The organism is Bordetella saccharivorans (genome assembly GCF_045862855.1).
GTDB lineage: Bacteria > Pseudomonadota > Gammaproteobacteria > Burkholderiales > Burkholderiaceae_B > Bordetella_A > Bordetella_A petrii_F.
Map to the genome: position 1 here is coordinate 4057401 of NZ_BAAFZO010000001.1, position 54751 is coordinate 4112151.

Consider the following 54751-nt stretch of genomic DNA (forward strand, 5'->3'; position numbering starts at 1 on the left):
GTCCGGGTCGGAAATGGTAAACTCCGCCGGCTGACCGGGTTGGATTCCGGCACCTGGCAAGGGCGAACCGGTTCGCCCTTTTTTATGCGTTTTCTTGCGGCGTGGTGCGCGCTTTCCCCGCGCCGCGCAGGGCAAACAGGGATTCCATGTTCGATCTATTTCGCAATCACCGCCGCTGGATGCAGTTCATTCTGCTGATCCTGATCGTGCCGTCGTTCTTCCTGGTCGGTATCCAGGGCTACGAAAGCTTCATCAGCCGCGAACCCGAATTGGCCACGGTGGCCGGCCAGCCCATCACCCGCGGCGAGTTCGACATGGCGCATCGCAACCAGCTCGAACAGTTCCGCCAACGCCTGGGCAGCCAGTTCGACCCGGCCCTGGTCGACACCCCGGCGATGCGCGAACAACTGCTGAACCAGCTGATCGACCAGCGCCTGCTGGCCCAGGTGGCGGCCGATAACCGCTTCTCGGTGTCGGATGGCACGCTGCGCAACACCATCGCCGCCATTCCCCAGGTGCAGGACAACGGCCGCTTTTCGCCCGAGCGCTACCGCCAGGTGCTGGCGGCCCAGGGCATGACGCCGACCTCGTTCGAGGCCGGCCTGCGGCGCGACCTGGCGGTGGCGCGCGTGCTTGAGCCGGTCACCCAGTCGGCCAGCGCGCCGGCCACGGTCACGGCCGCGCTCGAGTCCGCGCTGACGCAGCAGCGCACGGTGCAGGTGCGCCGCTTCGACGCCGCGGCCTACCGCGCCGGCGTGGCCGTCTCCGACCAGGACATCAAGACCTGGTACGACGCCAACAAGCAGCAACTCACGGTGCCGCAGAATGTCACGGCGGAATACCTGGTGCTGGACGAGGCCGCCGCGACAGAGGGCGTGCAGGTCAAGGACGAAGACATCACCAGCTTCTACGAGCAGAACAAGAACAACTACGGCCAGCCCGAACGCCGCCGGGCCAGCCACATCATGATCGAACTGCCGGCCGGCGCTTCCGAAGAAGCGCGCAAGGCGGCCCGCGCCAAGGCGGAATCGCTGGCCAAGCAGGCCGCCGCCGAACCCGACAAGTTCGCCGACCTGGCCCGCGCCGAATCGCAGGACGCCGGCTCAGCCGGCAATGGCGGCGACCTGGGCTGGATGGGCGCCACCACGCTGGGCGGCCCGCTGGCGCCGTTGTCCAAGGCCATTTTCGGCCTGTCCAAGGGCCAGGTCTCGGGCGTGGTGGAAAGCCCGGCCGGCCTGCACATCATCAAGCTTACCGACCTGCAGCCGGCCGCCATCAAGCCGCTGGCCGAAGTGCGCGACGAAATCGCCGCCGAGATCCGCAAGCAGATCGCCGCCACGCGTTTCTCCGACATGGCGTCGGAGCTCACCAAGTCGGTGTACGACCAGCGCGACAGCCTGCAGCCGGTGGCCGACCAGCTCGGCCTGAAGGTGCGGACCGCCGCGGGCATCACCCGCGAAGGCCTGCTGCCGGCCGACGAGGCCGGCGCCAACGCCGCCGCGGGCGGCCCCGATGCCGCGCTGCTCGACAATCCGCGCGTGCGCCAGGCCCTGTTCGCGCCCGAGTCGCTGCGCGACAAGCAGAATTCCGGCGTCATCGAGATCTCGCCCGACACCATGGTGGCGGTGCGGGTGGCGCAAGTGCAGCCCGAGCAGGTGCCGCCCCTGGAGAAGGTCAGCGATTCGATCCGCGAGCGTCTGGTCGCCGAACGCGCGGCCGAGGCGGCCCGCAAGGCGGCGACCGCGGCCCTGGACGGCTGGAAGGCAGATGCGGCGGCGCAGCCCGAGGGCTTCGAGCCCGCCATCGTGGTGTCGCGCCAGCAGGCCCAGCAACTGCCGCAACCCGTCCTGGAGGCCGCCATGCGCCTGCCGTCCCAGCCGCTGCCGGCATATGCAGGCGTGGCCGATGGCGACGACTACGTAGTGGTGCGCCTGGAAAAAGTCGAGCCCGGCACGGCCGATGCCTCGGCCCGCGACCTGCTGGCCCGCCAGCTTGGCGCCGCCTGGGGCCAGGCGGAAGACGCCGCCGTGCTGGACATGCTGCGGCAACAATACCAGGTCAAGATCCTCCCCGAGGCCGAGGCGGTCCTGAAGAGCCCGGATCAGTCGGCCGGCTGATCCGCTTCCAGCATGGGCCGCAGGCCGGCCCAGACGTTTTCCAGCAGTTTGGGCTGGGCCTGCTCGTTGGGGTGGATGCCATCGGCCTGGAACATGGCGCGGTCGGTGGCCATGCCGTCCATCAGGAACGGCACCAGGCGGGCCTGCTCGGCCTGGGCCACCGCCGGGAACAGCCCGGCGAAGCGCTGCGCGTAATCGCGCCCATAGTTGGGCGGAATTTGCATTCCCACAATCAGCACCTTGGCGCCGGCCTGGCGCGCGCGCTGCGCCATGCTGCGCAGGTTCTGTTCCGTCATCTGCAGCGACAGCCCGCGCAGGGCATCGTTCGAGCCGAGTTCCAGCACCACGATGGCGGGTTGGTGGCGTTCCAGCAGGGCGGGCAGGCGGGCCATGCCGCCGCTGGTGGTGTCGCCGCTGATGCTGGCATTGACGACCCGATAGTTGGGGTATTGTTCAGACAGCCGGCGCTCGAGCAGCGGCACCCAGCCGCTGCCGCGCGCCAGGCCATATTCGGCCGACAGGCTGTCGCCGACCACCAGCAGCGTGCGCGCCGCGGAACCTGGCGCCGCGCCGGCGGTCTGAGCGTGGGCGGGAAACACGGCGGTGGCGCAGGCCATCGCGGCGGCAACAAACAAACGGAAAAATACGCGCATGGATAGCAAGGTCTCGATCGAAGTCTCTGGGCTGGGCAAGCAGGTATCCGACGCCGGGGGCACGCTGTCGATCCTGGATGGAATCGATTTTAAGGTGGCCGCCGGCAGCGCCGTGGCCATCACCGGCAGTTCCGGTTCCGGCAAGTCTACGCTGCTGGGACTCATGGCCGGCCTGGATGTTCCCTCCTCGGGCACGGTGCGGCTGGCCGGGCAGGACTTATTCTCGCTCGACGAGGACGGCCGGGCGCGGCTGCGCGCCCGCCACGTGGGCTTCGTGTTCCAGTCGTTCCAATTGCTGCCCAACCTGACCGCCCTGGAAAACGTCATGCTGCCGCTCGAACTGGCCGGGCAGCCGGCCCGCGACGCCGCGCAGGCCATGCTGCAGCGGGTCGGACTGGGCGAGCGCCTGCATCACTATCCGCGCACGCTGTCCGGGGGCGAGCAGCAGCGCGTGTCGCTGGCGCGCGCCTTCGTGGTCCAGCCCGACCTGCTGTTTGCCGACGAGCCCACCGGCAGCCTCGACGCCGCCACGGGGGCGACGGTCATCGACCTGATGTTCGACCTGCATCGCGAGCATGGCACCACGCTGGTGCTGGTCACGCACGACCCGCAGCTGGCGGCGCGTTGCGGCAGCCAGCTGGTGTTGGCGGCCGGCCGGATGGCGGCCTGACGCCGCCGCGCGGGCGCCCCGCAGAGGCGGAGCGCCCGCGCGTCAGGCGGCCTGTGCCGCCAGCCCGCGGGCCCGTTGGTTCGATGCGTAGATGTTGTCGCGCGCGGGCATGGGCGCGCCATTCAGGCCCGCGATCCATTCCTGCGTCTGCATCACGGCCGCGAAGCGGCTCTGCATCACCACCGTCAGCACGCGGTGGATCTCTTCCGCCGTGGCCTGGCCGGCGCGGTTGGCGTACGGCACCGAGCCGGTTGCATCGGACAGCAGCTCCACCTGCAGCCCGGCGTGCACGGCATGCTTGACCGTGGAGTCGTCGCAATTGTGGGTCATGTAGCCCACCACCGTGATGGTGTCGATGCCGCGCTCGGCCAGCCAGGCCTCCAGGCCCGTGCCGGCGAACGCACTGGGCATGCACTTGACGGCCAGGTGGTCGTACGGGCGGGCGGCCACGCTGGGGTGCAGTTCGGCGCCGTGCGAGCCCTGGGCGAACAGCGGGGCCTGGGCGGGCTCGATGTCCTGCACCACCACGATCGGCACGCCCGCCGCGAGCGCGGCGTCCATGGCGCGCCCGATATTGGCCAGCGATTGTTGTGGATCGGGGTACTCGATCGGCAGGTCGCCGGTGAAGTATTCATTCTGCACGTCGACCACGATCAGGGCGCGGCGGGGAGCGGTTGAGGCCATTCTGGTTCTCCTGTTGGGCTGGATGACCGCATTATTCCCGCCGGCGGACGCGGTTGATAGTGGCCTGAATGACAATGTTAGATAAAATCGGGCCATTGCCTTTCCGGACCACGCCATGCCCAGTTCCCGGGATGCCGCCCGCCATGCTCCGCGCGCCACCGTGGTGGCGGTGGCGGCCTTCGACCAGATCAGCGCCTTTCACCTGACGGTGCCCTGCGCCGTGTTCGAGACGCGCGACTCGCCCGGCCTGCCGCTGTTCGACCTGCGTGTATGCGCGGTCGAGCCCGGCCCGCTGCACACCAGCGCCGGCTTCACGGTGCAGGCCAGCCACGGCCTGCGCGACCTGGCGCGGGCCGATATCGTCATCGTGCCGAGCTGGCGCGACACCGCCGAACCGGCGCCGCCCGCCTTGCTGCGGGCACTGCAGCGCGCCCATGCGCGCGGCGCGCTGGTGGTGGGGCTGTGCCTGGGAGCTTTCGTGGTGGCCGAGGCCGGCTTGCTGGACGGCCGCAGCGCCAGCACGCACTGGATGTGGGCCGAGGACTTCGCGGCTCGCTATCCGCGGGTGCGGCTCGATCGCGACGTGCTGTACGTCGACGAAGATGACGTGGTGACATCGGCGGGCACGGCGGCCGGCATTGATTGCTGCCTGCATGTGCTGCGGCGGCGCTGGGGCGCGGAGGCGGCCAATGGCGTGGCGCGCCGGCTGGTGGTCCCGCCGCACCGGCAGGGCGGCCAGGCCCAGTACGTCGAGCAGCCGGTGCCGGCGTCGGTCGGCGCCGATCGCCTGGCCGGCGTGCTGGCATGGCTGGCCGCCAACCTGGACCGCGCGCATGACCTCGACGCGCTGGCCGCCCGCGCCGCCATGAGCCGGCGCACGTTCACGCGCCATTTCCGCCAGGCCACCGGCGGCACGGTCGGGCAGTGGCTGCTGGCGCAGCGGCTGGCCCTGGCGCAGCGTCTGCTGGAAACCAGCGATGCGCCCATCGAAGTCATCGCCGGCCAGGCGGGATTCGGCACGCCGCTGTCGCTGCGGCAGCATTTCCGCCGCGTGCTGAGGGTCTCGCCCTCGGCCTACCGGCGTGAATTCCGGCGCGCGGCCTGAGCCGGCGCCCGGGGCGCTAGGGCGCCGGCTCGAAGGCGCGGCTGCGGCGCCATTCGATCAGGCCGATGACGATGCCGCTGCCGCAAATGATGGCGATGCCCAGCCAGGTCAGGGCATCGGGGAAATGTCCCCACGCCAGCCAGCCGATGGCGGTGGCGCTGACGATCTGCAGGTACACGAATGGCGCCAGCGTGGACGCCGCGGCGTTGCGGTAGGCGCCGATCTGCATCAGGTGGCCGAGCGCGCCGGACACGCCGGTCGACAGCAGCAGCAGCCAGTTGCCGGGGTCGAGCTCGCGCAGCGCCGGCAGGGCGGGCGGCAGCGTGAACGGCAGGGCCAGCGTCAGGCAGACTGCGCCGACCGCGCCGCTCCAGATCAGCGAGGTGTAGGGATCGTCGCCGGCCACGCGGCGGGTGGCGATGAACTGCGCGGCGAAACAGCAGGCCGTCAGCAGGCCGAACAGCACGCCCAGCGGATGCAGGCCGCCACCGGGGCGGATGATGATGAGCACGCCGATGAACGCCACCGCCGCCGCCACCCAGCGCGACGCGCGCGGCGGTTCTTTCAGGACCCAGGGAGCCAGCGCCAGCACGATCAGCGGGGCCAGGAAGTTGATGGCGGTGGCCTCGGCCTGCGGCATGTAGCTCAGGGTGGTGAAGAAGGCCAGGGTGGCCACCAGCATCGAGCCGCCGCGCAACAACTGCTCGCGCGGGTGGCGGCTGCGCAGGACGGCCATGCCACGGCCCGGCAGCACCAGCGCCAGCACCAGCAGCAGGTGCACCAGGTAGCGCACCCAGCACAGGATCAGCAGCGGCACGCCGGCGGCCATGACCCATTTGCCGCTGGCGTCCAGGCACGACAGCGTCCAGGCCGACAGGATCAACAGTACGATGCCCACCAGCGGCCGCGTCGCGGGCGGGCGCGCGGGGTGGGGCGGCATGGCTGCCGGCGCGGCGCCGGCGGCGGCCCGGTGCATGGGGATCTCCTTCAGGCAGACGGTCGAACGCCAGGCGGGCGGGGGCCTCGGCCTGGCGAAACGGCACATGATACGCTCATCCCCGCCATACGGACGCGGGCCATGATCGATCTACGAAATATTGAAACCTTCTTCTGGGTGTCGACGCTGGGCAGTTTCCGCGCCGCCTCCGAGAAGCTCAACACCACGCAGCCGGCCGTCTCGCAGCGCATCGCCTCGCTCGAGCGCGACCTGGGCGTGCGCCTGTTCGAGCGCGATGCGCGCGGCGTCACCCTGACCGCCAAGGGCCAGGAACTGCTGTCGCACGCCGAACGCATGCTGCAATTGCGGCGCGACATGCTGCAGGCCGCGCGCGAGCAGAACGTGATGCGCGGCCCCCTGCGCCTGGGCGTGGCCGAGACCATCGTGCAGACCTGGCTGCCGGCGCTGATCGAACACATGCACGCAGCCTATCCGGCGCTGGTGCTGCAGATCGAAGTGGACACCACGCCGGTGCTGCGCAGCCACCTGCTGTCGCGGCAGATCGACCTGGCGTTCCTGATGGGCCCGGTGCTCGAGGCCCGCGTCGAGAACCTGCCGCTGTGCGCCTATCCGCTGGCCTGGGTCGCCAGCCCGCGGCTGGCGCTCGGCCCCGAGCCGGTGACGCTCGAACGCATCGGCACCTTGCCGGTGATCACCTATCCGTCCAGCAGCAGCCCCTACCAGCTTGTGCGCGACATGCTGACGCGCGCCGGCGTGCGGGCGCCGCGCATGTATGGCAGCGCCTCTTTGTCGATGGTGGTGCGCATGACGCTGGACTGCATCGGCACCAGCGTCATCGCGCCGGTATTCCTCGACAAGGAACTGACCAGCGGCGAACTGCGCCTGCTGGACGTGCAGGCCGACCCGCTGCCCGACCTGGCGTTCACGGCGACCTGGGTGCAGGGGCCGGACAGCCATGCGCCGCGCACCATCGCCCTGTTGGCGCAGCAGGCGGCGGCGGGCAGGCTGGGCCCGCTGCCCACGGTATAGGCTCGCGGCAGGGCGTCCTCAGTGACGCCCGAAATACTGGCTGGGCGTCACGCCGAAAGCGGCACGGAAGCTGCCGATGAAGGCGCTGGTGCTTTCGTATCCCACCGCCAGCGCGACTTCGGTGACCGGCTTGCCCATGGCCAGCATTTCCTGCGCGCGCAGCAGGCGGGCCTGCTGCCGCCATTGCCCGAGCGTGACGCCGGTCTCGCCGCGAAAGCGCCGCATCAGCGTGCGCGACGACATATTCAGCCGCCGCGCCCAGGCCTCGATGCCGCGGCCGTCCTCGGGCTGGTCCAGCAGCGACGCGGCCAGCTCGCGCAGCCGGCGGTCGCGCGGCATGGGCAGCGACAACCGCACTTCGTCGCACAGCTGTAATTCGGTGATCAGCAGGTCGAACAGGCGCAGGGTATGGCGGCGTTGCAGCCCGTCCGCCGGCGCGCCGGCCAGCCGGTGCAGCAGCGCCTCGATCAGCGGGCTGGAGGGCCAGACGCGCGACTGGGCAGGCAGGCGGTCGCAGCCGTCCGCCCGCACGTAGACGAACAGGCCGCGCGCGTGGCCGTACCAGCTGGCCTCGTGCAGTACGCCGGGCGGAATCCAGCCGACGCGTCCGGGCGTCATGGTCAGGCCGACCCCGTCGCTCTGCACCATGCTCAGGCCTTCCTGCACCATCAGCAGCATGCCCTGGGCATGGCGGTGCGGCGGCACGCTGATGCCGCGATTCTGGCGCGGCCCCTCGACATGGAACGGCGTGAGCAGGTGGGCCGGGTCGACGGCCGGCGGGCCCTGTGTCAGCAGAGGTTGGCGGATTTGAGGCATAGGTTGACGGGATTCCGTTAGTCGCTCTCAATGCAAATGTACATCATTCTCATCATTGAGTTCCGGCAATAGCCGTGATGGGAGCAGGGCGATGACCGACAGGAATCTGCGCCAGGCCGGCATGAAAACTACCTTGCCGCGCCTGAAAGTGCTCGAGGTGTTCGACAACCATCCCGACCGCCACCTGAGCGCCACCGACGTCTACCGGCTGCTGATGGAGCAGCGCGTCGAGATCGGGCTGGCCACCGTGTACCGGGTGCTCGGCCAGTTGACCGGGGCCGGCGTGCTCAGCCGCATCCAGGTCGAGCCGCATGGCGGCCTGTTCGAGCTGGGCAGCAAGGCGCGCCATGACCACCTGGTCTGCACGCGGTGCGGCCAGGTGGTCGAATTGTGCGATCCCGCCATTGCCCAGCAGGCCGAGCGGGTGGCGCGGCGCCACGGGTTCGCGCTGGAAAGCTACAACCTGGGCCTGTATGGCTGCTGCGCGGCGTGCAGTGGCCGGCCCGCCCCCGCCAAAGGAGTGTTCGAATGAATCCCGACGCGTTCGCGCTGCACGACCTGACGCATTTCCCGGTAGTGTTGACGCGCCGTCCGCGCGCATCTTCGGGGACCGCCCATATCTGGACGCGCGAGATGGACATGCTGGCGGCCAGTGCCGAGCCGTTCGTGTTGATCGGCACCGACTTGAATGTCGACATGGCGCCCCTGGAGCGGCGCGACATGGCGGCCTGGCAGGGCTTGAACCTGGCGCGATTGCGGCAGCGCTGCGCCGGCTTCGTCTCTATCGTGCCCGATCCGCGCGCCCTTGGCCTGCCTTTCGTGGCCGTGGCCACGCTGGCGCAGGCCCGCGACAAGGCGCGCGAACTGCTGGCGGCATTCGGAAGCCCCGGGCCGGGTCCGATGCGGGCGGCGGACACGCGCCAGGTGCTGTTGGCGTGAGCCGGCGGCGAGCCGGCAGGCCCTAGGATTTTCCCTGATACATCGTCCGCCGGCGTATGCGCGGGCCCGCCCGCCGCGGCCGCGCCGCGGCCCCGCGGATCGCCCGCAAACCCGCGTCATTGCTGGCTCGCAGCCCTCGGCGAGGCGGCAGCGGAGCAAGACCTAAAAAATATTTATACCTCGGCATCCACACTTACGATTGGACAGGAACCGACCCGCCCGGTGGAATGCGCGGCAGGAGGTCGGGCCGCACCGCGGCCGGCCACCCCATCGCAGCGCGCCACCGGGCAACGGGGCCCGGCGCGCGGTCGAATCCCGCCTGCAAGGAGAAAGCCCCATGAAGAAGCCGTTGATCTACGCCGCCGCGATGCTGCTGGCCGGCGCCGCGCATGCCCAGGACCTGCCCAAGGCCCATCTCAAGGTGGTGGGCGGGCTCAGCAACCTGACCGCCTACACCGATTACGAAAGACCCTTCTGGACCAAGACCATTCCCGAGCTGTCCAAGGGCCAGGTCACCGCGGACATCAAGGGCTTCAATGAAATGGGCTTGAAGGGGCCCGAGCTGCTGCGCCTGATGTCGCAGGGCGTGATCGAGTTCGGCACCGCCACGCTGTCGTACTTCGCCACCGACAACCCCATCAACGAGGCCATCGACCTGGCCGGCCTGGCGCCCGACGTGAAGACGGCGCGCGCCGTGACCGAGGCGTTCCGGCCGGTCTACGCCAAGCTGTACGGCGAAGGCGCCAACGTCAAGCTGCTGGGCATTTCGACCTATCCGGCCCAGGTGCTGTTCTGCAATGCCGAGATCAAGAGCCTGGCCGACGTCAAGGGCAAGAAGGTCCGCACCAGCAGCCGCACCACCGCCGAATTCGTCGAGGCCCTGGGCGGGTCCAGCGTCACCATGGCGTTCGGCGAAGTGGTGCCGGCGCTGCAGAACAAGGTGGTGGATTGCGCCATCACCGGTTCGCTGTCGGGCTACTCGGCCAAGTGGTATGAAGTGTCGACGCACTTGTACGCCTTGCCCATCAACTGGAACCAGCAGATCCACGCGGTCAACCAGAAGGCCTGGGACAAGCTCGATCCCAAGGTGCGCCAGTTCCTGCAGGCCAATGTCGACAAGCTGGTCGACGACATCTGGGACGCGGCCGCTCGCCAGACCCAGGAAGGCTATGACTGCAACACCGGCGCGGCCGCCTGCCCGTACCCGGCCAAGGGCAAGATGGTGCTGGTGCAGCCCACCGACGCCGATCGCCAGTTGTTGAAGAAGGTGCTCAACGATGCCGTGCTGCCGAAGTGGGCGGCGCGCTGCTCGGCCAAGTGCGTAGAGGACTTCAACGCGACCATCGGCAAAGAGATCGGCCTGGTCGCCAAGAAGTGACCAGCCATCGATTGCAAGCGCGCGCGGCACGGCGCAGCGGGCCCGGCGCCCGGTGTGCCGGGCCGCGCCGCGGAGGCGAATACGCATGACCAAACCCGAACACTTCCATGCGCTGGGCATGTTGCTGCGCCGCGCGGAATCCTGCTCGCGCGTGGCGGTCTGGGTGGGCGGCGCGCTCACCCTGGCCAGCGTGCTGCTGATTTCTTTCGACGTGCTGGCGCGCAAGTTCCTCGGTTTCACCACCGGCGGCGCCGATGAGCTGTCCAGCTACGCTTTCGCGATCAGCACCTCGTGGGCGCTGGCCTTCGCCACCCTGCAGCGCGCCAATGTGCGCGTCGATGTGCTGTACCAGTACTTGCCGGTGCGCCTGTCCGCGGTGCTGGACTGGCTCTCGCTGGTCGCGCTCGGCATCTTCATGGTGTACCTGACCTACTACGCCATGGAGATGGTGCAGACGTCGTGGGCCGGCAACTCGGCGGCCAATACGCCGCTGGCCACGCCGCTATGGATACCCCAGGGCCTGTGGCTGCTGGGGCTGGCGTGGATGTGCGTCACGGTGGCCCTGATGCTGGTGCGCGCCTCGCTGGCGCTGGTCACCGGCGACCTGCAGCTGGTCAAGGCCATCTGCGGCGTGCGTTCCGCGCAGGAAGAGGCCGAAGAAGAAGCCGCCGCCGGCGAGCGCATGGTCAAGGGAGGCGCCGCATGATCGCCACCGCCCTGATTCTCCTGCTGGTGCTGATCGGCCTGTCCATCCCGGTGGGCGCGGCCCTCGGCGTGCTGGGGCTGATCCTCGACCCGCTGTATTCCATGCTGCCGCTCACGCGGGCCATCGGCGAGATGTCCTGGAGCGCCAACAACGAATTCCTGCTGGTCGCCATTCCGCTGTTCATCATGCTGGGCGAAGTGCTGCTGCGCTCCGGTTTCGCCGAGCGCATGTACAGCGCCATGAGCCTGTGGCTGTCCTGGTTGCCGGGCGGGCTGATGCACGCCAATATCGGCGCCTCGACGCTGTTCTCGGCCACGTCCGGGTCCAGCGTGGCGACGGCCGCCACGGTCGGCACGGTGGCCATCCCGCAGATCCGCAAGTATGGCTACAACGAGCCGCTGTTCCTCGGCAGCCTGGCCGCCGGCGGCACGCTCGGCATCCTGATCCCGCCGTCGATCAACCTGGTGATCTACGGCGTGCTGACCAACTCGTCGGTGCCCAAGCTGTACCTGGCGGGCATCCTGCCGGGCTTCGGGCTGGCGGCCCTGTTCATTCTTACCGTCGTGCTGGCCTGCCTCATCAAGCCGCAGTGGGGCGGCCACAAGGTGAAGGCCAGCTGGACGCAGCGCCTGGCCAGCCTGGTGCACCTGGCGCCGCCGCTGGGCATTTTCTTCCTGGTGGTGGGCTCGATCTACGCCGGCCTGGCCACGCCCACCGAGGCGGCGGCGCTGGGCGTGCTGGGCGCGCTGGTGCTGGCCGCCTGCTTCCGCCGCCTGACCTGGGCCATGCTGCGCGAGTCCATCGAAGGCACCATGCGCTCGACCGCCATGATCATGCTGATCGTGATCGCCGCCAGCTTCCTGAATTTCGTCATGTCAGCTACCGGGCTGACGGATGCGCTGACCCAGTCGATCACCGGGCTGGGCCTGTCGCCGGGCTGGATGCTGCTGATCCTGGTGCTGTTCTACCTGGTGCTGGGCTGCTTCATGGAAACCCTCTCGATGATGATCACCACGATCCCGATCGTGGCGCCCATCATGATCGCGCTCGGCTACGACCCGATCTGGCTGGGCATCGTCATCATCGTGCTGGTCGAGGCCGCGCTGATCACCCCGCCGGTGGGGCTGAACCTGTTCGTCGTGCAGAGCCTGCGCAAGAGCGGCAACATGGGCGCCGTCATCGTCGGCAGCCTGCCGTTCGTACTGGCCATGTTCGCCATGCTGGCGCTGCTGGCGTTCTTCCCGGACCTGGCCCTTTGGCTGCCGCGGGTGTTCGGCTGAAGCGGCGCGCATTTACTTTGTCGAGTCTTACGCAGGAACCATCATGAAAGCTGTATTCCAGATCGAATCCGACGGCGCCGCGCGCACTGTCGAGGCCGATATCCGCGACCTGGTCGTGGCCGGCTGGGCTGGCCGCGACCGCGCCGCCATCGAGCACCACATCGAAGAGCTGGCGGCGATCGGCGTGCCCCGTCCCAGCAGCGTGCCGCTGTACTACCGCATCGCCGACAACCAATTGACGCAGGCGCCGCGCATCCAGGCGGTGGGCGAGGCCTCGTCGGGCGAGGTCGAGACTTTCGTCTTCCGCGCCGCCGGCGAGCTGTACGTGAGCATCGCCTCGGACCATACCGACCGCAAGCTCGAGGCGCACAGCGTGGCGCTGTCCAAGCAGGTGTGCGCCAAGCCGGTGGGCGCCGCCGCCTGGCGGCTGGCCGACGTGGCCGGCTACTGGGACGAACTGGTGATCCGTTCCTACATCGTCGAGGACGGCGCCGAGGTGCTGTACCAGGAAGGCACGCTGGCGTCGCTGCGCACGCCGGCCGAGTTGATCGACGGCTATACGCAGGGCGCGCCGCTGCCCGAAGGCACCGGCATGACCTGCGGCACCGTGGCGGCCATCGGCGGCATCCGGCCGTCCGCCACCTTCATCATGGAGCTGGAAGATCCGCGCCGCCAGCGCATCCTGCGCCACCGCTATGATGTCGAGGTGCTGCCCGAGGTGGCCTGAGCGCCGCCCGGCCCGGCCCGATTCACCGCCATACCTGCCGCCGCCGCGGCGCGAGGATCCTATGCTTGCCACCCTTAACGACACCGCCGCCTCCCTGCGGGAGGGGCGCACCAGTTCTATCGAATTGACCGAGGCCGCGCTGGCGCGCGCCGCCGATCCGGCCGGCGAGGGCGCGCGCGTGTTCACGCGCGTGTATGCCGAGCAAGCGCGCGCTGCCGCGCGCGCCGCCGACACGCTGCGCGCCGCCGGGCTGGCGCGTTCGCCCATCGACGGCCTGCCCATCTCCATCAAGGACTTGTTCGACGTGGCGGGCGAGACCACCCTGGCGGGTTCCGTGGCGCGCCAGGGCGAGCCCGCGGCAGACGAGCACGCCGTGGTGGTGCAGCGCCTGCTGGCGGCCGGCGCCGTCATCGTGGGCCGCACCAACATGGTCGAGTTCGCTTATTCGGGGCTGGGGGTCAATCCGCACTATGGCACGCCGCGCAATCCGTGGGACCGCACCGCCGGCCGCATTCCCGGCGGTTCGTCGTCGGGCGCGGCGGTGTCGGTCACCGATGGCATGGCCATCGGCGCCATCGGCTCGGACACGGGCGGCTCGGTGCGCATCCCGGCGGCGCTGTGCGGCCTGGCCGGTTTCAAGCCGAGCGCCTGGCGCGTGCCCATGGCGGGCGTGCTGCCGCTGTCCACCAGCCTCGATTCGATCGGCCCGCTGGCGCCGACCGTGCGCTGCTGCGCCACGCTGGACGCCATCCTGGCCGGCGACGCGGTCGAATCGTGGCAGCCCGCCGCGCTGCGCGGGCTGCGCCTGGCCGTGCCGACCACGTTGGCGCTGGACGGCATGGATGCGCACGTGGCGGCGTCGTTCGATGCCGCCATCGCGCGCCTGTCGGCCGCCGGCGCGCTGGTCGACGAGATCGAGGTGCCCGAGTTCACCCAGCTGGCCGCCATCAATGCGAAAGGCGGCTTTACCGCCGCCGAGGCCTGGGCCTGGCACCGCGACCTGATCGCGCGCGCCGCCGACCGCTACGACCCGCGCGTGGTGTCGCGCATTCGCCGCGGGCAGGAGATGTCGGCGGCCGACTACCTCGACCTGCTCGATGCGCGCGAGGCCTGGGTGGCTGCGGTGGAACACCGCATCGCCGGCTACGACGCGCTGGCGATGCCCACGGTGCCCGTGGCGGCGCCCACCATCGCCGAGGTCAGCGCGAGCGACGAAGCCTACTACGCCGCCAACGGGCTCATCCTGCGCAATCCGACCTTGATCAACTTCCTGGACGGCTGCGCCGTGTCGGTGCCATGCCATGCCGCCGGCACGGCGCCGGCCGGGCTGATGATCGCCGGCGCCAATGGCGCCGACCGGCGCATCCTGGCGATCGGCATGGCCGTCGAGGACCTGCTCCGTTCCTGATCCTGTCCACTTATCGGCGGCGCGCGGCCCCGGCGGCCGGCGCCGCGGGGACCGCCATATGACCCACTTCCCTGAACCCGGCGCCGCGTACCGCGCGCGCCTCGATGCGCGCGCCGGCCGCCTGGCCGGCCCCACCGCCAACATCGCGCCCGGCCACGTGCAGGCCAACCTGGCCATCCTGCCGGCCGACGTGGCGGCCGATTTCCTGCGCTTCTGCCAGCGCAATCCCAAGCCATGCCCGCTGCTGGCCGTGTCCGAGCCGGGCGACCCGTCCTTGCCCGGCCTGGGGCGGGACATCGACGTGCGCAGCGACATCCCGCGCTATCGCGTGTGGCGCGACGGCGAACTGGTGGACGAGCCCACCGACGTGCGCGGCCTGTGGCGCGACGACCTGGTCGCCTTCCTGATCGGCTGCTCGTTCTCGTTCGAGGAAGCGATGCTGGAAAACGGGCTGCCGGTCCGGCATATCGAGCAGGGCTGCAATGTGCCCATGTACCGCACCTCCATTCCCACCTTGCCCGCCGGGCCGTTCCAGGGGCCGCTGGTGGTGTCCATGCGGCCGCTCAAGGCGGCCGATGCGATCCGCGCGATCCAGGTCACTTCGCGCTTCCCGTCGGTGCATGGCGCGCCCGTGCACCTGGGCGACCCGGCCGAGATCGGCATTGCCGACATCGGCCGGCCCGACTATGGCGACCCGGTCGAAATCCGCGCCGGCGAGATGCCGGTATTCTGGGCCTGCGGCGTGACCCCCCAGTCGGTCGTGGCGGCCGTGCGGCCGGCATTCTGCATCACGCACGCGCCCGGGCACATGCTGGTCACCGACCTGCTCAACAGCCGCATGGCGGTGCTGTAGCGGGGATGGATCCTGATGTCAGGTGTCAGACACCCCATGGGGTGTCTGACACCTCAGCGAAATCAAGCCGCGCCCGATGTATGGCAGGTGTCAGACACCCACAGATACCGTCTCGGCAGTCAAGCATTTAAAGCGTAGTCACTGCGGTAGGGGGTGCGGTTTTTGAGCACGCCGAAGCACAAGTGAGTGAGCTTTCGCATGGCCGCGCCCAGCGCGGCCATCTTGCTTTTGCCGGCCTTGAGCAAGCGGGCATAGAGCTGCTGCACGTGCGGATTACGCCGCACGGCCACGATGGCAGCCATGTAGAGAATGGCCCGCACCTGAGCCGGGCCGGCCTTGGACAGCCGCGCTCGGCCGCACAGGCTGGTCCCGGACTGGCGCTGCACCGGCACCACACCCAGGTAAGCGGCCAACGCCCCTGGCGAGTCGATACGCCGGTTGTGCATGATCGACAGGATGGCATTGCCTGTTTGCGGGCCGATGGCCGGGATGCTGGTCAACAGCTCGCGATCTTCTTTCAGGTCCGGATGACGATCGATATGGTCGTCGATCGCACGCTCCAGGCGCTTGAGCTGCTCGCGCAAGAACGCCACGCTCTCGCTGATCGAGCCCGTCACCAGTTGCGGCGAGCGGCCGAACTGGGCCTTCTCCTGGCGGTTGAGTTCTCGCTGCAAATCCTGAACCAGCGCCTCGCGCCGAGCCAGCAGCGCGCGCAACTGCCGCGCGTGCAGCGGCGCAGCCTGCCAGGCCGACGGACGCAGCACCTGGCCATAGCGTGCCAGCACGTAGCTATCGATTCCATCGGTCTTCGAGCGCACCGCCAGCGCACCCGCAAAATCGCGAGCCTGCGCCGGGTTGATCATCGACACCGTCACCCCCGCATCGTGCAGCGCGGTGCCGGCCTGCTCGTGATACGGCCCGGTCGGCTCAAGCACGGCATGCAACTGCTCGGGCTGCGCGCCCTGCTTGGCGCACCAACCCAGCAACAGCCGCACCCCGGCCGCCGTATTGGGCACCACCTTGGTCTTGCGCTTGGTCCCTTCGGCGCTCAACAGCGCGCAATCCAGCTTCGCCTTTGAAACATCAATTCCCAGAAAAAACATAGACTTGGACTCCTATTGACGCTGCCTCCAAGCCCACTGCGCCCACTTGCCTTGTACATCCAGGGGCTCCAAGCCCTTCGCTACCGTCCAGTGTCCAGTCGGCTCTCAGAGGGAGGATCCGGCGCTTAATCTGTAGGACAAAGTCTCAAGCCTTCGGTGTCTGAACAAGCTCACCAGATCCGCTAGTGGGGATAGCTAATCACCACTGCGCCCAAGATACAAGGTGTCTGACACCTGGGCCCCCAGCACCGGCAAAAAAAACGGGGCGCGAGGCCCCGTTTTCCTGGCGCCGGGTCCGGCTCAGAAAATGTGGCGGAAGCCCACCGCCGCGCCGACCTGGCTGCCGCTGCCGGCGATCTCGTCGCGGGCGGCGTCCTTGACCTTGTTGTAGTCGACGGTGGCGTACACCTGCGAACGCTTGGACAAGGCGTACTCGGCCACGGCCACCAGCGCGTAGCGCTTGCCCTTGTCGCCCGATTCGACCACGTTCTTGCTGCGGTCATAGTAGGCCGCGCCGGTCAGCGCCCAGCGCGGGGTCGCGTTCCAGGTCACGCCGGCGAAATAGCCGTCGTCCTCGCGGTCCAGGCCGGGCACCGGCGTGCCGCCCATGACGGCGTTGACGAAGCCGGTTTCGTCGCGGCCGTTGAAGTAGCCCAGGAATACCTTGGCGCTCTCGAATTGGTACGAGGCGTTCAAGTTCCAGACACGCTGGCGGTCTTCGGAGTTGCTGTCCGAATACGTATGCTGGTAGGCGCCGCCCACGGCGAACTGGCCGAAGGTGTAGCGCAGCGATGCGCCGTACTGCGAACCGACCTTGTGGTCGTCGTAGTCTTCGCCATTGGCGTACGACAGTACCAGCGCCAGGTCGCCCAGCGTGTTGGCGTACGTGACCATGTTGCTGGTGCGCACGCGCGACATGGCGGCCGGCAGCCAGGCGTTCTGGTCATAGTTGCCCACGGTCAGCGGGTCGAAGTGGTCGGCCAGCAGGTTGAACATGGGCGTGTTCTGCAAGCCCAGGGTCAGCGAGCCGATGGCGCCGCCGTCCAGGCCCAGGTAGGCCAGGCGGCTGAAGGTCTTGTCAGGGTCCGAGCCGGTGCCGTTCTGCAAGTTGATGCCGTTCTCCAGGCGGAAGAAGGCCTTCATGCCGTCGCCCAGGTCCTCGGTGCCGCGCAGGCCCCAGCGGCTGTTCGAGATGGCGCCGTTGGCCAGCCCGAAGCGGCTGCCGTCATCCTGGCTGCCGCGGCTCAGGTAGCGCATGCTGATGTCGGCGATGCCGTACAGCGTGACGCTGGTTTCGGCCGCGGCGCTGCCGGCGGCCAGGCTGCCCAGGACGAGCAGCGCCATAGCGATTTTCTTCATGATGTGTTTCCTCCCGTACAACTTCTTTTCCCCCCGGCTCGTGGCCGGGCAGCGATGCCGGTGGCGGGGTGCGGATCTGCGCCACGCCCCCGGCGGACAATGCGCCCGCCGTTGGCCGGCGGGCGCGCCTTCTTGAGTGCGTTTCTACATGCGCATGTGCTGGGGCAGCCAGGTGGCGATGCCGGGCACCAGATACAACAGCAGCACCGCGACGATCATCAGGAAGAACATCGGCAGCGATGCGCGGGCAATATAGGGCAGCTCGCGTCCGGTCATGCCTGACAGCACGAACAGGTTGAATCCCACCGGTGGCGTGATCTGCGCCATTTCGACCACGAACACCACGAAGATGCCGAACCAGATCAGGTCGATGCCGGCCGCCTGCACCGTGGGCAGCAGCACGCCCATGGTCAGCACCACGATCGAGATGCCGTCCAGGAAGCAGCCCAGCACGATGAAGAAGGCCATCAGCGCCATCACCAGCCAGAACTGCGACAGTCCCAGGCTGCCGATCCATTCGGCCAGCGCGCGCGGCAGGCCGATGTAGCCCATCGACAGGGTCAGGAACTGCGCGCCGGCCAGGATCAGCGCGATCATGCAGTACAGGCGGGTGGCGCCCATCAGCGACCGGACGAAAGTCGTCGCCGACAGGGAACCCTGCAGGGCCGAGAGGATCAGCGCGCCGACCACGCCGATGGCGGCGGCCTCGGTGGCCGTGGCGATGCCGGCATAGATCGAGCCGAGCACGGCGGCGATCAGCAGCAGCACCGGGATCAGGTGGCGCGACTGGTACAGCTTCTGCAGCACGGTCATGTGCCGGTCGGCCGCCGGGACCTGGCCGGGATTGCGCATGGCCCACCACATGATATAGCCCATGAACAGCACGGCCAGCAGGATGCCCGGCACGATGCCCGCGATGAACAAGCGCGCGATCGAGACATCGGCCGCCACGCCGTAGACGATCATGATGATCGACGGCGGGATCAGCAGGCCCAGCGTGCCGGCGCCCGACAGCGTGCCCAGCACCTTGTCTTCCGGGTAGCCGCGCCGCTTGAGTTCCGGGATGGTCATCTTGCCCACCGTGGCGACGGTGGCCGCCGACGATCCGGACACCGCGGCGAAGATGGCGCAGCCGATCACATTGGTATGCAGCAGCCGCCCGGGCAGGCGGTTCAGCCAGGGCGCCAGCCCCTTGAACAGGTCTTCGGACAATCGTGTGCGGAACAGGATCTCGCCCATCCACAGGAACAGCGGCAGGGCGGTCAGGGTCCAGCTCGAGGCGGCGCCCCAGATGGTGACGGCCATGGCGTCGCCGGCCGGCCGGCTGGAGAAAATCTCCATGCCGATCCAGGCGGTGCCCGCCAGCGTCAGGCCGACCCAGACGCCGCAGCCCAGCAGGGCGAAGATCGAGACGACCAGCAGGGTGATGACCAGGACTTCATTCATGGGTTTGCTGCGAGGAGGGGGCAGGCAGGCCGCGCAGGCGGCGCACCAGTTCGTCGGCCACGGACACCAGGAACAGGACGGTGCCGACCGCCATGCTGATCTGCGGGATCCACAGCGGCGTGGCGTCGTTGGCGGTGGAAATATCGTTGTAGAGGTGGGAGTCGTGCACCAGCTTGATGCTGAACCAGGCGAACGCCGCCGCCAGCACCGTGCCCACCGCCAGGGCGAAGATGTCGAGCCGGCGGCCGCTGCGCTCGGCCAGCGAATTCAGCAGCAGGGTCACGCGGATGTGCTCGCCGTGCTTGAACGTGCTGGCCAGCGCCAGGAAGCCCGCGGCGGCCATGAAATAGCCGGCGTAGGCGTCGGTGCCGGGAACGTTCCAGCCCATCTGGCGGGCGAGGATGGCGGCCAGCACGGAGACCAGCACGCCGATCATGCACAGGCCGGCCAACAGGCCGGCCGCGTTATACAGCGTATCGAGGAAACGGCGCATGCGGGCCTACATCTTGCGGTAGGCGTCGACCATGGCCTTGCCGTCGGCGCCCGAGCGCTCCAGCCACTCGTCGATCATGCGCTCGCCGACCTTGGTCATGCCCGACTGCAATTCCGGCGTCGGCGTGATGATCTGCAGGCCGTTCTTGGTGAGCTCCTGCTGGTACCACTTGTTCTTTTCTTCCGACATCTTCCAGCCGCGTTCCTCGGCCTGCGCGCCGGCCTTCTTCAGCGCGTCCTGGGTGGCCGGGTCGAGCGCGTCGAAGGCCTTCTTGTTGACGATGACGGCGTTCTTGGGCAGCCAGGCCTGCGTGTCGTACCACTTCTTGATGTATTCGTAGGTCTTGGTGTCGTAGCCGGTCGAGGCCGACGACATGTACGAATCGATCACGCCGGTGGCCATGGCCTGGGCCAGTTCGGCCTGTTGCACGGTGACGGGCTGAGCGCCCACCAGTTCGGCGATCTTGGCGGTGACCGGGCTGTAGGCGCGCCATTTCAGGCCCTTCAGGTCCTCGACCTTGTTCAGTTCCTTGTTGGCGAAGATGCCCTGCGGCGGCCATGCCACGGCGTACAGCAACATCATGCCCTGCGAGGCCAGCTTCTTTTCCAGGTACGGCTTCTGGGCCTGGTACAGCTTGTACGACGCCTGGTAGCCGGTCGCCAGGAAGGGCAGGCCGTCCAGCGCGTAGACCGGATCCTCGTTGGCGTAGTTGGTCAGCAGGATCTCGCCGATCTGGGCCTGGTTGCCCTGCACGGCGCGCTTGATCTCGGGCGCCTTGTACAGCGACGCATTGTTGTGCAGGGTGATCTTGAGCTTGCCGCCCGACAGGCTGTCGACCTCTTTGATGAACGTGGTCAGGTTCTCGACGTGGAAATTGCTGGCCGGATAGGCGCTGGGCAGGTCCCAGGTGGTCTGGGCCATGGCGCCGGCGCTGAATGCGATGGCGAAGCTGCCGGCCAGCACGGAAAGGGTCTTGTTCATATGAGGTCCTTCTGGGCGTATTGGAGTCACGGACGCGTCCCGCGCGGAGCGCAAGAACGTGCCGTCGCAATGTCACAAACCGTGCAATTCTAAGTCGCGGCGATCGCTCGAAGGCGCGGGAAAGCGCGGCGTACGGGTAATTCCTAGGACGTCCGTTTTTATTTTTTGTTGATGAAACGTTTATAAATTATTAGTATTTCGTCCACATCGATTCCGGAGCCGTCGTGAACGCCCATCTCATCGCCTCGTCGGCCCACCTGGCCAGTGGCCGCGCGCCCGATCTGTCCGAAGTGGAATTCGGCCTGATGATCGCCGGCCACGCCTTCGACCGCTGGACCGTGCGCTGCATGGCCGCCGCGGGCCTGCCGGACCTCACCGCCACGGACGTGATGGTGATGCACCACGTGTACCACCGCCAGCGCAGCAAGAAGCTGGCCGACATCTGCTTCACCCTCAATGTCGAAGACACGCACATCGTCAACTACTCGCTGAAAAAGCTCGAGCGCCTGGGCATCGTGGCCGGCGAGCGCAGCGGCAAGGAAGTGTTCTACCGCGTCACCGAGCAGGGCGCGGGCTTCATCAAGCGCTATGCCGAGATCCGCGAGCAGTGCCTGATCGACGGCCTGGAAGCGGGCGCCGGCGCGGGTGTCGAGTTCACGCGGCAATTGGCCAAGACGCTGCGCGCCCTGTCGGGGCTGTACGACCAGGCGGCGCGCGCGGCCACCTCGCTATGACTTTCTCGCGGCCGGCCGCCGCCCGCGCCGCGCCGTTCTTTCCCTTTTCGAGGACACTATGAAGTGGCAATTCTGGATTGACCGTGGGGGCACGTTCACCGACATCGTGGCGCGCCGCCCCGACGGCGGCACCGCGACCGCCAAGCTGCTGTCGGAGAACCCCGAGCAGTACCGCGACGCCGCCGTGGCGGGCATTCGCCAGCTGCTGGACCTGGCGCCGGGCGAGCCGGTGCCGGCCGAGCGCGTCGAGTGCGTGAAAATGGGCACCACCGTGGCCACCAACGCGCTGCTGGAACGCAAGGGCGAACGCACGCTGCTGGTCACGACCCGCGGTTTCCGCGACGGCTTGCGCATTGCCTACCAGAACCGGCCGCGCCTGTTCGACCGCAATGTCGTGCTGCCCGAGATGCTGTACGAGACCGTGGTGGAAGCCGACGAGCGGATCGACGCCGCCGGCGCCGTCGTGCGTCCGCTCGACGAAGCCGCCCTGCGCGCGCAGTTGCAGCAGGCCTACGCGAGCGGCATCCGCGCCGTGGCCGTGGTGTTCATGCATGCCTGGCACGCGCCCGCGCACGAGCAGCGCGCCGCGGCCATCGCCCGCGAACTGGGCTTCACCCAGGTCTCGGCCTCGCACGAGGTCAGCCCGCTGATCAAGTACGTGTCCCGCGGCGACACTACCGTGGTCGACGCCTATCTGTCGCCCATCCTGAAACGCTACGTGGACCAGGTGGCGGCCGAACTGCCGGGCATCCGCCTGATGTTCATGCAGTCCAGCGGCGGGCTGACCGATGCGCACCGCTTCCGCGGCAAGGACGCCATCCTGTCCGGCCCGGCCGGCGGCATCGTCGGCATGGTGCGCACCAGCGAGCTGGCGGGGTTCCGGCGCGTGATCGGCTTCGACATGGGCGGCACGTCCACCGATGTCTCGCACTACGCCGGCGAATTCGAGCGCGAATTCGAGACCCTGGTGGCCGGGGTGCGCATGCGCGCGCCCATGATGAGCATCCACACGGTGGCGGCCGGCGGCGGCTCGATCCTGCATTTCGACGGCGCGCGCCTGCGGGTGGGGCCCGATTCGGCCGGCGCCAACCCCGGCCCGGCCTGCTACCGCCGCGGCGGCCCGCTGGCGGTGACCGACTGCAATGTGCTGCTGGGCAAGATCCAGCCGGATTTCTTCCCGCGCGTGTTCGGCCCCGCGGCCGACCAGCCGCTGGACCGCGAGGTGGTCCGGCAGCGCTTCGAGGCGATGGCCGCCGAGGTCCGCGCCGCCACCGGCCGCGCCATGACGGCCGAGCAGTTGGCCGAGGGCTTTCTCGAGATCGCCGTGGGCAACATGGCGGAGGCCATCAAGCGCATTTCGGTGCAGCGCGGTCATGACGTCACCGAGTATGCCCTGACCGTATTCGGCGGGGCGGGTGGACAGCACGCCTGCCTGGTGGCCGACGCGCTGGGCATGACCACGGTGTTCGCGCACCCGCTGGGCGGGGTGCTGTCGGCCTACGGCATGGGCCTGGCCGACCAGACCGACATGCGGCAGAAGACGGTCGAACAGGTGCTGGATGACGCCTTGATGCCGCAATTGCAGGGCGAGCTCGACGAATTGGCCGCCCAGGCCGTGGGCGAGTTGCGCCGCCAGCACGTGCCGCAGGATGTCATCCAGGTGCAGCGCCGCCTGCACCTGAAGTACCGCGGCACCGATACGGCGCTGGAAGTGCCGTTCGGCGACCTGGCGCAGGTGCGCCGCGATTTCGAGGCCGCCTATCGCCAACGCTATTCCTTCCTGATGCCCGGCCGCGAACTGGTGGTCGAGACGATCTCGGTGGAAGCCACCGGCGGCGGCGAGGCGGCCGTCGAGGCTGTGGTCGAGCGCCGGCGCGCGGGCGCGCCGCAGCCGCGACAGGTCGTGCAGATGTACGGGCAGGGCGCCTGGCGCGACACGCCGCTGTATGTGCGCGCCGACCTGGCGCCGGGCGACGTGCTGGCCGGGCCGGTCATCATTTCCGAGCCCAACCAGACCACGGTGGTGGAAGCGGGCTGGCAGGCCGAGCTGACCCGGCTGGACCACATCGTGCTCAAGCGCGTCGAGGCGCGCCCCGAGCGCCGTGCGGTCGGCACGCAGGCCGACCCCGTCATGCTGGAGGTCTTCAACAACCTGTTCATGTCCATCGCCGAACAGATGGGCTACCGGCTGCAGAACACCGCCTACTCGGTCAACATCAAGGAGCGCCTGGATTTCTCCTGCGCCATTTTCGATGCCGAGGGCAACCTGATCGCCAACGCGCCGCACATGCCGGTGCACCTCGGGTCCATGGGCGAGTCGATCAAGACCGTCATGCACGCCAACGCCGGCCGCATGCGGCCGGGCGACGCCTACGTGGTCAACGATCCCTACCATGGCGGCACGCACTTGCCGGACGTCACCGTCATCACGCCGGTATTCGACCGCGACGGGCGCGAGATCCTGTTCTATGTCGGGTCGCGCGGCCACCACGCCGATATCGGCGGCACCACGCCCGGCTCGATGCCGCCCGATTCGAAGACGGTGGAAGACGAAGGCGTGCTGTTCACCAACTTCCAACTGGTGCGCGACGGCGAATTCCGCGACCAGGCCGCGCGCGAGATCCTCGCGTCCGGGCGCTGGCCGGCGCGCAACCCGGACCAGAACATCGCCGACCTGCACGCGCAGATCGCCGCCAACGAAAAGGGCGTGCAGGAATTGCTGCGCATGTGCGACCACTTCGGCCTGGATGTGGTGCGCGCCTATATGGGGCACGTGCAGGACAACGCCGAGGAGGCCGTGCGCCGCGTCATTTCGGTGCTGAAAGACGGGCGCTATGAGTACCCGCTGGACAACTGCGCGGTGATCCGGGTGGCGGTGCGGGTCGACCGGCAGGCCCGCAGCGCGGTGGTCGATTTCACCGGCACGTCGGCGCAACTGGACAACAACTTCAATGCGCCGAGCGCGGTCGCGGTGGCGGCGGTGCTCTATGTGTTCCGCACCATGGTGGACGACGACATCCCGCTCAATGCGGGCTGCCTGAAGCCGCTGGAGATCATCCTGCCGGAAGGCTCGATGCTGCGTCCCGATCCGCCCGCGTCGGTGGTGGCGGGCAACGTCGAGACCTCCATGTGCGTAGTCAACGCGCTGTACGGCGCCTTGGGCGTGCTGGCCGCCAGCCAGGGCACCATGAACAATTTCACGTTCGGCAATGCGCGCTACCAGTATTACGAAACCATCTCCGGCGGCACCGGTGCCGGCCCGCTGCGCATTGACGCGGCCGGCCCGCGCGATGACGGCTTCGCCGGCGCCTCGGTGGTCCAGGCGCACATGACCAATTCGCGTCTGACCGATCCCGAAGTGCTGGAGCTGCGCTTTCCGGTGCGGCTGGAGTCGTACGAGATCCGCCATGGCTCCGGCGGCGCGGGGCGCTACCGCGGTGGCGACGGCGGCGTGCGGCGGGTGCGCTTCCTGGAGGACATGACGGCGGCGATCCTGTCGAACAACCGCGTGTATGCGCCGTTCGGCCTGGCCGGTGGCGGCGCCGGCCAGCCGGGCCGCAACTACATCGAACGCGCCGACGGCAGCATCGAGGAACTCGGCCCGCAGGACAGCGCGGCGCTGCGCGCCGGCGATGTATTCGTGGTGGAGACGCCGGGAGGCGGCGGCTACGGGCAGGCGTAGCCGGGCTCTTGGCCGGCCGGGCCGCAACCCGGCCCGGCGGGCTATTTGACGGCGATGTCCTGCGCGGCGCGGCCCTTGCGGTCGTAGATGCGCAGGGCCACGTGCTGGTCGTCCAGCTCGAACACGGCCGTGGCCAGGGTGTTTTCCTCGTCCGGGTCATCGGCCGCCTGGCGCAGGATGGGCAATTGGCCCTCGGTGTCGTGCAGCGCCGTCACCAGGTCGGCTTCGCCGGTGGCTTCGTTCCAGGTATCGACCAGCCGGTCGATGCGGTTCTGGCGCGCCCGTGACGAGTCGGTGATGATCTGCGGGATATCCTGGGTGCCCTGGTGGATCAGGTGGTTCGCATGACCATAGCGGCGCGCCACGGTTTCCGCCGAGCAGGCGCCCGGCGTGGCTTCGACGCTCAGCAGGCGCTCGTCGCCGGCCGCGCCCAGGGTGTGGTGGAAGGCGCCGGCGCGCGGCATGTGCGCCAGCAGCTCGACGGCCTGGTCCAGCGTGGCGCAATCGAGCACCGCGCGGGCCAGGAACATGCGCGGCACGCCGGCGCGGCGGGCGCGGGTGCGCAGGTTGTTGATGGTCTGCGCCAGGCCGGCCCGGTTGGCGGCGAAGGTATGCCCGGGCAGCGAGCCCGGATAGTAGAAGCTGACGTATCCCGGCGCGCCCTCGGGCTGCACGTCCACCACGTGGCAGCGGCCGTACAGGTAGGGGTCGCCGTCTTCGTTGTGGGCGATCCAGCGCGTCCCGTTCGACCCATGCAGCGCCACCGAGGTGCAACCGTCGCTGGTCTTGTGCAGCAAGTCGCCGCGGCAGTTCCACAACAGCAGGTCGGCGACCGGCATGCGCAAGCCCTCCGCCAGTCCTTCGAACTCTTCCCAGACGGCCGGCAGGGCTTCCTGCGCATGGCCTGCCAATTCCTGCAGATAGGCATGGCTGCGCCAGGGCCGCAGCGCCGCCCAGGCCGCGCTCTGGTCCAGGTAGGACGCCATCAGCGGGCGGCCCAGCTTGCCCAGCGCCACGCCGACCTGGCGCCGGTTGCCTGCGATACGTACGGGTTTGAACGGCATGGATATCTCCGGAGTTGATCCGATTGTAATTTCCCGCGGCGGGGCCGCACACGGGGACGGATGCGTTAAGATGGCCCCGCGAGCGTGCCGGCCATCCGCCTCGGCGCGCGGGTTGATTGTCCCGGGCCTACACCGGGGTTCGTTGTCTCTACAGGAGAATTTCGATGATTAAGCGCAAAATCGCCGCGGCGCTGCTGGGTCTGGGCCTGATCGGCGCCGCCGGCTCCGCCGCCGCCCAGGACAAGGAACTGGTCGTCGCCACAGACACCGCGTTCGTGCCCTTCGAGTTCAAGCAGGGCAGCACCTATACCGGGTTCGACATCGACCTGTGGGCGGCCATCGCCAAGGAGCTGAACCTGAAATACAAGCTGCAGCCCATGGACTTCAACGGCATCATCCCGGGCCTGCAGACCCGCAATATCGACGTCGCCCTGGCCGGCATCACGATCCGCGACGACCGCAAGAAAGTCATCGATTTTTCCGATCCCTACTACGAGAGTGGCCTGGCCATCCTGGTCTCCAACGACAATGATGCGATCAAGACGGCGCAGGATCTCAGCGGCAAGAGCGTGGCGGTCAAGACCGGCACGGCCACGGTCGACTTCATGAAGAAGGAAGTGCCGGGCGCCAAGCTGAAGTTGTTCCCCAATATCGACAACGCCTACCTCGAGTTGGCCACCGGCCGGGTCGACGCGGCGGTGCACGACACGCCCAACGTGCAGTACTACGCCAACACGGCCGGCAAGGGCCGCGTCAAGGTGGTCGGCAAGGTCAAGAGCGGCGACTTCTACGGCATCGCCTTCCCGAAGGGCAGCGACCTGGTGCCCAAGGTGAACCAGGCCCTGGCCACGCTGAAGTCGAACGGCCAGTACGACGCCATCTACACCAAGTGGTTCGGCAAGCAGCCCTGAACGCGCGCGCGCAGCGGCCCCGCCGGGCTGGCGCGGGCGCCTGCCCGCGCCGTTTCCGCGGTTCGCGCCGCGCTGGCGCCGCAGGTATGACATAAGGGGGAACCGTGGAATTCGACTGGTCAGTCATCTGGGCGGCCTTGCCCAACCTGCTTGACGGTACATTGATGACCGTCAAGATCACTTTCTGGGGCCTGGTGGGCGGCTTCGTGCTGGGCGCATTGGCCGGCGTGGCGCGCGCCTACGGGCCGAAGGTCCTGTCCGCCATCGCGCAGGTGTATATCGCGGTGATCCGCGGCACGCCCATCGTGGTGCAGGTCATGTTCATTTATTTCGCGCTGCCGCTGCTGGTGCCGGGCATGCGGGTGGACGCCATCTGGGCGGCCATTGCGACGCTCATCATCAATTCCGGCGCGTACATTGCCGAGATCGTGCGCGGCTCGCTGCTGTCGGTGCACAAGGGGCTGAAGGAAGCCGGCCAGGCCATGGGCCTGCCATTCCACAAGATCCTGGTGCACATCATCGGGCCGGTGGCGTTCCGCCGCATGATCCCCCCGCTGGGCAACCAATGCATCATCAGCCTGAAGGATTCGTCGCTGTTCATCGTGATCGGCGTGGCCGAGCTGACGCGCCAGGGCCAGGAAATCATGGCCAGCAACTTCCGCGCCGTGGAAATCTGGTCGGCGGTGGCCATCATCTACCTGATTCTCACCGGCGCGCTGGCCCTCGGGCTGCGGCTGGCCGAAAAGCGGATGCGCATACTATGAGCATGGTCGAGTTTCATAACGTCACCAAGCGCTTCGGCGACTCCACCGTACTGGACGGCATCTCGCTGAACATCGACGCCGGCGAAGTCGTGGTGGTGGTAGGGCCCTCGGGATCGGGCAAGTCCACCTTCCTGCGCTGCATCAACGTGCTGGAAACGATCGACGGCGGCGACCTGCTGGTCGACGGCCAGAGCGTGAAGGGCTCGCCCGCCCAGGTGCGCGAAATCCGGCGCGAGGCCGGCATGGTGTTCCAGCAGTTCAATCTGTTCCCGCAGATGACCGCGCTCGAGAACGTCATGTTCGGGCCGATCCACACCCGCGGCGCGAGCCGCCAGGAAGCGCGCGTGCAGGCCGAGGAGCTGCTGGGCAAGGTAGGGCTGGCCGAGCGCATGCAGCATTACCCGTCCGAGCTGTCGGGCGGCCAGCAGCAGCGGGTCGCCATCGCCCGCGCGCTGGCCATCAAGCCCAAGCTGATGCTGTTCGACGAGCCCACCTCGGCGCTCGACCCGGAGTTGCGCCACGAAGTGCTGAAAGTGATGCGCGACCTGGCCGAAGAGGGCATGACCATGGTGGTGGTCACCCACGAAATGGAGTTCGCGCGCAAGGTGGGCAGCCGCCTTATTTTCATCGACGCCGGCAAAGTGGCGCATGACGGCCCGCCCGCGGAATTGTTGTCGAACCCGCCCAGCCAGCGGCTGCGGGATTTCCTGCAGCACGTGGCGTAGCGGCCCCGGCGGCGGCGCCCGGTATCCGGCACGGTGTCAGGCTCCCGCAGGGGGCCTGGCACCTGCTCCCCCCTCTAAGTCCCGAACAGGTTCTGCTGGATCTGTGCCGGGTGCTGCACCCGCAGCACCCGTGCCTGCGCCGCGTCGCGACCTTTCAGGGCGTCTTCCATGTCGGCCCTCCAGTTGGCAATGTCATTGTGGCGAGTGAACCAATTGGTCAACGATTGGCTGCGCAGAATGCTTGCGCTAGTACCAATATGGCTCTAGAGTTGGCCGTCAATCAAGGTGGAACGCGGGCTGGTGCCAAGTGCTGGAAAATTGAACCAATTGGTCCAATTCACGCCCAGGCCGGCCGCGCCCGCGCATCCGCCCCTACCAGAAGGAGGGCAGGAGACATGGCTGTTCCATCCACGGGGAAATGGCTGGGCGGCGCCTTGCTGGCGCTGGCGGCGGCCTGGGGGCATGCGCAGTATCCAGAGCGCGCCATCACGATGATCGTGCCGTTCCCGCCCGGCGGGGTGGCCGACACCGTGGCGCGGCCGGTGGCCGAGGCGCTCTCGCGCGAATTGGGGCAAAGCGTCGTGATCGAGAACAAGGCGGGGGCCGGCGGTTCAGTGGGCATCGGCCAGGCCGCGCGGGCCGCCCCGGACGGCTACACGGTGTTGATGAGCCTGTCGTCCATTTCGATCCTGCCCGAGGCCGACAAGATACTCGGCCGCAATGCCGCCTTCCAGATCGACCAGTTCGCGCCCATCGCCCGCATCACTGCCGACCCCACCGCGCTCGTGGTGCGCGCCGACGCGCCATGGCAGACCGTGCAGGAGTTCGTGGCCGAGGCCCGGCGCCGGCCCGGCGCGCTGAACTACGGCAGCTCCGGCATCTACGGGTCGATGCACGTGCCAATGGAAATGTTCGCGGCGGCCGCCGGCATCAAGCTGACCCATGTGCCGTTCACGGGCGCCGGGCCGGCAGTGGCGGCGCTGCTGGGCGGGCAGGTCGACGCGATCTCCAGCGGGCCGTCCAGCGTGGTGCAGCACATCCAGGCCGGCAAGCTGCGGGCGCTGGCGCACTGGGGCGATGCGCAACTGGCGGCATTGCCGCAGGTGCCGACGCTGGCTTCGCAGGGCTACGACGTGAAGTTCGTGCAGTGGTCGGCCATCTTCGTGCCCGCCGGGACGCCGGCGCCGGTGGTCGACCGCCTGCGCGCGGCGGCCCGCAAGGTCGCCAACGACCCCAAGGTGCAGCAGACGATCCTGGCCGCCGGCAGCCCGGTGCAGTACATGGATGCGCCCGAATTCGCCGACTATTGGCAAGCCGATGCCCGGTCCATGGCGCGGGCGGTGCAGCGCATCGGCAAGGTGGAGTGATCCGACACCGCGGTTCATCCGGCCACGTTCCAGGCCCGCAGCGCTTCGGCCAGCGTGTCCGGGGTGGCCGGACGCGGCGCGGTGGGCCGGCTGGCGGGGCTGCGGCTGAAGCGGGGCGCGGGCGCGGGTTGTACTACGCCGTCGACCTCGACAAACGTCCGGCGTGCACGCAGGTGCGGGTGCGCCGGAGCGTCGTGAAATGACAGTACCGGCGCGCAGCAAACATCCTCCTGCGCCAGGGCCTCGCACCATTCGCTGCGGGGGCGCTGCCTGAACCGGCTGGCCAGGGTGGCGCGCAGGGCCGGCCAGGTAGCGGGATCGGTGTGCTCGCCGAGCGCCTCGATTTCTGCGGGGGATAGCCCCAGGGCGCCCAGCAGCTTGCGGTGGAAGCGCGTTTCGATGGGGCCGATGGACAGCCACGCGCCGTCTAGGCATTGGTACACGTCGTAGAAAGGGGCGCCCGAATCGAGAATGTTGGTGCCGCGCTGCGGATTCCAGCTGCCGGCCGCAACCAGGCCGAAGAAAGCCGTCGCCATGTGGGCGACCCCGTCGATGATGGCCGCGTCGACCACTTGTCCGCGGCCCGAGTCGCGCGCTTCGGCAAGGGCCGCCAGCACGCCCACCGCCAGGTAGAGCGCGCCGCCGGCGAAATCGCCGACCAGGGCCAGCGGGATACTGGGCGGCTGCTCCCGCCGTCCGATGGCGTCGAGCACGCCGGTGATGGAAATGTAGTTGATATCGTGGCCGGCTACGCTGGCCAGGGGCCCGTCCTGGCCCCAGCCGGTGATGCGGCCATATACCAGCCGCGGGTTGCGTGCCAGGCAATCCTCCGGACCCAGGCCCAGGCGTTCGGCGACGCCCGGGCGGAAGCCTTCGATCAGTGCATCGGCGCGCTCGACAAAATCGAGCACCTGGCCGCGCGCGGCCGGATCCTTCAGGTCCAGGGCTACCGGGATGCGGTTGCGCAGCAGCAGGTTGTAGCGCAATTCGCGCTTGACTCCCAGGTCGACCGCTTCGGTGCGCTCGATGCGCAGCACGCTGGCGCCCAGGTCAGCCAGCAACATGGCGGCCATGGGTCCGGGTCCGATACCGCCCAGTTCGATGACGCGCAGTCCCGCCAACGGCCCGCGCCGGCCTTCCTCTTGATGGTCCGACATACCGGCTCCCTGTGTTCAGACGCGTTCGATCGCCATGGCGGTGGCTTCGCCGCCGCCCAGGCACAGGCAGGCGACGCCGCGCCGCAGCCCGCGTCGCTCCAGTGCGTGCAGCAGCGTAACGATGAGGCGGGCGCCGGTGGCGCCCACCGGATGCCCGAGCGCGCAGGCCCCGCCATGCACATTGACCTTCTCCGCCGGCAGCGCCAGTTCCCGCATGGCGATCAAGGCCACGACGGCGAAGGCTTCGTTGATCTCGAAGAGGTCCACTTGCTCGCGCTTCCATCCCACCCGTTCAAGCAGGCGGACGATCGCCGGCGCGGGGGCCATGGGAAAGCGGCCAGGCTGCAGCGCCACCGTCGCATGGCCGGCGATGCGGGCGCGCGGCGCGAGGCGCAGGGCGTCGGCCACGGACTGCCGGGTCAGCACCAGCGCGGCCGCGCCATCGGAAATCGACGAGGCATTGCCGGCGGTGACCGTTCCCTCGGCATTGAAGACAGGACGCAGCCGTGCCAGCTTGTCCACGTCGCACAGGGCGGGGGTTTCGTCGTCCGCCAGCAGCGCGGCGTCGGCCTGCGACGCGCCGTGGCGGCGCGGCAGCGGCGCGATCTCGGCGGCAAAGGCGCCTCGCGCGACGGCGTCCTGGGCGCGTTGCACGCTGCGGGCGGCGTATGCGTCCTGCTCGTCCCGGCCGATGCCCAGTTCTTGCGCTGCCAGGTCCGCATAGTGTCCCATCAGGTGCCCCTGGTAGGCGTCCTGCAGGCCGTCGCGGTACATATGGTCGAGCAACTGGCCGTCGCCCAGGCGATAGCCCTGGCGGCCGCGCGGAATCAGGTGCGGCGCGTTGGTCATGGACTCCATGCCTCCGGCCAGCAGGATGTCCGCCGAGCCCGCGTGCAGCATGTCATGCGCCAGCATGGCGGCCTTCATGCCCGAGCCGCACATCTTGCTCAGGGTGGTGGCCTGCACCTCCGCCGGCAGGCCGGCGCCCAGCACGGCCTGCCGTGCGGGCGCCTGTCCCAGGTTGGCGAACAGGCAGCACCCCATGAATGCCTCCTGGGCCGCGTCCGGGGCAATGCCGGCCTGTTCGACCGCGGCGCGCAGGGCGTGCGCGCCCAGGGCGGTGGCGGGGTAGGATGACAAGGCGCCCTGGAAAGCACCGATGGGGGTGCGGCGCGCGCTCAGGATGACAACGGGGTCGGTACGGGTAGTCATGGGCGAAAGGTCAGGCAGGGGCCAGGGTATCGAGAATGAAATCCAGCAGCATGCGGTCGCCGTCGTCCAGCACCCGGGCGCCGATGCGGGTGGCGCATCGCTGTTCGGACATGCCGGTGGCTCGCCATTCGCGCAGGCGCGTGACGACGCTGCCGAGCGATAGTTCCTCGGTCACGCCGATGGCGCCATGTACGGCATGCGCGATGGCGCACGCCGGCGGAACCGCTTCGCAGGCGCGCAGCCGCGCCATGGCGGCGCGCAGGGCGTGTGGTTCGTCCGCTGCCGCGCCGGCGCATCCCAACCGCGCCGCCATGGCGGCCGAAGCCACCTGCTCGGCCAGCACGCTGATGTCCTGCTGGACGGCCTGGAAGCGGCCCAGCGGCCTGCCGAATTGCGTCCGTTCCTGCGCATAGGCGATCGTCTGGCGCAGCAGCGCATGCAGGGCCCCGGCCATTTCGGCCGTGCGCACGGCGTTGAGCCAAGTGGCCGCATCCGTGGCGCCCATGGGAAAGCTGGCCAGCGCCGCATCGGCCGATGGCCAGGCGGGGCTGCCCGAGCAGCGGCGATACACGCCCGCCTCCAGGCGCGCGGCGGTTGCCGGCAACAATAGCCAACGGTCACCATGCGCGACCAGGAACTGCCGGGCCAGTCGCGCGCCCGGCACTTCGCCGCAGACAATGGCGCCGTCGCCGCGGTCGAGCGACTGGGCGATGGCCGTGCAGGCGCCGCCTGCGACGGCGTGGCCGGCCCGGGCAAGCAGGGCGCGCGCGACGACCGTATCGCCGAAAGGGAAGGGCAGGCCCGACTCGCCGGCGGCATACAGCAAGCCATGAACGTCGGACAGCGCCAGGCCGGCGCCGCCGGAGGCCGCGGGCACCAGCGCGTCGGCATATCCCAATTCATCGATGGCGCTCCAGATGGCCGCGCCGGCACGCGGCTCTGCCTCGATGCGGCGGATCACCGCGGCGGGGCATAGTTCGGCCAGGGGCCGCGCGAAACTCTCGTACAGGGAATCGGCCGTGCAGTCGTTCATGGAAAAAATCCTGTTGGTGGGACTGTCAGCGCAGGCCTAGTTGGCGGGCGATGATGCCGCGCAGAATGTGGCGCGTGCCGCCGCGCAGCGAGAAAGTCGGGCTGATGCGGGTGATATACGCGAGGGTGCGCGCCAGCTCGGGATCCGGCTGCGCGGCGTCTGCGGCGCCCAGGTCCGCCGCGATCCAGTCTGCCACGTCGCGTTCGAATTCCGTACCCAGGTCCTTGACCAGCACGCCCTGCAGCGCCGGGTTGTGTCCGTGTTGCAGGCGCTCGGCCACGGCCAGCGACATGGCGCGCAGGGTGGCCACCCGCGCGGCTATGCGTCCAGCCAGTGCGACGGTATGTAGTTGGCATGGCCGCGTCCTGGCCCAGGCCAGCCAGCAGTCGATCAGCACCATGCTGGAGTACAGCCGTTCCGGCCCGCTGCGCTCGAGCGTCAGCTCGGCGGTGACTTGTTCCCAGCCGGCGCCCTGCGTGCCGATGAGCGCGTCGGCCGGCAGCCGGACATCGTCGAACAGTACCTCGCAGAAGTGCGTATCGCCGGCGATATCCTCGATGGGCCGTACCGAGACGCCAGGCAGGGACATGTCGATGATGAACTGCGACAAACCTTGATGGCGATCCTGCGCCGGGCCCGAGGTACGCACCAGCGCGCACATGTAGTGCGAACGGTGGGCATTGGTGGTCCAGATCTTGCGGCCGTTGAGGCGCCACCCGGCGCCGTCCCGGTCGGCGCGGGTGCGGATGCTGGCGAGGTCGGATCCGGTATCGGGCTCGCTCATGCCGATGCAGAAAAAGGCTTCGCCGCGCGCGATGCGAGGCAGATAGAACGCACGCTGCGCGGGCGAGCCGTAGCGCAGGATCAACGGGGCGGTCTGGCGATCGGCGATCCAGTGCGCCGAGACGGGAGCGCCCCATGCCAGCAGTTCTTCGCTGACGACGAAGCGGGCGTAGCTGCTGCGCGCCTGGCCGCCATACTCGCGCGGCAGGGTCAGTCCCAGCCAGCCCTGGCGCGCCAGGGCGCGGCTGAACTCGGCGTCGTAGCCCATCCAGGAGCGCGCCCGCACGTGCGGCGCGACCCGGGCCAGCGTCTCGCGCAGAAAGGCGCGCAAGGGGGCTCGCAGGGCTTCGTCTTCGGCGGGGATGGCGACGGGGCGCAGCGCTTCGGCTATATCGTTCAAGAGACCTCCGGGCGGGCAGTGGCGCGGGACGTCCGCATGCGAATCTTGTCCCGCAGTCCGGCAATCTACCTGCGCCTGGCAGGCCGGTCTAATATTAGATATAGACCGGGCAATATCCTTCGCGTATTGCGGGCCGGCACGCGTCTTCAAGGGAGCAGTCCGCATGGAGCTTCGCCAGCTCAAGCAGTTGTTGGTGCTTTCCGAAACCCTCAATTTCCACCGGGCCGCCGAACGCCTGCATATGGCGCAGCCGCCGTTGTCGACCGCCATCAGGAAACTCGAGGACGAACTGGGCGTACAGCTCTTCGAACGTCTCACCGCCGGTCTCAAGCCCACGCCCGCCGGCGAGGTGGTGCTGCGGCATGCGCGCACCACGCTGTTCTATGCGGACGAGATCCGCCGCGCCGCACGAGAGGGCGCGGCGGGAGAGCAGGGCGAGCTGCGCGTAGGTTTCGTCGGCTCGTCCACCTATGCGCTGATGCCGCGTATCCTGCCGCCGTTTCGCCGCGCCTATCCGCGCGTCGACCTGATCATCGAGGAGTCCACCACCGCGGAGCTGTTGCGCCGGCTCGATGCCCATTCGCTGGATGTCGCGCTGGTGCGATTCCCCGTGCTGGAGCCGTCGGGCGCGCGCATCGAACTGTTGCAGCGCGACCACCTTGTGCTGGCGGTGCCGCCGGACAGTCCTTATGCCGGGCGGGCTGAAGTGGCACTGGAAGAACTCGCGCACGAGCCGTTCATCGGCTATTCGCGCGCCCATGTGCCAGCCATGAACGCCCTGGTGCTCTATGCATTCCAGACTGCCGGCGTGCAGCCCCGCATTGCACAAGAGGCCATCCAGGTGCAGACCATACTCAGCTTGGTGGAAAGCGGGCTCGGCGTGGCGCTCGTGCCGGCGGTCGCGCGCCGCAACGCCGGCGCGGTGGCCCTGGTCAACGTGAAGGGGTTGGCCGACATCATCAAGGTGGGCATCGCGCTGGCGGTGCATCCCGATACCGCCTCGCCCACAGCGACCAATTTCATGACGATGGCGCTGCGGCTCATGCGGGACCAAGCGCCGGCCTGAACCGCAAGATCACTCCTGCTGGATGTTCGCTTGCCTGGCGATCCGCTGCATGGTCTGCAATTCCTTGAGCTGGAAGTCGCGCAGGACTTGCGGACCGCCGGGGAATGCCTCTCCGCCCAGGTCGGCCATGAACGCCACGCCCGCGGGGCTGCGCACCGCCTGCTGGATCGCTTGCGAGACCGCAGCGACGATGGCCGGGTCCACCTTGGCGGGAAAGAACGCCGCGGTCCAGGCATATGCCTCGTAGTCCTTGGTGCCGCTTTCTTCCATGGTGGGTACGTCGGGCAGGTCCTTGATGCGGTGCGCGCTGGCGACCGCCAACGGCCGCAGTTTGCCGGCCCTGATCAATGGCAGGGCCGCGCTCACGTCGGCGATGCTGTAGTGCGCCACGCCCGCCGCGACGTCGGTCAGCGCGGCCGAAGTGCCCTTGTAGGGAACATGGGTGGCAGAGATGCCGTTCTTTTCATGGAACAGTTCCAGGACGACCTGGTAGGTCGCCGTGCCGCTGGCAAAATTCAGCTTGCCCGGCGCCGCGCGCGCCGCCGCGACCAAGTCCGCGATGCTGCGAAACGGCGAGCTGGCGGGCACCACGATTACCATCGGAAATCTGGCAATGGGGGCGATGGGCGCAAAATCATTCACCGCATCGTAGGGCAGCCGCTTGAATACTGCCGCATTGGTCGTCATGGGCGAGTTGCTGGCGACGAACATGGTATAGCCGTCCGGTGGCGCGGTGGCCACCGCCTGGGCGGCGATGAAACTGTTGGCGCCGGGCCGGTTCTCGACGATGAAGGGCTGCTTGAACGTGTCGCCCAGGTGCTTGGACAGGAAGCGCGCCGTGGTGTCCGCGCCGCTGCCGGGCGGCAGCGAAACGATGATCTTGACAGGGCGCTCGGGATACTGGGCGGCGGCGGGCGTCGCGGCGGCCAGCACGGCGGCCAGCAAGGCGCCGGGCAGTAGCGGATGCCATATCTTCATATCTGTCTCCTTGTTCGTATATTTACGCGGTAGTCATTCCGGCTGGATGCCGGCCAGGTCCACCGCATTGCGCCAACGCTCGACTTCAGCGCGCAGGTAAGCGCCGAATTGCTCTGGCGTGGAGGCCTGCAATTCCACGCCTTGTTGCGTGAACTGGCGCACGATGCCTGGTTCCGCCACGGCGGCCCGCAGCGTGGCGTTCAGGCGTTGCACCACCGTCTGGGGCGTGCCTGCCGGCGCCAGCACGCCATGCCAGGTGCTGGCCTCGAAGCCGGGCATGATGGTCTCGGCCAGCGTCGGCACATTGGGCAGGACGGCGGCGCGCTTCGCACCGGTCGTTACCAGTGCGCGAGCCCGCCCGTCGCGGATATACGGCAAGGCAGAGCTCACGGCATCGGCCATGAACTGTACCTGGCCGCCCAGCATGGCCATCATGGCGGGCGCGGTGCCTTTGTAAGGCACGCTGACGGCGCGCGTCTGCGTCGCATGCAGGAACAGCGCCACGCTCAAGTGCGTGATGTTGCCGACCCCGCCGGTGCCGTAGCTGAGCTTGCCGGGATGCTGCCGCAAATACGCGACAAACGCCGCGATATTGGCAGCCGGCAGGGCCGGAGTGGCCATCATGACCAGCGGGATGACGGCGGTGCGAGCCACCGGCGTGAAGTCGCGGATGGGGTCGTAGCTCAGCGTGCGGTGCAGGGCGGGACTGATGGCCAGGCCGGAGGAGTGATACAGCAGCGTATAGCCGTCCGGCTCGGCCCGCGCGACAGCTTCGCAGGCAATATTGCCGCTCGCGCCGGTCTTGTTCTCGACTACCAGGGGCTGGCCCAGCGAGGCGCTCAGCCTGGCCGCCAGCGCGCGCGCCAGGATGTCGGTCGGCCCGCCGGCGGCATAGGGCAACACGAGGCGGATGGGACGCGCCGGCCAGGGTTGCGCGGCACGCACTCGCAGGACAGGCAGCGCCGCCAGGGCGCCGATCAGCGCGCGTCGGGTCTGTAGCATGGTTCTCCTCCTTTGCGCCGATCATGGCCGGCGTCGCTTATGGGGCCGCGTCAGTGCGGGCCTTCAGCGCCGCAGCCGCGTCAAGGCGGCCTGCAGCGCGGTCTCATGTTCCTCCGTGTGGTGGGCGAGCGCCTGGTAGGCTGCCGACAGTTCCAGCAGGGTGTCCAGGCGCGTGTGCTGGCCTTCGCGCAGCAGGCGCTTGGTCAGGCGCATCGCGTGGCCGGGATGGCGCGCGATCTCGCGCGCCAGGTCCAGCGCGGCCGGCAGCAGCGCATCGGGGGGGACGACTTCCGACACCAGTCCGTATGCCAGCGCACGGGGGGCGTCGATGGTCTTGCCTGTGAAGGCCAGCTCGCAGGCGCGCGACATGCCTACGATGCGCGGCAGCAGCCAGGCCCCGCCGTCACCGGCGGTCAGGCCGAGCCGCACGAAGCTCTCCGCGAAACTGGCGCGCTCGGAAGCGATGCGGATGTCGCACATGCAGGCCAGGTCGTTGCCGGCGCCGAGCGCAGGGCCGTTGACCGCGGCAATGGTCGGTACTTCCAGTTCGTAGAGCGCCAAGGGCACGCGCTGGATGCCGTTGCGATAGGCATTGCGGCTGTGCGGCGGAGCGCCCAGCCCTGCGCCCATGCGGGCCCGCAGGGTCTTGAGATTGCCGCCCGAAGAGAATGTATCGCCGGCGCCGGTGAGGATGACCGCGCGCACCGACAGGTCGGTGTTGATCTGCGCGCAGGCATCCACCAGCGCGGACACCGCATCATCGTCGGACAGCGCATTGCGCGTCTCCTGGCGGTCCATGGTCAGGATGACCACGGCGCCGTCGCGTTCGAGGCGCAGAAAGGGTTTCGTGTTCATGATGGGGAAGGTTCGTTCGTGTCGCTTGCGGCGGTGACTCGCTGGCGCAGCAGCGCGGCGATGTGCGCGTCGCCGTAGCCGGCTTCTTTCAGTATTTCGACGCTGTGCTGCCCCAGGCGCGGCGCGGGGCGCGGCTTGCCGGGCGGGGTGCGGCTCCATTGCGCGGCCGTCGCCATGGTGCGCAGGCGTCCCTCCGTCGGATGGTCGACCGCCTGGAAAAAACCGATCGCCTGAAGGTGCGGGTCCCGCAGCAGGTTGTCGAGACTGTTCATGGGCATGGCCGGGATATCCGCATCTTCCAGCGCCTCTAGCCAGTAGTCGGTCGTGCGGGTTGCCAGAACTTCCGCCACCAGCCGATAGATCTCGCGGATATGCCGGGTCCGGGTGCCGATATCGCGGAAGCGTGGATCGTCGCGGTAGACCTCCGGGCGGCCGATCAGGGTGAAGAAGCTCGCCCACTGCTTGTCCGAATAGATCAGCACGCATATATGCCCGTCGCGCGTGGCATAGGGCCGGCGGTCCGGATTCAGGATGCGGGGATATCCCGGCGGCCCCAGCGGAGGGTCGAAGCTGGAGCCGCCCAGATGGTCGCCCAGGACCAATTGCGCCATGGTTTCGAACATCGGCACGTCGATGGCCTGGCCGCGTCCAGTGCGCGCGCGGTGATAGAGCCCGGCGGTGATCGCCTGCGCGGCGCTGATGCCGACGACGCGGTCGGCGATCGCGCTGGGCGCGTAGCGAGGCGTTTCGCCGCCGGCCTGCATGGACAGGAACGGAATGCCCACTGCGCCCTGGATCAGGTCGTCATAAGCCGCCTTGGCGGCATACGGCCCGCGCTGATCGAAGCCATATACGCCGACGTAGAGAATATCCGGGTTCGCCGCCGCGACCTCTTCATACGCCAGACCCAGGCGTGCCATCGCCTGGGGCCGCACGTTGTAGACCAGCACATCGGCCGTGGCCGCGAGCTGGAGCAAGGCCTGGCGGCCCTCGGGCTGCTTGAGGTCGAGCACGATGCTGCGCTTGCCGCGGTTGGCATGCAGGAAGATGCCGCCCATGTCGGGGTGGCGGCAGGGGCCGATGCCGCGCACGTTGTCGCCCCCCGGCGGTTCCACCTTGACCACGTCGGCGCCCTGGTCGGCTAGGATCTGGGTGGCGTACGGCCCCATCAGCACCGTCGTGATGTCGATGATGCGCACGCCTTCGAGCGGGCCGCTCATGCCGTTCCTCGCGCCGGCGGATGGCAGGGGAGCGGGGCGGCGCCGGCGGCGACAGTAATGGAAGCGGACATGCGGGCATCCTTCAGAAGCGCGATGTCCGCCATCCTAGGCAGCGGGGTGGGCTGCGTAAAATACTATATTTGGTTCAGCCGATACACGCGGTGTATTGGCGCGGGCAGCGTCAGCCCTTGACCCGCACGATCTTCTGTACCTGCGGCACGTGGCGGATGGCCCGTATGACCTGCGCCAGGTGCTTGCGGCTGTCGACTTGTATGGTCAGGTGCAGCGACACGGTGGACACCGCGTCGTCGTGCATGGTGATCTGCACGATGTTGGCGTCGGTCGCCGTCACTTCCGCGGCCAGGCGGCCCAGCACGCCGCGTTCATTGCGCGTGATGACATCGAGCCGGGTGGACAGGTGCTTGGCGGTCTGCGCGTCCCAGGCCACGTTGACCCAGCGCTCGGGCTCGCGGGCGCGCTGGCGCACCGCGATCGGGCAGTCGGCGGTGTGCACCACCAGCCCCTGGCCAAGCCGCAGCCCGGCCACGATGGGGTCGCCGGGCAGGGGGCCGCAGCATGGCGCCAGTTGCACCGCCTGGCCTTCGTTGCCCTGGATCAGGATGGGCGCGCTGCGGGCCGAAGTGATCTCGTCCACGGCGGCCGCGGTGGTGGCCACCAACTGGTGTTCGGGGGCAAAGCGGCGTGCCACGACGGCGGCCAGGCGCTTGCCCAGCCCGATATCGGCCAGGATCTCCTCGCGCGAGCTGGCGCCCGTGCTGCGGGCCAGCTTTTGCCAGGCGGGGTCGTCGGACGCCGGCAGGGCCAGGTGCAGTTCCTGCAGGGCCTGCTCGAGCAGCCGCTCGCCGAACGCCACCGATTCTTCGTACTTGACGGTGCGCAGGTAGTGGCGAATCTCGGAGCGCGCGCGGCCGGTGCGCACGTAGTTGAGCCATTGCGCGTTGGGCCGCGAGGCCGGCGAGGTGATGATCTCGACCGCGTCGCCGCTGCTCAGTTCGGTGCGCAGCGGCACGAATTCGTTGTTGACCTTCGCCGCCACCGCCTGGTTGCCGATGTCGGTGTGGATGGCATAGGCGAAGTCGACCGGCGTGGCGCCGCGCGGCAGTGAAATGATCTTGCCGCGCGGGGTGAAGACATACACCGCGTCCGGGAACAGGTCGACCTTGACGTGCTCCAGGAATTCACCGGAATCGCCGGTCTGGCTCTGGATGTCGAGCAGCGATTGCAGCCACTGGTGGGTGCGCTTCTGCAGGTCGTTCAGCGAGACATCCGCGCCCTTGTACAGCCAGTGCGACGCGACCCCTTCCTCGGCGATGTGGTGCATGTCGCGGGTGCGGAACTGGAACTCGACCGGCGTGCCGTACGGGCCCACCAGCGTGGTGTGCAGCGACTGGTAGCCGTTGACCTTGGGGATGGCGATGTAGTCCTTGAACTTGCCCGGTACCGGCCGGTAGAGCTGGTGCAGCGTGCCCAGCGCCAGGTAGCATTCCGGCAGCGTGTGCACGATGACGCGGAAGCCGTAGATGTCGAGCACCTCGGAGAACGACTTCTTCTGCTCGACCATCTTGGTGTAGATGCCATAGAGCGTTTTTTCGCGGCCGGAGACCTCGGCCTCGATGCCCGCGGCGGGCAGCGCGGCCCGCACCGCGTCGCCGATCTTGCCGATCACTTCGCGGCGGTTGCCGCGGGCAGCCAGCACGGCCCGGTACAGGACTTCGTAGCGGTTGGGGAACATCGCCGCGAAGCAGAGGTCCTGCAGTTCGCGAAACAGCACGTTCAGGCCCAGGCGATGCGCGATGGGGGCGTAGATGTCGAGCGTTTCGCGGGCGATGCGGCGGCGCTTCTCGGGGCTGACCGCGTCGAGCGTGCGCATGTTGTGCAGGCGGTCCGCCAGCTTGATCAGGATGACCCGCACGTCGCGCGCCATGGCCAGCAGCATCTTGCGGAAACTCTCGGCCTGCTGTTCGGCCTTGGTGGCGAAGTCGAGGCGGTCGAGCTTGGAGAGCCCGTCGACCAGGTCGGCGACTTCGGTGCCGAATTTCTCGGCCAGCTCGTGCTTGGCGATGCCCTGGTCTTCGATCACGTCGTGCAGCAGGGCGGCCGACAGCGCATTGGCGTCGAGCTTCCAGGCGGCGCAGATCTCCGTGACCGCGATGGGATGCGAAATATAGGGCGAGCCGCTCGCGCGGAACTGGCCCAGGTGCGCCTGGTCGGCGAAGCGATAGGCTTCGCGCACGCGTTCGACGTCTTTCTTGTCGAGGTAGCTGCCGATGATCTCGGTCAGCGGGGCCAGCGAGGCAACCGGCGAGGGCTGTGCGTCGGCGGCATCGGCCGGCGCGGCCAACTGGGCGGGGGAACCCTTCTTGCCGGGGCGGCGTCCCAGGCGGGAGCCCGCGCGCAGGGCGGCGAGCAGGCCCGTGGAAGCATACTTCAGCCGGGGAAAAGCCATGTTGCCGCCCCCAGGCCCGGATCAGGTGGGGACTTTGCGCAGCATTTCCAGGCCGGTGTGGCCGCCGGCGATCTCGCGCAGGGCGGTCACCGTGGGCTTGTCCTTGCTGTCGATGCGCGGCGCATGACCCTGCGCCAGCTCGCGGGCGCGATAGGTGGCGGCCAGCGTGAGCTTGAAGCGGTTGGGGACTTGGGTCAGACAGTCTTCGACGGTAATACGGGCCATGAGATACCTGGAAGGAATGTTGAAAGGGGGAAAACCGTGTCAGTGCGCCGCCGGAATGCCCAGTTGCGCGAACAGGGGCGCGTGGCGGACGGCCTGAGACGAAAAACGCAGCCGGGCAGCGCTGATGATTTGCACCAGTTCCGCCAAGGCTACGCTAAATTCTTGATTAATAATAACATATTCGCATTCCGGCGCGTGCGCGATCTCGCCGCCCGCAGCCAGCAGCCGGCGCGCGATCACCTGGGGCGCATCCTGGCCGCGCGCCTTGAGCCGATGCTCGAGTTCCTCGATGGAGGGCGGCAGGATGAAGATGCCGATGGCGTCCGGATAGCGCTGCTTGACCTGGCGCGCGCCCTGCCAGTCGATCTCCAGCAGCACGTCGCGCGCCTCGCGGGTGGCCTGGTCGATGAGGTCGCGCGGCGTGCCGTAGAAATTGCCGTGCACTTCGGCCCACTCGAGCAGGGCCTGGCTCTTGCGCAGCTCGTCGAATTGCTCGGGGGTGATGAAGCGGTATTCGCGCCCGTCGACTTCGCCCTTGCGCGGCGCGCGCGTGGTGCACGACACCGAGAGAGCCAGCGACTTGTCCTGGTCGAGCAGGGCCTTGACCAGGCTGGATTTGCCGGCGCCGCTGGGCGCGACGATCATGAAAACATTGCCGGGAGGGTGGTCGGACATGAATCGGACGGGACGTACAGGGGTAAGACGCGAAGAATAGCAAATCGGCTGCCGCCATGGGGCGGCGGCCGTCGCGGCGCCCCGTGGCTAGCGGTCGGCGCGCAGTTTGCCGCCGGGCGGCGGCGCGGCGCTGCCAAGCAGATGGCCCCGGACTTCCAGGCCGTACAGCGAGTCTTCGGTGTCGTGGTATTTGGCGCGGGTCTCGGCCACCGACCCGGTGTAGCGGGGGTCCTGGGGACGCTCGTGGGCGTTCATGAAATAGGCCACGTCCCAGGCTTGCTGCTCGCTGAGCAGGCCTGCCTGGCCGAGCGGCATGTTGGCGTGGATGAAGGCCGCCGCATTGCCGAGCTGGTGCATGCCCGCGCCCCAGTTATACGACGCGTCGCCCCACAGCGCCGGGAACACCCAGTGCTTGCCGTTTTTCTGGCCCTGGCCTTCGGCGCCGTGGCATACCGCGCAATACTGGCCGTATACCTCCTGGCCGCGCAGGTAGTCCGGCTTGGCGGCCGGCGGCGGCAGCTTGCGGTAGCCCTGGCCCGCCAGCTTGACGCCGGTGGGGGCCTTGCTGGCCAGCCAGAACATATAGCTTTCCAGCGCCACGATCACCGGATCGTCGGCCGCCGGCGGCTGGCCGTTCATGCTGTACCGGAAGCAGCCCTGCAGGCGCTCGGCCAAGGTATTGACGTGGCCGTTCTTGGCCCGGTAGGCCGGGTACAGCACATAGGCCGCCCACATGGGCGCCGAATCGGGCCGCCGGCCGGCATCCAGGTGGCAACTGGCGCAATTCAGGTCGTTGCCGACGAACTTGGCGGCATGGTCGGGGGTATTGATGAACAACTGCTCGCCCTGGCGCACCACCTCGCCGAATGGCGTGTCGGGAATGCTGCCGGGCGCGGGCGGGGTGAACGCGGGCGGGGCCTCGGCCGCGCTCGCCTGCGCGGCGAGCGTACATGCCAATGCGGCCATCAGGCGGGCGGAGAGACGTCGGCGGAGCTTCATTGGCGGCCTCCCGCGGGTTGGCCGGCCTGGCCCTGCGCGGCCTTGGGCAGGTCCGCATAGTACGCGGCGACGGCATCGATCTCCTGGTCCGACAGGCGCGTGGCCACTGCCGGCATCAGGGCCAGTGGCCCTGGCGGGCGGCGTCCTTCGCGCCAGGCGCGCAGTTGCCCGGCAATGTAGGCGGCCGACTGGCCCGCCAGAGCGGGGAACGCGGTGCCCACGCCAATGCCGCCGGGTCCGTGGCACTGGCTGCAGGCCGGAATGTTGCGCTCCCAGGCGCCGCGATTGGCCAGCCAGGCGCCGGCGTCGGCCGGTGTAATGGCGGCGGCGCGGGTCGCCGCCAGGCGATCGGCATCAAAGGGGGCGGGCAGGCCGGCGTAATAGTCCGCCAGCGCGGCGCGCTGGTCGGCGTTCAGCGCCGCGGCAATCGGCGCCATCACGGGATTCGGCCGGGAGCCATTGGCCAGCGCCTCCAGTTGCTCGCGCAGATAATCACTGCCCAGCCCGGCCAGATGGGGAAAGTTCGCGGCGGGGTTGCCTTCGCCGCGCGCGCCATGGCAGGTGGCGCAGGCCGCCGCGCCGTTGGCGCCGCTGGCGGCGATGCGCGCCGCGTCGATGGATTGGGCCACCGCCGGGCCCGCCGCCAGTGACAGGGCCAGCGCCACAGCGGCGGGCCAGGGCGCGGGGCGCGGTGGAGGACAGGAGAATAGGGAAAGGGTCATTGCTGCAACAGAAGAAACAAAGGGCGCAACTTTTCGATAGAAAAGGTGCATACTTCGACTGGCTCCAGCACAGGCGCTGGTGGCGCTTAATTCCTATTGGAAATAAGCAAATTAGGAATAATTATATATTCCTTGTAAGCCGGTGCGCGTCCTCGTCACTGCTACTTGCAACCCCTGCGTGCCGATTGCGTTAGGATTTTGCGGTTCAATCAGATGGAGATTCGGATGCATGCGAAAGACCAACCCAGCGCCCAGGTTGCGTTGGTGACCGGGGCCGGGACAGGCATAGGCCGGGCGGTGGCGCTCGAATTCCTGGCACAGGGCTATCGTGTGGTGCTGGCTGGCCGGCGCCGCGAGATGCTGGAGCAGACCCGCACCGCCGCCGGCGAAGACGGCGTGCGGGCGCTGGTGGTGCCGACCGACGTTTCCGATGAGCAGGCCGTGCGCAGCCTGTTCGACGAAACCCAGCGTGCTTACGGCCGGCTTGATGTCCTGTTCAACAACGCGGGCCGCAACACGCCCGCGGTGCCCATCGAGGACCTGCCGGTCGATTTGTGGCGCGAAGTGGTCGACATCAACCTGACGGGCATGTTCCTGTGCGCCCAGGCCGCCATCCGCCTGATGAAGGCGCAGCAGCCGGGCGGCGGGCGCATCATCAACAACGGCTCCATCTCGGCGCACGCGCCGCGCCCCATGTCGATTGCCTATACGGCCACCAAGCACGCCGTCACCGGGCTGACCAAATCTATTTCGCTGGACTGCCGCGCCTACGGCATCGCCTGCGGCCAGATCGACATCGGCAATGCCGCCACCGACATGACCGAACGCATGGCGGCCGGCATCCTGCAGGCCGATGGCAGCCGCCGCGCCGAGCCGCGCATGGATGTGGCGCACGTGGCGCATGCCGTCGTGTCCATGGCCAAGCTGCCGCTCGATGCCAATGTGCAGTTCATGACCATCATGGCCACCAACATGCCGTTCGTGGGACGCGGCTGAGCCAGCGCGTGGACATGAAAAAAGCGCCCGCGAACGGGCGCTTTTTTGTTGCGGGCCGGGGTGGCCGGCTCAGGGCGCGGCGGTGTCGGCCTTGGCGATCAGGTGGCCTGCCGGGGCGGTGGCCGGGGCCGTGTCGAGGTAGCGTCGCGCCGTGACGTAGTGGCGCGACCAATAGCTGTTGTCGAGGGTGTCGATGCGTACCTTGGAGCCGCGCGTGGGGGCGTGCACGAACTGGTTCTGGCCGATGTAGATGCCCACGTGCGACACGCCGCCGCGGCGGCGCGTGGCGAAGAAGACCAGGTCGCCCGGCTTGAGCTGCTTCTTGTCGACCGACTTGCCGGCGCGGCGCTGCTCGCGGGCGGTGCGCGGCAGCTCCACGCCGGCGATCTCGCGGTACACGAATTGCGTCAGGCCGCTGCAATCGAAGCCGCCGTCCGGGTCTTCGCCGCCCCACACATAGGGCGTGCCGAGGGTATCGAGCCCGGCGCGCACCACCATGTCGGACAGCGACGGCACCGTGAGCGGATCGATCAGGCGCAGGCCCTTGAGCGAAGCCAGGGCTTCGGGCGAGAGCGACGCATGGGCGGAAGAGAGGGGGAGCCAGGACAGGCCGAGCGCCAGGAGGGGGGCGGCCAGGAATGCGGGAAGGGCAGATAGGGCAGGACGGACTTTTCGCGTCGGTGGAGTCATTGCGACACTTCAAAAATCGGAGCGGGCGGGATGGCTGACTACGTCAGGCCGGCGGCGAGTGTGGCGCGTATACAACGCAGCCAGCGGTATTTTAACGGATTGACGTTTCTTTGCATTTACGGGTTATTACTAGGATGATGCAGACAGATGCGGGTGGCTTGCGCGAGCGCAAGTGGGGTCATGCGGTTGCGGCATAATCCAGGCAGCCACGCCGCCGGCATGCTGTCTTCCGGAAATCGTTTCATGACTATTGACTTTTCCATCTCTGCTGTTCGTCGCCCCGACCCCATCGAGTTCCAGCGGTTCGACCAGGCGCAGGCGGCCGTGGACCGGTTGACCGAGATCTATGGGCGCAATACCGCGTTCATCCGCGCGGCGTTCCAGGACGTGGTCAATGGGCGCGACCTGCCCGGGCCGGTGCGGGCGTGCTATCCGGCCATCCGTCTCGCCGTGGACACATACGATCCTATCGACACCCGGCTGTCATTCGGCCACGTGGCCGAACCCGGCGTCTACCAGACCACGGTGACGCAACCGGCCCTGTTCCGCGACTATTTCATCGAGCAGATCGGCCTGCTGCTGCAGAACCACCGCGTGGCGGTGGAAATCGGCGAGTCCGACTCGCCCATTCCGCTGCATTTCGCTTTTCCGGACGGCGCCTATGTGGAAGGCGAGCGCCTGGAAGGCATGCGACGGCCGCTGCGGGACTTGTTCGATGTGCCCGACCTGGCCGTGACCGATGATGCCATTGTCAATGGCTCGTGGCGCGGACGCGAAGGCGAGCCCCGGCCGCTGGCGCCTTTCACGGCGCCGCGCGTCGATTACTCGTTGCATCGCCTGCAGCATTACACGGCCACGGCGCCCGCGTATTTCCAGAACTTCGTGCTGTTCACCAATTACCAGTTCTATGTCGACGAATTCTGCGCCCGCGCCCGGGCGCTGATGGCCAGCGGCAATGGCGATTACGATGCGCTGGTCGAGCCGGGCAACCGGATCACGCGCCGCGGCGATAATGCCCCGCCACCCGCGCCGGCCGGGGGCCTGCGCTTGCCGCAGATGCCTGCCTACCACCTGGTGCGGCCCAATCATTCGGGCATTACGCTGGTCAATATCGGCGTCGGGCCCTCCAACGCCAAGACCATCACCGACCATATTGCCGTGCTGCGCCCGCATGCCTGGCTGATGCTGGGCCATTGCGCCGGCCTGCGCGATTCCCAACGCCTGGGCGACTATGTGCTGGCGCATGGCTATGTACGCGACGACCACGTGCTGGATCACGACCTGCCGACCTGGGTGCCGGTGCCGCCGCTGGCGGAAGTGCAGGTCGCGCTCGAACAGGCGGTCGAGGAAGTGGCGGGCCTGTCGGGCTGGGAGCTCAAGCGCATCATGCGCACCGGCACGGTTGCCAGCATCGACAACCGCAATTGGGAACTGCGCGACCACACCGAACTGGTGGAGCGTTTCACCCAGTCGCGCGCGATCGCCCTGGACATGGAGTCCGCCACTATCGCCGCCAACGGGTTCCGCTTCCGGGTGCCGTACGGCACCTTGCTGTGCGTATCGGACAAGCCCCTGCACGGCGAACTCAAACTGCCCGGCATGGCCAGTGCCTTTTATCGCGGACAGGTGAACCAGCACCTGGAAATCGGCATCCGGGCGCTGGAACGCCTGCGCGAGATGCCGCCGGAACGCCTCCACTCGCGCAAGCTGCGCACGTTCATGGAAACCGCCTTTCAATAACACATTGTGGCATTAAAGTAGTATTTTTTAATTTCTAACTACTTTAATGCTATTGATATAGGGAAATATGGCAATATAGTAGTCATGTTGCTCATTGAACTACTTTAATGCCATGAAAACCTTGTCAGCCATTGCGGCCGTGCTGCGGCAGCGCCTGCAAGAGCGCGGCCAGACCCAGGCGTCGCTGCGCGAAGCCGCCGGCGTGGCGCAGCGCACGCTCACCAACGTGCTCAGCGGCGAACAGGATTTCAAAGTCAGCACGCTGCTGGCCCTGGCCGACCGGCTGGGGCTGGAAGTGTTGCTGGTGCCCAAGGGCGCCGCGCCGGCCTTCGACGCCGCCGCGCCGTCCAAGCCCGGCGTGCCCACGCGCATCCAGGTCGCCCGCGGGAAAATCCCGGGAGAGCCCCGATGAACGTCAAGGCGCTGGCCATCTTCATCGGCGCAGAGCGCGTCGGCGTGCTGTTCCAGTACAGCATGCCGGGGGCGGAGGTCGTGACCCGCTTCGTGGCCGACGACGCCTACGCGCGTCAGGCCGGCGCCGCCGTCCTGTCGGCCGCCTACCTGGCCGATTCGCCGCAGGACCAGGCCGCCTTCTGGGCCGACGTGCGCAGCGAACCGCTCAATGGCCGCCATTCGCCGCACAATGGCTGGCTCCTGCCGGCGTTCTTCCAGAACCTGCTGCCCGAAGGCGTGTTCCGCGACCATGTCGCGCGTATCCGCGGCTGCGATCCCAGGGATCATTTCGAAATGCTGGCCGCCTGCGGCGCGGACCTGCCTGGCAATGTATATGCCCGCCCGGTGGAACTGTCGCGCGACGAGCTGGCGCATTACGTCACGCAAGACCAGGACGCGCTGGAAATGACCGTGACGGCCGACCCCATGGAGCAGGGCGTATCGTTGTCCGGCGTGCAGCCCAAGCTGGGGGTCATCAAGCAGGGCGAGCGCTACGTGGGGCGCACGCGCGACCACGACACGCACATCATTGCCAAGCTGCCGGTGGTGGGGCAGCCGCTGCTGCCGGAACTGGAAGCGCTGTCGCTGCAATTGGCCGGCGCGGCGGGCGTCGACGTATGCCGCGCCTATCTCGAGCCGCTCGACAAGCTCTCGGCCGAACACGGCTATGACCTGGGCGACGTCGACGCGCGCACCCAGTTCCTGGCGGTCGTGCGCTACGACCGCCAGCCCGGCCGCCGCACCCATTGCGAAGATTTCGCGCAGATCCTGGGCATCATGCCGGAAGAGAAATACCGTGCCGCCACCTATCTGGACGTGGCGGCGGTATTGATGGCTTTCGATACCCTGGGCGAGGCGGCGGTGCACGAGCTGCTCAGGCGCATGGCCGTCAACGAAATGCTGGGCAACCCGGACATGCACTTGAAGAACCTCGGGCTGGTGTACCCCGACGGCAGGACGCCGCGCCTGGCGCCGGCCTACGACATCGTGGGCTATGCCGCCTACCATGCCTGCCACGGACACGCGCTGCGGATCGTGCCTGCCTCCCTCGAGCCGCGCCGGTCCGCCGCCCAGCAGGCGGCGGGCGCCAAGCCGGCCTTGTCGCCGGCAATGGTGCGGGCGTTCTGCGCCGGCCTGGGCATCCCCGAGAAACCGGCCGCGAAGGCGGTCGCCGATTGCGTCAAGGCGGCCGCGGCGCACTGGCCCGGGCTGATCGCGGCCTCGCCCTTGACTGCGCGCCAGCGGCAGAACCTGTTGGCGCATTTGCAGTCTCATCCGATGATCCGGTCATTACGGTAAAGAAGACATACAACCGGAACTTTTCGCCACAAAAACGGTCTCATGAAAACAGGCGTATTCCACGCCACAGGAGACCACTATGACATACACGTCACGCGGGGAACGCGAAGACTACATGAAGTGGCCCAGCGACTTCCCAGCCAAGCACTGAACCTTCAATCCTGTCTTCGGGCCCGCTTCGGCGGGCTTTTTGTTGCAACGGCGGCACGCCGCTTGCTACGGCTGCGGCACCAATAACTGCCGAGAACATCATGAAGCCGATCCGCAAAGCCGTGTTTCCCGTCGCCGGCATGGGCACCCGGTTCCTGCCCGCCACCAAGGCCATGCCGAAAGAAATGCTGCCCGTCGTCGACAAGCCGCTCATCCAATATGCGGTCGAGGAAGCGGTGGAGGCGGGGATTACCGAACTGATCTTCATCACGGGGCGCAACAAGCGCGCCATCGAAGACCATTTCGATCGCGTGCCGGAATTGGAGGCGGGGCTGGAGGCCAAGCACAAGACCAAGCTGCTCGATGCCGTGCGCAATGTCATACCCGCCCACGTCAATTGCATCTATACGCGCCAGGCGGCGCCGCTCGGGCTCGGGCACGCGGTGCTGTGCGCCGCGCCCATCGTGGGCGACGAGCCGTTCGCCGTGCTGCTGGCCGACGACCTGATCGATTCCGCCGTGCCGGCCACCGCGCAGCTGATCGATGCCGCGCGCCGCCACGATGGCAGCGTGGTGGCCATCCAGAGCGTGGCGCGCGACCAGACCGACAAATACGGCATCATCTCGGGCCGCCGCATCGATGCGCGCACCGCCCGGCTGAGCGGCATCGTGGAAAAGCCCGCGCCGGCCGACGCGCCGACCACGCTGGCGGTCGTGGGCCGCTATGTGCTCGAGCCGGAGATCTTCCAGCACCTGCGCGCTACCCAGGCGGGCGTCGGGGGCGAGATCCAGCTCACCGACGGCATCGCCGGCCTGCTCGCCGGCCGCGATGTCTACGGCTATCAGTACGAGGGAGTGCGCTACGACTGCGGCAGCAAGGCGGGCTTCTTCCAGGCCACCGTGGACCTGGGGCGCAAGTATCACGGGCTGGGGATGAGCAGCCCGGAGGCGGAGATGGCCATGGCGGGCGACGACTGAGCGCGGCCATGCCGGTCATCGCGGCGCCGCGGGGCATATGGCTTGCTGCAGGCCAATGCTGGCACGGGAGGCACATTGGCTACGCTACTGGCGCTATGGTCGGCGCTGATCTTCGGACTGATAGACTTCGCCGCCGCGCTGCTGGCGCGCCGCGGCGGCGCGGCGTCCATCGCGGCGCTGGTGCAGCTGGGCGGCTTGCTGCTCGCCTTGCCCGTGGCAATCGCCAGCAGCGCCGGCATGCCGGCCGCGGCCACGCTGGGGTGGGGTGCCTTGTCGGGCATCGGCACGGGCGTGGGCATCATGTTCCTGTACCTGGGCATGCGGCGCGGCCAGCTCTGCGTCGTAGTCCCGGTCAGCGCGGTCGCCGCTATCGCCTTGCCGGCGCTGGTGGGAATCTTGTTCCTGGGCGAGCGTCCCTCTGTCCAGGTCTACGTCGGCATCGTCGCCGCGGCGACGGCATTATGGCTGGTGTCTTGCGGGAACCAGTTGCGGGCAGCCCTGCAGACCGGGGGCGCCGTCGAGGGCGCAATCGCGGGGGTGGGTTTCGCGCTCCAGTCGACCGCCATCGTCATGCCCGGCGATGCGGCGGGGTATTGGCCGCTGGCCGCCAACCGCCTGGCCGCCATGTGCACTGTCGCGATGCTGGCCAGGTCGCTGCACCTGCCGCTGTCATGGGGGTGCGCTCTGGCGCCGCGCGCGCTGGCAATCGGCGCGGCGGCGGTGGTGTCGCTGGCCCTGTATCTGCACGCCGCCCGCCTGGGCCTGATGAGCACGGCCGTGGCGATTTCTTCGCTGTATCCTGTAGTGCCGGCGCTGCTGGGCGTCTATGTGCTGCGCGAGCGCCTGGCGCTATTGCAAGTGGCCGGGCTGGCCATGGCCGCGCTTGCCGTCGCGTTGATCGCGATGGGTTAGCGGCAGGCGGTTCGTCCTTTCCGGGAGAGCGCGCATGCAAGCGGTGTTGAAGCAGGAAGCGTTGTTGCTGCTGGCGCTGGCGATTGCGGTCGCCGCGTACGGCGCCGGCGGCCGGCTGACCGGCAGCGGGCTCGATATCGCGGTGACTGCCACCGTCGTGCTGGTGATGGCGATCATCTGCGCATCGCAGCGGGTCGCGTTCCATGCCGAGCAACTGGCCCATCGCCTGGGCGATCCCTACGGCACCATGGTGCTGACGCTGTCGGCCGTGCTGGTCGAAGTCGTGGTGCTGGGCATCGTCATCTCGCACGAGCCGTCGCCCACGCTGGTGCGGGACACCATCTACGCCGCGGTCATGCTCGACATCAACGGCATCCTGGGGCTGGCGGCCTTGATGGGCGGATTCAAGCATGGCGAACAAGCCTACAACGACGATTCGGCCCGCACCTATACGGTCATGATCCTGACCGCCATGGCCATTTCCATGATCGTGCCGGAATTCATCCCGCGCGGCAGCTGGCACCTCTATTCCGGCTTCACGATATTCGTGATGGTGATGTTGTACGCGGTGTTCCTGCGCATGCAGACCGGGCCGCACAGCTACTTCTTCAGCTACAGCTATCCCGAGAAGCGCCGGCGCCCGGCCGCGCCGCCGGGCCGCGGACGGTCTACCGGGTTTTCGGTGGCGCTGCTGGTCGCCGGCGTGGCGCTCATCGGGGCGCTGTCCGAAGTCATGGCGGCCACGCTCAATGTGTCGCTCGAGCACGTGACGGTGCCGGCCGTGCTGCCGGGCATCGTGGTGGCGCTGATCTCGGCCAGCCCGGAAATCCTTACCGCCCTGCGGGCGGCGCTGGCCAACCGCATGCAGTCGGTAGTCAACATCGCGCTGGGCGCGTCGCTGTCGACCGTCATCCTGACGGTGCCGGTCATGGAGGCGCTGGCGCTGTATACGGGCCAGCCCTTCGAAATGGCCATGACGCCCGTGCAGACCATGATGGTGCTGGTCACGCTGGTCGTCACGGCGATCAACCTGAACGACGGCCAGACCAATGCGATCGAGGGCATGACCCATTTTGCCCTGTTCGCCACTTTCCTGATGCTGTCCGCGCTCGGCCTGTAGCCGCGCGGACGCGGCGTCGGCGATCGTCACATAGGAGAATGCCATGAGCCACCAGACCAAGACCGGCGATCACAGTCATGCCCGCGACGCCAGGCAGCGCCGGCGCCACGACCCGGGGCCGGGCCCGGGGCCCGGGCGCGAGAGCGGGCCGGGCGCGCAGGGACATCGCGGGTCGCCGATTACCCGCATGTTCGACCGCTTCGCCACCGCTGTGGCCCGGGCCACCGGTTCACCCGTGGCGTTCGGCTGCGCGGTTCTCATCATCGTGGTGTGGGCGGCCGCGGGTCCGTCGGCGGGTTTTTCGGAAGTGTGGCAGTTGGTGGTCAACACCGGCACCACCATCATCACCTTCCTGATGGTGTTCCTGATCCAGCAGAATCAGAACAAGGACAGCCGCGCGCTGCACGTCAAGCTCGACGAACTGCTGATGGCGCTGAAGGGCGCCAGCGAAAAGCTCGTCGATATCGAGGACCTGGACGAGGAGGAGCTCAACGAGATCGCCGAACGCTACCGGCAGCTGGCCAAGGCGGTGCGCGCCCGCGAGTAGCGCGGTACGGCGCTTGCTGCGGCAGCGCACTCATGCCGAATGGAGGCAGCCATGTCCCGCTATCTGCTTGTTTCGATCCGCTGTGCGGTGCTGGCCGCGCTGCCGGCCGTGGCCGCGCCCGTCCTGTGGGCGCAGCCGGTGCAAAACGAAGGCCGCGCGCAGGAACAGCCCGGCTCGAGCCCGCGTCCCGAGAGCAGCCGTGCGCCCGACGGCAGCTCCACGACCCGCGGGCAGACCGATTCGAACCCTGACCGGCCCAGCGCCAGCCCTGGCGAGCGCAATCCCACCCCGAATGGCCAGGACAGCCCCCAGCCGGGCCAGGGTGGCGCGTCGCAGCCCGCGCCGATGCCGCGCGGGCAGGGCACGGTCGAGCCGGATCGTCCGGATGCGCCGGCCAGCTCCACGATCCCCGGCGGGCGGGCCGGATCCGGCGGCCACAAGCACGGCGGCGGACGCTGAGGCAGGTATACGCCTTGCTGCGGGTGCTGCCCATGTCTGGCACGGAGAACACCATGCTTGCCTTTCCGCATCGCGAACCCGTCGGCCCGCCCGACGTGCCGCCGGAAGACCCGGCCTGGCCGGGCGAACCACGGCCCGACGAGCCCAAGCCGGGTTCGGACCGTCCACCGTATGACCCCGACCGGATCCCGGGCACGCCCCAGGCGCCCAACCCCTCTTCGCCTGATACGATCGACCTGGCGTAACCCGGCTTCGGCCGGCGCCGCGCGGTCCCGCCGCCGCGCGCCGGCACTCCACGCAGGCCGTCCTAAGCCGAAGGCGCGTTGCCCGGCTATTCGATATTCTGCGCCTGCTCGCGCATCTGCTCGATCAGCAGCTTCAGGTCCATGGCGGCGCGGGTGACCTCCATGCTGCCGGCCTTGGAGCCCAATGTATTGGCTTCGCGGTTCATTTCCTGGAACAGGAAATCGAGCCGCTTGCCGGCGCTGCCGCCGCCGCGCTTGGCGTCCTTGGCCTTGCCGCCGGCCTCGCCGCCGCCCAGCAGGTGGCGCAGTTCTTCCAGGTGCGAGCGCAGGCGCGCCAGTTCTTCGGCCACGTCGATGCGCAGCGCGAACAGGTTGGCCTCCTGGGACAGGCGCTCGGACAGCTCGGGCCCGGAGATG

Annotated in this window: 54 protein-coding genes (1 of these 54 running past the window's edge); 29 read left to right on the top strand and 25 right to left on the bottom strand. The window is 68.3% G+C overall.

What is annotated here, in order from left to right:
• The first annotated feature begins 146 nt into the window (after positions 1–146).
• Positions 147–2117 (top strand): SurA N-terminal domain-containing protein, encoded by a 1971-nt coding sequence (locus tag ACKTT0_RS19540; protein WP_407851432.1) that lies wholly within the window; start codon positions 147–149, stop codon positions 2115–2117.
• On the opposite strand, the gene ACKTT0_RS19545 is transcribed toward ACKTT0_RS19540, so the two are convergent.
• Positions 2102–2770: an arylesterase gene (locus tag ACKTT0_RS19545; protein WP_407851433.1), complete on the bottom strand. Its 669-nt coding sequence runs from the start codon at positions 2768–2770 to the stop codon at positions 2102–2104. The genes ACKTT0_RS19540 and ACKTT0_RS19545 overlap by 16 nt on opposite strands.
• On the opposite strand from ACKTT0_RS19545, the gene ACKTT0_RS19550 reads away from it, so the two are divergent.
• Positions 2769–3440, top strand: a complete 672-nt coding sequence (locus tag ACKTT0_RS19550; protein WP_407851434.1) for an ABC transporter ATP-binding protein — start codon at positions 2769–2771, stop codon at positions 3438–3440. The two genes, ACKTT0_RS19545 and ACKTT0_RS19550, sit on opposite strands and share 2 nt — an antisense overlap.
• 42 nt (positions 3441–3482) lie before the next feature.
• Here the strand turns inward: ACKTT0_RS19550 and ACKTT0_RS19555 are convergent, their stop codons facing one another.
• Positions 3483–4124, bottom strand: a complete 642-nt coding sequence (locus ACKTT0_RS19555) for a cysteine hydrolase family protein (protein WP_407851435.1) — start codon at positions 4122–4124, stop codon at positions 3483–3485.
• Between the two features lie 115 nt (positions 4125–4239).
• Here ACKTT0_RS19555 and ACKTT0_RS19560 point away from each other — a divergent pair, with 115 nt between their 5' ends.
• A complete protein-coding gene (locus ACKTT0_RS19560) occupies positions 4240–5229 on the top strand; it encodes a GlxA family transcriptional regulator (RefSeq protein WP_407851436.1) in 990 nt (329 codons plus the stop codon).
• Between the two features lie 16 nt (positions 5230–5245).
• On the opposite strand, the gene ACKTT0_RS19565 is transcribed toward ACKTT0_RS19560, so the two are convergent.
• A complete protein-coding gene (locus ACKTT0_RS19565) occupies positions 5246–6205 on the bottom strand; it encodes a DMT family transporter (RefSeq protein ID WP_407851437.1) in 960 nt (319 codons plus the stop codon).
• 102 nt (positions 6206–6307) lie between these two features.
• Between ACKTT0_RS19565 and ACKTT0_RS19570 the strand changes: the two genes are divergently transcribed.
• Positions 6308–7216 (top strand): LysR family transcriptional regulator, encoded by a 909-nt coding sequence (locus ACKTT0_RS19570; RefSeq protein WP_407851438.1) that lies wholly within the window; start codon positions 6308–6310, stop codon positions 7214–7216.
• A gap of 18 nt (positions 7217–7234) precedes the next feature.
• On the opposite strand, the gene ACKTT0_RS19575 is transcribed toward ACKTT0_RS19570, so the two are convergent.
• On the bottom strand, positions 7235–8032 hold the full coding sequence (locus ACKTT0_RS19575) for an AraC family transcriptional regulator (RefSeq protein ID WP_407851439.1): 798 nt from the start codon (positions 8030–8032) through the stop codon (positions 7235–7237).
• Between the two features lie 91 nt (positions 8033–8123).
• Between ACKTT0_RS19575 and ACKTT0_RS19580 the strand changes: the two genes are divergently transcribed.
• From ACKTT0_RS19580 to ACKTT0_RS19615, 8 genes are all read left to right on the top strand, one after another.
• Positions 8124–8564 carry a transcriptional repressor gene (locus ACKTT0_RS19580; protein ID WP_407851440.1) on the top strand — a complete coding sequence of 147 codons (441 nt, stop codon included), beginning with the start codon at positions 8124–8126 and terminating at the stop codon, positions 8562–8564.
• The gene (locus ACKTT0_RS19585) at positions 8561–8971 is read left to right on the top strand and encodes a hypothetical protein (RefSeq protein WP_407851441.1); all 411 of its coding nucleotides are present in this window, start codon (positions 8561–8563) and stop codon (positions 8969–8971) included. Before ACKTT0_RS19580 ends, ACKTT0_RS19585 begins: the two co-directional genes overlap by 4 nt.
• A gap of 337 nt (positions 8972–9308) precedes the next feature.
• Positions 9309–10349, top strand: a complete 1041-nt coding sequence (locus ACKTT0_RS19590; protein WP_407851442.1) for a TRAP transporter substrate-binding protein — start codon at positions 9309–9311, stop codon at positions 10347–10349.
• Between the two features lie 85 nt (positions 10350–10434).
• Positions 10435–11055 carry a TRAP transporter small permease subunit gene (locus tag ACKTT0_RS19595; RefSeq protein ID WP_407851443.1) on the top strand — a complete coding sequence of 207 codons (621 nt, stop codon included), beginning with the start codon at positions 10435–10437 and terminating at the stop codon, positions 11053–11055.
• Complete coding sequence (locus ACKTT0_RS19600; protein WP_407851444.1) at positions 11052–12335, top strand: TRAP transporter large permease; 1284 nt, start codon at positions 11052–11054, stop codon at positions 12333–12335. Before ACKTT0_RS19595 ends, ACKTT0_RS19600 begins: the two co-directional genes overlap by 4 nt.
• A gap of 43 nt (positions 12336–12378) precedes the next feature.
• Complete coding sequence (locus tag ACKTT0_RS19605) at positions 12379–13062, top strand: DUF2848 domain-containing protein (RefSeq protein ID WP_407851445.1); 684 nt, start codon at positions 12379–12381, stop codon at positions 13060–13062.
• Between the two features lie 61 nt (positions 13063–13123).
• On the top strand, positions 13124–14470 hold the full coding sequence (locus ACKTT0_RS19610) for an amidase (protein WP_407851446.1): 1347 nt from the start codon (positions 13124–13126) through the stop codon (positions 14468–14470).
• 58 nt (positions 14471–14528) lie between these two features.
• Positions 14529–15323 carry a putative hydro-lyase gene (locus tag ACKTT0_RS19615; RefSeq protein ID WP_407851447.1) on the top strand — a complete coding sequence of 265 codons (795 nt, stop codon included), beginning with the start codon at positions 14529–14531 and terminating at the stop codon, positions 15321–15323.
• 119 nt (positions 15324–15442) lie between these two features.
• Here ACKTT0_RS19615 and ACKTT0_RS19620 read toward each other — a convergent pair whose 3' ends face one another.
• The 5 genes from ACKTT0_RS19620 to ACKTT0_RS19640 form a co-directional block, all read right to left on the bottom strand.
• On the bottom strand, positions 15443–16426 hold the full coding sequence (locus tag ACKTT0_RS19620) for an IS110 family RNA-guided transposase (protein ID WP_407849457.1): 984 nt from the start codon (positions 16424–16426) through the stop codon (positions 15443–15445).
• 300 nt (positions 16427–16726) lie between these two features.
• Positions 16727–17785 (bottom strand): porin, encoded by a 1059-nt coding sequence (locus ACKTT0_RS19625; RefSeq protein WP_407851448.1) that lies wholly within the window; start codon positions 17783–17785, stop codon positions 16727–16729.
• A gap of 144 nt (positions 17786–17929) precedes the next feature.
• Positions 17930–19231, bottom strand: coding sequence for a TRAP transporter large permease (locus tag ACKTT0_RS19630; protein WP_407851449.1), 1302 nt, complete (start codon positions 19229–19231; stop codon positions 17930–17932).
• On the bottom strand, positions 19224–19724 hold the full coding sequence (locus tag ACKTT0_RS19635; RefSeq protein WP_407851450.1) for a TRAP transporter small permease: 501 nt from the start codon (positions 19722–19724) through the stop codon (positions 19224–19226). Before ACKTT0_RS19635 ends, ACKTT0_RS19630 begins: the two co-directional genes overlap by 8 nt.
• Positions 19725–19730: 6 nt before the next feature.
• Complete coding sequence (locus ACKTT0_RS19640; RefSeq protein ID WP_407851451.1) at positions 19731–20705, bottom strand: TRAP transporter substrate-binding protein; 975 nt, start codon at positions 20703–20705, stop codon at positions 19731–19733.
• Between the two features lie 224 nt (positions 20706–20929).
• On the opposite strand from ACKTT0_RS19640, the gene ACKTT0_RS19645 reads away from it, so the two are divergent.
• Together ACKTT0_RS19645 and ACKTT0_RS19650 are read left to right on the top strand one after the other, a co-directional pair.
• On the top strand, positions 20930–21439 hold the full coding sequence (locus ACKTT0_RS19645) for a winged helix DNA-binding protein (RefSeq protein WP_407851452.1): 510 nt from the start codon (positions 20930–20932) through the stop codon (positions 21437–21439).
• 58 nt (positions 21440–21497) lie between these two features.
• Positions 21498–25121: a hydantoinase B/oxoprolinase family protein gene (locus ACKTT0_RS19650; RefSeq protein ID WP_407851453.1), complete on the top strand. Its 3624-nt coding sequence runs from the start codon at positions 21498–21500 to the stop codon at positions 25119–25121.
• A gap of 41 nt (positions 25122–25162) precedes the next feature.
• On the opposite strand, the gene ACKTT0_RS19655 is transcribed toward ACKTT0_RS19650, so the two are convergent.
• A complete protein-coding gene (locus ACKTT0_RS19655) occupies positions 25163–26185 on the bottom strand; it encodes a C45 family autoproteolytic acyltransferase/hydrolase (protein WP_407851454.1) in 1023 nt (340 codons plus the stop codon).
• Positions 26186–26349: 164 nt separating this feature from the next.
• Here ACKTT0_RS19655 and glnH point away from each other — a divergent pair, with 164 nt between their 5' ends.
• The 4 genes from glnH (at position 26350) to ACKTT0_RS19675 (ending at position 29952) form a co-directional block, all read left to right on the top strand.
• Entirely contained in the window at positions 26350–27096 is a 747-nt protein-coding gene (glnH, locus tag ACKTT0_RS19660; RefSeq protein ID WP_407851455.1) for a glutamine ABC transporter substrate-binding protein GlnH, read from the top strand.
• Positions 27097–27200: 104 nt separating this feature from the next.
• On the top strand, positions 27201–27860 hold the full coding sequence (gene glnP / locus ACKTT0_RS19665; RefSeq protein ID WP_028356254.1) for a glutamine ABC transporter permease GlnP: 660 nt from the start codon (positions 27201–27203) through the stop codon (positions 27858–27860).
• Positions 27857–28585 carry a glutamine ABC transporter ATP-binding protein GlnQ gene (glnQ, locus tag ACKTT0_RS19670; protein ID WP_407851456.1) on the top strand — a complete coding sequence of 243 codons (729 nt, stop codon included), beginning with the start codon at positions 27857–27859 and terminating at the stop codon, positions 28583–28585. The genes glnP and glnQ overlap by 4 nt, the downstream gene beginning before the upstream one ends.
• A gap of 395 nt (positions 28586–28980) precedes the next feature.
• Entirely contained in the window at positions 28981–29952 is a 972-nt protein-coding gene (locus tag ACKTT0_RS19675; protein ID WP_407851457.1) for a tripartite tricarboxylate transporter substrate binding protein, read from the top strand.
• Positions 29953–29966: 14 nt separating this feature from the next.
• Here the strand turns inward: ACKTT0_RS19675 and ACKTT0_RS19680 are convergent, their stop codons facing one another.
• Genes ACKTT0_RS19680 through ACKTT0_RS19695 form a run of 4 tightly spaced genes read right to left on the bottom strand, consistent with a single transcriptional unit; the run spans position 29967 to position 34537 of the window.
• Complete coding sequence (locus tag ACKTT0_RS19680) at positions 29967–31109, bottom strand: CaiB/BaiF CoA transferase family protein (RefSeq protein ID WP_407851458.1); 1143 nt, start codon at positions 31107–31109, stop codon at positions 29967–29969.
• 15 nt (positions 31110–31124) lie between these two features.
• Positions 31125–32321, bottom strand: a complete 1197-nt coding sequence (locus ACKTT0_RS19685; protein WP_407851459.1) for a thiolase family protein — start codon at positions 32319–32321, stop codon at positions 31125–31127.
• A 10-nt stretch (positions 32322–32331) separates the two neighbouring features.
• Entirely contained in the window at positions 32332–33354 is a 1023-nt protein-coding gene (locus tag ACKTT0_RS19690; protein ID WP_407851460.1) for an acyl-CoA dehydrogenase family protein, read from the bottom strand.
• Positions 33355–33379: 25 nt separating this feature from the next.
• The gene (locus ACKTT0_RS19695) at positions 33380–34537 is read right to left on the bottom strand and encodes an acyl-CoA dehydrogenase family protein (protein WP_407851461.1); all 1158 of its coding nucleotides are present in this window, start codon (positions 34535–34537) and stop codon (positions 33380–33382) included.
• A gap of 163 nt (positions 34538–34700) precedes the next feature.
• Between ACKTT0_RS19695 and ACKTT0_RS19700 the strand changes: the two genes are divergently transcribed.
• Positions 34701–35603 (top strand): LysR family transcriptional regulator, encoded by a 903-nt coding sequence (locus tag ACKTT0_RS19700; protein ID WP_407851462.1) that lies wholly within the window; start codon positions 34701–34703, stop codon positions 35601–35603.
• 9 nt (positions 35604–35612) lie between these two features.
• Here the strand turns inward: ACKTT0_RS19700 and ACKTT0_RS19705 are convergent, their stop codons facing one another.
• The 9 genes from ACKTT0_RS19705 to ACKTT0_RS19745 form a co-directional block, all read right to left on the bottom strand.
• Positions 35613–36581: a Bug family tripartite tricarboxylate transporter substrate binding protein gene (locus tag ACKTT0_RS19705; RefSeq protein ID WP_407851463.1), complete on the bottom strand. Its 969-nt coding sequence runs from the start codon at positions 36579–36581 to the stop codon at positions 35613–35615.
• A gap of 33 nt (positions 36582–36614) precedes the next feature.
• Positions 36615–37583: a tripartite tricarboxylate transporter substrate binding protein gene (locus ACKTT0_RS19710; RefSeq protein ID WP_407851464.1), complete on the bottom strand. Its 969-nt coding sequence runs from the start codon at positions 37581–37583 to the stop codon at positions 36615–36617.
• Between the two features lie 63 nt (positions 37584–37646).
• Positions 37647–38438 (bottom strand): crotonase/enoyl-CoA hydratase family protein, encoded by a 792-nt coding sequence (locus ACKTT0_RS19715; RefSeq protein ID WP_407851465.1) that lies wholly within the window; start codon positions 38436–38438, stop codon positions 37647–37649.
• Positions 38435–39658, bottom strand: a complete 1224-nt coding sequence (locus ACKTT0_RS19720; RefSeq protein WP_407851466.1) for a CaiB/BaiF CoA transferase family protein — start codon at positions 39656–39658, stop codon at positions 38435–38437. The genes ACKTT0_RS19715 and ACKTT0_RS19720 overlap by 4 nt, the downstream gene beginning before the upstream one ends.
• A 181-nt stretch (positions 39659–39839) precedes the next feature.
• Entirely contained in the window at positions 39840–42125 is a 2286-nt protein-coding gene (locus ACKTT0_RS19725; protein ID WP_407851467.1) for a RelA/SpoT family protein, read from the bottom strand.
• 21 nt (positions 42126–42146) lie between these two features.
• Positions 42147–42350 (bottom strand): DNA-directed RNA polymerase subunit omega, encoded by a 204-nt coding sequence (gene rpoZ, locus ACKTT0_RS19730; RefSeq protein ID WP_028356249.1) that lies wholly within the window; start codon positions 42348–42350, stop codon positions 42147–42149.
• A gap of 39 nt (positions 42351–42389) precedes the next feature.
• On the bottom strand, positions 42390–43025 hold the full coding sequence (gene gmk / locus ACKTT0_RS19735) for a guanylate kinase (RefSeq protein WP_407851468.1): 636 nt from the start codon (positions 43023–43025) through the stop codon (positions 42390–42392).
• A gap of 87 nt (positions 43026–43112) precedes the next feature.
• Positions 43113–44024 (bottom strand): c-type cytochrome, encoded by a 912-nt coding sequence (locus tag ACKTT0_RS19740; protein WP_407851469.1) that lies wholly within the window; start codon positions 44022–44024, stop codon positions 43113–43115.
• Positions 44021–44746, bottom strand: a complete 726-nt coding sequence (locus tag ACKTT0_RS19745; protein ID WP_407851470.1) for a c-type cytochrome — start codon at positions 44744–44746, stop codon at positions 44021–44023. Before ACKTT0_RS19745 ends, ACKTT0_RS19740 begins: the two co-directional genes overlap by 4 nt.
• A gap of 225 nt (positions 44747–44971) precedes the next feature.
• Here ACKTT0_RS19745 and ACKTT0_RS19750 point away from each other — a divergent pair, with 225 nt between their 5' ends.
• Positions 44972–45742, top strand: a complete 771-nt coding sequence (locus ACKTT0_RS19750) for an SDR family oxidoreductase (RefSeq protein WP_407851471.1) — start codon at positions 44972–44974, stop codon at positions 45740–45742.
• A gap of 69 nt (positions 45743–45811) precedes the next feature.
• Here the strand turns inward: ACKTT0_RS19750 and ACKTT0_RS19755 are convergent, their stop codons facing one another.
• On the bottom strand, positions 45812–46432 hold the full coding sequence (locus tag ACKTT0_RS19755) for a C40 family peptidase (protein WP_407851472.1): 621 nt from the start codon (positions 46430–46432) through the stop codon (positions 45812–45814).
• A 243-nt stretch (positions 46433–46675) separates the two neighbouring features.
• On the opposite strand from ACKTT0_RS19755, the gene ACKTT0_RS19760 reads away from it, so the two are divergent.
• From ACKTT0_RS19760 to ACKTT0_RS19800, 9 genes are all read left to right on the top strand, one after another.
• On the top strand, positions 46676–48172 hold the full coding sequence (locus ACKTT0_RS19760; protein ID WP_407851473.1) for an AMP nucleosidase: 1497 nt from the start codon (positions 46676–46678) through the stop codon (positions 48170–48172).
• 112 nt (positions 48173–48284) lie between these two features.
• Positions 48285–48584, top strand: a complete 300-nt coding sequence (locus ACKTT0_RS19765; RefSeq protein WP_407851474.1) for a helix-turn-helix domain-containing protein — start codon at positions 48285–48287, stop codon at positions 48582–48584.
• Entirely contained in the window at positions 48581–49924 is a 1344-nt protein-coding gene (locus tag ACKTT0_RS19770; protein ID WP_407851475.1) for a type II toxin-antitoxin system HipA family toxin, read from the top strand. Before ACKTT0_RS19765 ends, ACKTT0_RS19770 begins: the two co-directional genes overlap by 4 nt.
• A 251-nt stretch (positions 49925–50175) precedes the next feature.
• Positions 50176–51051 carry a UTP--glucose-1-phosphate uridylyltransferase GalU gene (galU, locus tag ACKTT0_RS19775; protein WP_407851476.1) on the top strand — a complete coding sequence of 292 codons (876 nt, stop codon included), beginning with the start codon at positions 50176–50178 and terminating at the stop codon, positions 51049–51051.
• Positions 51052–51126: 75 nt separating this feature from the next.
• Positions 51127–51963 carry an EamA family transporter gene (locus ACKTT0_RS19780; protein WP_407851477.1) on the top strand — a complete coding sequence of 279 codons (837 nt, stop codon included), beginning with the start codon at positions 51127–51129 and terminating at the stop codon, positions 51961–51963.
• Between the two features lie 34 nt (positions 51964–51997).
• Positions 51998–53083, top strand: a complete 1086-nt coding sequence (locus ACKTT0_RS19785) for a calcium:cation antiporter (RefSeq protein ID WP_407851478.1) — start codon at positions 51998–52000, stop codon at positions 53081–53083.
• A gap of 43 nt (positions 53084–53126) precedes the next feature.
• Positions 53127–53630: a low affinity iron permease family protein gene (locus tag ACKTT0_RS19790; RefSeq protein ID WP_407851479.1), complete on the top strand. Its 504-nt coding sequence runs from the start codon at positions 53127–53129 to the stop codon at positions 53628–53630.
• Positions 53631–53681: 51 nt separating this feature from the next.
• The gene (locus tag ACKTT0_RS19795; protein WP_407851480.1) at positions 53682–54089 is read left to right on the top strand and encodes a hypothetical protein; all 408 of its coding nucleotides are present in this window, start codon (positions 53682–53684) and stop codon (positions 54087–54089) included.
• Between the two features lie 53 nt (positions 54090–54142).
• Complete coding sequence (locus tag ACKTT0_RS19800; protein ID WP_407851481.1) at positions 54143–54334, top strand: hypothetical protein; 192 nt, start codon at positions 54143–54145, stop codon at positions 54332–54334.
• A gap of 86 nt (positions 54335–54420) precedes the next feature.
• Here ACKTT0_RS19800 and ACKTT0_RS19805 read toward each other — a convergent pair whose 3' ends face one another.
• Positions 54421–54751 carry the final stretch of a YicC/YloC family endoribonuclease gene (locus tag ACKTT0_RS19805; RefSeq protein WP_407851482.1) on the bottom strand. It continues 608 nt past the right edge of the window, so the window shows 331 of its 939 coding nt (coding positions 609–939); its start codon lies off the right edge, out of view — the gene reads right to left on this strand; it ends in the stop codon at positions 54421–54423.

Bases quoted from the DNA above. Each gene is read 5' to 3' on its own strand.
- ACKTT0_RS19540 (WP_407851432.1), top strand. From the start codon at position 147: ATGTTCGATCTATTTCGCAATCACCGCCGCTGGATGCAGTTCATTCTG.
- ACKTT0_RS19550 (WP_407851434.1), top strand. From the start codon at position 2,769: ATGGATAGCAAGGTCTCGATCGAAGTCTCTGGGCTGGGCAAGCAGGTA.
- ACKTT0_RS19545 (WP_407851433.1), bottom strand. From the start codon at position 2,770: ATGCGCGTATTTTTCCGTTTGTTTGTTGCCGCCGCGATGGCCTGCGCC.
- ACKTT0_RS19555 (WP_407851435.1), bottom strand. From the start codon at position 4,124: ATGGCCTCAACCGCTCCCCGCCGCGCCCTGATCGTGGTCGACGTGCAG.
- ACKTT0_RS19560 (WP_407851436.1), top strand. From the start codon at position 4,240: ATGCCCAGTTCCCGGGATGCCGCCCGCCATGCTCCGCGCGCCACCGTG.
- ACKTT0_RS19565 (WP_407851437.1), bottom strand. From the start codon at position 6,205: ATGCACCGGGCCGCCGCCGGCGCCGCGCCGGCAGCCATGCCGCCCCAC.
- ACKTT0_RS19570 (WP_407851438.1), top strand. From the start codon at position 6,308: ATGATCGATCTACGAAATATTGAAACCTTCTTCTGGGTGTCGACGCTG.
- ACKTT0_RS19575 (WP_407851439.1), bottom strand. From the start codon at position 8,032: ATGCCTCAAATCCGCCAACCTCTGCTGACACAGGGCCCGCCGGCCGTC.
- ACKTT0_RS19580 (WP_407851440.1), top strand. From the start codon at position 8,124: ATGACCGACAGGAATCTGCGCCAGGCCGGCATGAAAACTACCTTGCCG.
- ACKTT0_RS19585 (WP_407851441.1), top strand. From the start codon at position 8,561: ATGAATCCCGACGCGTTCGCGCTGCACGACCTGACGCATTTCCCGGTA.
- ACKTT0_RS19590 (WP_407851442.1), top strand. From the start codon at position 9,309: ATGAAGAAGCCGTTGATCTACGCCGCCGCGATGCTGCTGGCCGGCGCC.
- ACKTT0_RS19595 (WP_407851443.1), top strand. From the start codon at position 10,435: ATGACCAAACCCGAACACTTCCATGCGCTGGGCATGTTGCTGCGCCGC.
- ACKTT0_RS19600 (WP_407851444.1), top strand. From the start codon at position 11,052: ATGATCGCCACCGCCCTGATTCTCCTGCTGGTGCTGATCGGCCTGTCC.
- ACKTT0_RS19605 (WP_407851445.1), top strand. From the start codon at position 12,379: ATGAAAGCTGTATTCCAGATCGAATCCGACGGCGCCGCGCGCACTGTC.
- ACKTT0_RS19610 (WP_407851446.1), top strand. From the start codon at position 13,124: ATGCTTGCCACCCTTAACGACACCGCCGCCTCCCTGCGGGAGGGGCGC.
- ACKTT0_RS19615 (WP_407851447.1), top strand. From the start codon at position 14,529: ATGACCCACTTCCCTGAACCCGGCGCCGCGTACCGCGCGCGCCTCGAT.
- ACKTT0_RS19620 (WP_407849457.1), bottom strand. From the start codon at position 16,426: ATGTTTTTTCTGGGAATTGATGTTTCAAAGGCGAAGCTGGATTGCGCG.
- ACKTT0_RS19625 (WP_407851448.1), bottom strand. From the start codon at position 17,785: ATGAAGAAAATCGCTATGGCGCTGCTCGTCCTGGGCAGCCTGGCCGCC.
- ACKTT0_RS19630 (WP_407851449.1), bottom strand. From the start codon at position 19,231: ATGAATGAAGTCCTGGTCATCACCCTGCTGGTCGTCTCGATCTTCGCC.
- ACKTT0_RS19635 (WP_407851450.1), bottom strand. From the start codon at position 19,724: ATGCGCCGTTTCCTCGATACGCTGTATAACGCGGCCGGCCTGTTGGCC.
- ACKTT0_RS19640 (WP_407851451.1), bottom strand. From the start codon at position 20,705: ATGAACAAGACCCTTTCCGTGCTGGCCGGCAGCTTCGCCATCGCATTC.
- ACKTT0_RS19650 (WP_407851453.1), top strand. From the start codon at position 21,498: ATGAAGTGGCAATTCTGGATTGACCGTGGGGGCACGTTCACCGACATC.
- ACKTT0_RS19655 (WP_407851454.1), bottom strand. From the start codon at position 26,185: ATGCCGTTCAAACCCGTACGTATCGCAGGCAACCGGCGCCAGGTCGGC.
- glnH (WP_407851455.1), top strand. From the start codon at position 26,350: ATGATTAAGCGCAAAATCGCCGCGGCGCTGCTGGGTCTGGGCCTGATC.
- glnQ (WP_407851456.1), top strand. From the start codon at position 27,857: ATGAGCATGGTCGAGTTTCATAACGTCACCAAGCGCTTCGGCGACTCC.
- ACKTT0_RS19675 (WP_407851457.1), top strand. From the start codon at position 28,981: ATGGCTGTTCCATCCACGGGGAAATGGCTGGGCGGCGCCTTGCTGGCG.
- ACKTT0_RS19680 (WP_407851458.1), bottom strand. From the start codon at position 31,109: ATGTCGGACCATCAAGAGGAAGGCCGGCGCGGGCCGTTGGCGGGACTG.
- ACKTT0_RS19685 (WP_407851459.1), bottom strand. From the start codon at position 32,321: ATGACTACCCGTACCGACCCCGTTGTCATCCTGAGCGCGCGCCGCACC.
- ACKTT0_RS19690 (WP_407851460.1), bottom strand. From the start codon at position 33,354: ATGAACGACTGCACGGCCGATTCCCTGTACGAGAGTTTCGCGCGGCCC.
- ACKTT0_RS19700 (WP_407851462.1), top strand. From the start codon at position 34,701: ATGGAGCTTCGCCAGCTCAAGCAGTTGTTGGTGCTTTCCGAAACCCTC.
- ACKTT0_RS19705 (WP_407851463.1), bottom strand. From the start codon at position 36,581: ATGAAGATATGGCATCCGCTACTGCCCGGCGCCTTGCTGGCCGCCGTG.
- ACKTT0_RS19710 (WP_407851464.1), bottom strand. From the start codon at position 37,583: ATGCTACAGACCCGACGCGCGCTGATCGGCGCCCTGGCGGCGCTGCCT.
- ACKTT0_RS19715 (WP_407851465.1), bottom strand. From the start codon at position 38,438: ATGAACACGAAACCCTTTCTGCGCCTCGAACGCGACGGCGCCGTGGTC.
- ACKTT0_RS19720 (WP_407851466.1), bottom strand. From the start codon at position 39,658: ATGAGCGGCCCGCTCGAAGGCGTGCGCATCATCGACATCACGACGGTG.
- ACKTT0_RS19725 (WP_407851467.1), bottom strand. From the start codon at position 42,125: ATGGCTTTTCCCCGGCTGAAGTATGCTTCCACGGGCCTGCTCGCCGCC.
- rpoZ (WP_028356249.1), bottom strand. From the start codon at position 42,350: ATGGCCCGTATTACCGTCGAAGACTGTCTGACCCAAGTCCCCAACCGC.
- gmk (WP_407851468.1), bottom strand. From the start codon at position 43,025: ATGTCCGACCACCCTCCCGGCAATGTTTTCATGATCGTCGCGCCCAGC.
- ACKTT0_RS19740 (WP_407851469.1), bottom strand. From the start codon at position 44,024: ATGAAGCTCCGCCGACGTCTCTCCGCCCGCCTGATGGCCGCATTGGCA.
- ACKTT0_RS19745 (WP_407851470.1), bottom strand. From the start codon at position 44,746: ATGACCCTTTCCCTATTCTCCTGTCCTCCACCGCGCCCCGCGCCCTGG.
- ACKTT0_RS19750 (WP_407851471.1), top strand. From the start codon at position 44,972: ATGCATGCGAAAGACCAACCCAGCGCCCAGGTTGCGTTGGTGACCGGG.
- ACKTT0_RS19755 (WP_407851472.1), bottom strand. From the start codon at position 46,432: ATGACTCCACCGACGCGAAAAGTCCGTCCTGCCCTATCTGCCCTTCCC.
- ACKTT0_RS19760 (WP_407851473.1), top strand. From the start codon at position 46,676: ATGACTATTGACTTTTCCATCTCTGCTGTTCGTCGCCCCGACCCCATC.
- ACKTT0_RS19765 (WP_407851474.1), top strand. From the start codon at position 48,285: ATGAAAACCTTGTCAGCCATTGCGGCCGTGCTGCGGCAGCGCCTGCAA.
- ACKTT0_RS19770 (WP_407851475.1), top strand. From the start codon at position 48,581: ATGAACGTCAAGGCGCTGGCCATCTTCATCGGCGCAGAGCGCGTCGGC.
- galU (WP_407851476.1), top strand. From the start codon at position 50,176: ATGAAGCCGATCCGCAAAGCCGTGTTTCCCGTCGCCGGCATGGGCACC.
- ACKTT0_RS19785 (WP_407851478.1), top strand. From the start codon at position 51,998: ATGCAAGCGGTGTTGAAGCAGGAAGCGTTGTTGCTGCTGGCGCTGGCG.
- ACKTT0_RS19790 (WP_407851479.1), top strand. From the start codon at position 53,127: ATGAGCCACCAGACCAAGACCGGCGATCACAGTCATGCCCGCGACGCC.
- ACKTT0_RS19795 (WP_407851480.1), top strand. From the start codon at position 53,682: ATGTCCCGCTATCTGCTTGTTTCGATCCGCTGTGCGGTGCTGGCCGCG.
- ACKTT0_RS19800 (WP_407851481.1), top strand. From the start codon at position 54,143: ATGCTTGCCTTTCCGCATCGCGAACCCGTCGGCCCGCCCGACGTGCCG.